This is a genomic window from Streptacidiphilus sp. MAP12-33 (assembly GCF_041261265.1).
Lineage (GTDB): Bacteria > Actinomycetota > Actinomycetes > Streptomycetales > Streptomycetaceae > Streptacidiphilus.
On the sequence record NZ_JBGCCA010000006.1, the window covers coordinates 57,398 to 114,589 of the forward strand.

The 57,192-nt window shown below is 72.6% G+C and carries 46 protein-coding genes and 1 pseudogene (2 of these 47 only partly in view); 17 read left to right on the plus strand and 30 right to left on the minus strand.

Annotated features, from left to right (window positions below):
- The 7 genes and pseudogenes from ABH931_RS08445 to ABH931_RS08475 all read right to left on the minus strand — a co-directional run.
- A protein-coding gene (locus ABH931_RS08445) for a NarK family nitrate/nitrite MFS transporter (RefSeq protein ID WP_370111439.1) crosses the window boundary here: on the minus strand, positions 1–944 show its 5' portion. The gene continues 457 nt to the left of window position 1, outside the view; 944 of the gene's 1,401 nt are visible here — the first part of the coding sequence; the start codon lies at positions 942–944; its stop codon lies beyond the left edge, outside the window.
- 27 nt (positions 945–971) lie between these two features.
- Positions 972–1,306: pseudogene (locus tag ABH931_RS08450) on the minus strand (hypothetical protein).
- Between the two features lie 76 nt (positions 1,307–1,382).
- Positions 1,383–2,012, minus strand: coding sequence for a ubiquinol-cytochrome c reductase iron-sulfur subunit (locus ABH931_RS08455; protein WP_370111441.1), 630 nt, complete (start codon positions 2,010–2,012; stop codon positions 1,383–1,385).
- Positions 2,009–2,659: a 4Fe-4S dicluster domain-containing protein gene (locus ABH931_RS08460; protein ID WP_370111442.1), complete on the minus strand. Its 651-nt coding sequence runs from the start codon at positions 2,657–2,659 to the stop codon at positions 2,009–2,011. Before ABH931_RS08460 ends, ABH931_RS08455 begins: the two co-directional genes overlap by 4 nt.
- 6 nt (positions 2,660–2,665) lie before the next feature.
- Positions 2,666–4,984: a molybdopterin oxidoreductase family protein gene (locus ABH931_RS08465; protein ID WP_370111444.1), complete on the minus strand. Its 2,319-nt coding sequence runs from the start codon at positions 4,982–4,984 to the stop codon at positions 2,666–2,668.
- Positions 4,981–6,018, minus strand: coding sequence for an MFS transporter (locus ABH931_RS08470; RefSeq protein ID WP_370111446.1), 1,038 nt, complete (start codon positions 6,016–6,018; stop codon positions 4,981–4,983). The genes ABH931_RS08465 and ABH931_RS08470 overlap by 4 nt, the downstream gene beginning before the upstream one ends.
- Before the next feature lie 150 nt (positions 6,019–6,168).
- The gene (locus ABH931_RS08475; protein ID WP_370111448.1) at positions 6,169–7,140 is read right to left on the minus strand and encodes a sigma-70 family RNA polymerase sigma factor; all 972 of its coding nucleotides are present in this window, start codon (positions 7,138–7,140) and stop codon (positions 6,169–6,171) included.
- A gap of 290 nt (positions 7,141–7,430) precedes the next feature.
- On the opposite strand from ABH931_RS08475, the gene ABH931_RS08480 reads away from it, so the two are divergent.
- Positions 7,431–8,162: a phosphatase PAP2 family protein gene (locus tag ABH931_RS08480; protein ID WP_370111449.1), complete on the plus strand. Its 732-nt coding sequence runs from the start codon at positions 7,431–7,433 to the stop codon at positions 8,160–8,162.
- 48 nt (positions 8,163–8,210) lie between these two features.
- Here the strand turns inward: ABH931_RS08480 and ABH931_RS08485 are convergent, their stop codons facing one another.
- The 3 genes from ABH931_RS08485 to ABH931_RS08495 all read right to left on the minus strand — a co-directional run bounded on the left by ABH931_RS08485 (position 8,211) and on the right by ABH931_RS08495 (position 13,662).
- Positions 8,211–10,592 (minus strand): glycosyltransferase family 39 protein, encoded by a 2,382-nt coding sequence (locus tag ABH931_RS08485; protein WP_370111450.1) that lies wholly within the window; start codon positions 10,590–10,592, stop codon positions 8,211–8,213.
- Entirely contained in the window at positions 10,589–11,908 is a 1,320-nt protein-coding gene (locus tag ABH931_RS08490) for a glycosyltransferase (protein WP_370111451.1), read from the minus strand. Before ABH931_RS08490 ends, ABH931_RS08485 begins: the two co-directional genes overlap by 4 nt.
- A 119-nt stretch (positions 11,909–12,027) precedes the next feature.
- The gene (locus ABH931_RS08495) at positions 12,028–13,662 is read right to left on the minus strand and encodes a FadD3 family acyl-CoA ligase (RefSeq protein WP_370111453.1); all 1,635 of its coding nucleotides are present in this window, start codon (positions 13,660–13,662) and stop codon (positions 12,028–12,030) included.
- 248 nt (positions 13,663–13,910) lie between these two features.
- On the opposite strand from ABH931_RS08495, the gene ABH931_RS08500 reads away from it, so the two are divergent.
- The 4 genes from ABH931_RS08500 (at position 13,911) to galE (ending at position 17,589) form a co-directional block, all read left to right on the plus strand.
- Positions 13,911–15,053: a lipid-transfer protein gene (locus ABH931_RS08500; protein WP_370111455.1), complete on the plus strand. Its 1,143-nt coding sequence runs from the start codon at positions 13,911–13,913 to the stop codon at positions 15,051–15,053.
- Between the two features lie 34 nt (positions 15,054–15,087).
- Positions 15,088–15,549: a Zn-ribbon domain-containing OB-fold protein gene (locus tag ABH931_RS08505; RefSeq protein ID WP_370111457.1), complete on the plus strand. Its 462-nt coding sequence runs from the start codon at positions 15,088–15,090 to the stop codon at positions 15,547–15,549.
- 283 nt (positions 15,550–15,832) lie between these two features.
- Positions 15,833–16,546: a polyprenol monophosphomannose synthase gene (locus tag ABH931_RS08510; RefSeq protein WP_370111681.1), complete on the plus strand. Its 714-nt coding sequence runs from the start codon at positions 15,833–15,835 to the stop codon at positions 16,544–16,546.
- A gap of 77 nt (positions 16,547–16,623) precedes the next feature.
- Entirely contained in the window at positions 16,624–17,589 is a 966-nt protein-coding gene (gene galE / locus ABH931_RS08515) for a UDP-glucose 4-epimerase GalE (protein WP_370111459.1), read from the plus strand.
- A 784-nt stretch (positions 17,590–18,373) separates the two neighbouring features.
- On the opposite strand, the gene ABH931_RS08520 is transcribed toward galE, so the two are convergent.
- Positions 18,374–21,151, minus strand: coding sequence for a PQQ-binding-like beta-propeller repeat protein (locus ABH931_RS08520; protein ID WP_370111461.1), 2,778 nt, complete (start codon positions 21,149–21,151; stop codon positions 18,374–18,376).
- A 349-nt stretch (positions 21,152–21,500) separates the two neighbouring features.
- Here ABH931_RS08520 and ABH931_RS08525 point away from each other — a divergent pair, with 349 nt between their 5' ends.
- Together ABH931_RS08525 and ABH931_RS08530 are read left to right on the plus strand one after the other, a co-directional pair.
- Complete coding sequence (locus tag ABH931_RS08525) at positions 21,501–22,898, plus strand: class I SAM-dependent methyltransferase (protein ID WP_370111463.1); 1,398 nt, start codon at positions 21,501–21,503, stop codon at positions 22,896–22,898.
- Between the two features lie 148 nt (positions 22,899–23,046).
- Positions 23,047–23,694 (plus strand): TetR family transcriptional regulator, encoded by a 648-nt coding sequence (locus tag ABH931_RS08530; protein ID WP_042364995.1) that lies wholly within the window; start codon positions 23,047–23,049, stop codon positions 23,692–23,694.
- Between the two features lie 231 nt (positions 23,695–23,925).
- Here the strand turns inward: ABH931_RS08530 and ABH931_RS08535 are convergent, their stop codons facing one another.
- The gene (locus ABH931_RS08535; protein ID WP_370111464.1) at positions 23,926–24,396 is read right to left on the minus strand and encodes a nitroreductase family deazaflavin-dependent oxidoreductase; all 471 of its coding nucleotides are present in this window, start codon (positions 24,394–24,396) and stop codon (positions 23,926–23,928) included.
- Positions 24,393–25,778: an acyl-CoA dehydrogenase family protein gene (locus ABH931_RS08540; RefSeq protein ID WP_370111466.1), complete on the minus strand. Its 1,386-nt coding sequence runs from the start codon at positions 25,776–25,778 to the stop codon at positions 24,393–24,395. The genes ABH931_RS08535 and ABH931_RS08540 overlap by 4 nt, the downstream gene beginning before the upstream one ends.
- 180 nt (positions 25,779–25,958) lie before the next feature.
- Here ABH931_RS08540 and ABH931_RS08545 point away from each other — a divergent pair, with 180 nt between their 5' ends.
- On the plus strand, positions 25,959–27,179 hold the full coding sequence (locus ABH931_RS08545) for an acetyl-CoA acetyltransferase (RefSeq protein WP_370111467.1): 1,221 nt from the start codon (positions 25,959–25,961) through the stop codon (positions 27,177–27,179).
- Between the two features lie 131 nt (positions 27,180–27,310).
- A complete protein-coding gene (locus ABH931_RS08550) occupies positions 27,311–28,591 on the plus strand; it encodes a hypothetical protein (protein WP_370111469.1) in 1,281 nt (426 codons plus the stop codon).
- Here the strand turns inward: ABH931_RS08550 and ABH931_RS08555 are convergent.
- From ABH931_RS08555 to ABH931_RS08570, 4 genes are all read right to left on the minus strand, one after another.
- Positions 28,575–29,522, minus strand: coding sequence for a beta-ketoacyl-ACP synthase III (locus ABH931_RS08555; protein ID WP_370111471.1), 948 nt, complete (start codon positions 29,520–29,522; stop codon positions 28,575–28,577). The two genes, ABH931_RS08550 and ABH931_RS08555, sit on opposite strands and share 17 nt — an antisense overlap.
- Before the next feature lie 110 nt (positions 29,523–29,632).
- Positions 29,633–31,000, minus strand: a complete 1,368-nt coding sequence (locus tag ABH931_RS08560; RefSeq protein ID WP_370111473.1) for a L,D-transpeptidase family protein — start codon at positions 30,998–31,000, stop codon at positions 29,633–29,635.
- Between the two features lie 316 nt (positions 31,001–31,316).
- Positions 31,317–31,757, minus strand: a complete 441-nt coding sequence (locus tag ABH931_RS08565; protein ID WP_370111475.1) for a Zn-ribbon domain-containing OB-fold protein — start codon at positions 31,755–31,757, stop codon at positions 31,317–31,319.
- A gap of 74 nt (positions 31,758–31,831) precedes the next feature.
- Complete coding sequence (locus ABH931_RS08570) at positions 31,832–32,287, minus strand: DoxX family membrane protein (RefSeq protein ID WP_370111683.1); 456 nt, start codon at positions 32,285–32,287, stop codon at positions 31,832–31,834.
- Between the two features lie 147 nt (positions 32,288–32,434).
- Between ABH931_RS08570 and ABH931_RS08575 the strand changes: the two genes are divergently transcribed.
- From ABH931_RS08575 to ABH931_RS08585, 3 genes are all read left to right on the plus strand, one after another.
- On the plus strand, positions 32,435–34,591 hold the full coding sequence (locus ABH931_RS08575) for an acetate--CoA ligase family protein (protein ID WP_370111477.1): 2,157 nt from the start codon (positions 32,435–32,437) through the stop codon (positions 34,589–34,591).
- Positions 34,588–35,388 carry an enoyl-CoA hydratase/isomerase family protein gene (locus ABH931_RS08580; RefSeq protein WP_370111478.1) on the plus strand — a complete coding sequence of 267 codons (801 nt, stop codon included), beginning with the start codon at positions 34,588–34,590 and terminating at the stop codon, positions 35,386–35,388. The genes ABH931_RS08575 and ABH931_RS08580 overlap by 4 nt, the downstream gene beginning before the upstream one ends.
- Before the next feature lie 82 nt (positions 35,389–35,470).
- Positions 35,471–36,088, plus strand: a complete 618-nt coding sequence (locus tag ABH931_RS08585; RefSeq protein ID WP_370111479.1) for a flavin reductase family protein — start codon at positions 35,471–35,473, stop codon at positions 36,086–36,088.
- Here ABH931_RS08585 and ABH931_RS08590 read toward each other — a convergent pair.
- The gene (locus ABH931_RS08590; RefSeq protein ID WP_370111480.1) at positions 36,060–37,409 is read right to left on the minus strand and encodes an MFS transporter; all 1,350 of its coding nucleotides are present in this window, start codon (positions 37,407–37,409) and stop codon (positions 36,060–36,062) included. The genes ABH931_RS08585 and ABH931_RS08590 overlap by 29 nt on opposite strands.
- 89 nt (positions 37,410–37,498) lie before the next feature.
- Here ABH931_RS08590 and ABH931_RS08595 point away from each other — a divergent pair, with 89 nt between their 5' ends.
- Complete coding sequence (locus ABH931_RS08595) at positions 37,499–38,488, plus strand: GlxA family transcriptional regulator (RefSeq protein ID WP_370111482.1); 990 nt, start codon at positions 37,499–37,501, stop codon at positions 38,486–38,488.
- A 198-nt stretch (positions 38,489–38,686) separates the two neighbouring features.
- On the opposite strand, the gene ABH931_RS08600 is transcribed toward ABH931_RS08595, so the two are convergent.
- The 5 genes from ABH931_RS08600 to ABH931_RS08620 form a co-directional block, all read right to left on the minus strand.
- On the minus strand, positions 38,687–39,331 hold the full coding sequence (locus ABH931_RS08600; RefSeq protein WP_370111483.1) for an NADPH-dependent F420 reductase: 645 nt from the start codon (positions 39,329–39,331) through the stop codon (positions 38,687–38,689).
- 93 nt (positions 39,332–39,424) lie between these two features.
- A complete protein-coding gene (locus ABH931_RS08605) occupies positions 39,425–40,498 on the minus strand; it encodes a Zn-dependent alcohol dehydrogenase (RefSeq protein ID WP_370111484.1) in 1,074 nt (357 codons plus the stop codon).
- Between the two features lie 13 nt (positions 40,499–40,511).
- Positions 40,512–41,999, minus strand: a complete 1,488-nt coding sequence (locus tag ABH931_RS08610; RefSeq protein WP_370111486.1) for an aldehyde dehydrogenase family protein — start codon at positions 41,997–41,999, stop codon at positions 40,512–40,514.
- Positions 42,000–42,151: 152 nt separating this feature from the next.
- A complete protein-coding gene (locus ABH931_RS08615; RefSeq protein WP_370111488.1) occupies positions 42,152–43,306 on the minus strand; it encodes an acyl-CoA dehydrogenase family protein in 1,155 nt (384 codons plus the stop codon).
- A gap of 16 nt (positions 43,307–43,322) precedes the next feature.
- On the minus strand, positions 43,323–44,231 hold the full coding sequence (locus ABH931_RS08620; protein WP_370111490.1) for an SDR family oxidoreductase: 909 nt from the start codon (positions 44,229–44,231) through the stop codon (positions 43,323–43,325).
- 80 nt (positions 44,232–44,311) lie between these two features.
- On the opposite strand from ABH931_RS08620, the gene ABH931_RS08625 reads away from it, so the two are divergent.
- Positions 44,312–45,247, plus strand: coding sequence for a cyclase family protein (locus ABH931_RS08625; RefSeq protein ID WP_370111492.1), 936 nt, complete (start codon positions 44,312–44,314; stop codon positions 45,245–45,247).
- Between the two features lie 336 nt (positions 45,248–45,583).
- Here ABH931_RS08625 and ABH931_RS08630 read toward each other — a convergent pair whose 3' ends face one another.
- The 5 genes from ABH931_RS08630 to ABH931_RS08650 form a co-directional block, all read right to left on the minus strand.
- Positions 45,584–46,618 (minus strand): GDSL-type esterase/lipase family protein, encoded by a 1,035-nt coding sequence (locus tag ABH931_RS08630; RefSeq protein ID WP_370111494.1) that lies wholly within the window; start codon positions 46,616–46,618, stop codon positions 45,584–45,586.
- Positions 46,619–46,661: 43 nt separating this feature from the next.
- Positions 46,662–47,111 (minus strand): ATP-binding protein, encoded by a 450-nt coding sequence (locus ABH931_RS08635; RefSeq protein ID WP_370111496.1) that lies wholly within the window; start codon positions 47,109–47,111, stop codon positions 46,662–46,664.
- A 330-nt stretch (positions 47,112–47,441) separates the two neighbouring features.
- Positions 47,442–48,332 (minus strand): acyl-CoA dehydrogenase family protein, encoded by an 891-nt coding sequence (locus ABH931_RS08640; protein ID WP_370111497.1) that lies wholly within the window; start codon positions 48,330–48,332, stop codon positions 47,442–47,444.
- 3 nt (positions 48,333–48,335) lie between these two features.
- A complete protein-coding gene (locus ABH931_RS08645) occupies positions 48,336–49,484 on the minus strand; it encodes an acyl-CoA dehydrogenase family protein (protein WP_370111499.1) in 1,149 nt (382 codons plus the stop codon).
- Between the two features lie 238 nt (positions 49,485–49,722).
- On the minus strand, positions 49,723–50,931 hold the full coding sequence (locus tag ABH931_RS08650; RefSeq protein ID WP_370111501.1) for an amidohydrolase family protein: 1,209 nt from the start codon (positions 50,929–50,931) through the stop codon (positions 49,723–49,725).
- Positions 50,932–51,030: 99 nt separating this feature from the next.
- Here ABH931_RS08650 and ABH931_RS08655 point away from each other — a divergent pair, with 99 nt between their 5' ends.
- The 3 genes from ABH931_RS08655 (at position 51,031) to ABH931_RS08665 (ending at position 54,485) form a co-directional block, all read left to right on the plus strand.
- Complete coding sequence (locus tag ABH931_RS08655; RefSeq protein ID WP_370111503.1) at positions 51,031–51,657, plus strand: isochorismatase family protein; 627 nt, start codon at positions 51,031–51,033, stop codon at positions 51,655–51,657.
- Complete coding sequence (locus tag ABH931_RS08660; protein WP_370111505.1) at positions 51,654–53,222, plus strand: class I adenylate-forming enzyme family protein; 1,569 nt, start codon at positions 51,654–51,656, stop codon at positions 53,220–53,222. The genes ABH931_RS08655 and ABH931_RS08660 overlap by 4 nt, the downstream gene beginning before the upstream one ends.
- Before the next feature lie 156 nt (positions 53,223–53,378).
- A complete protein-coding gene (locus ABH931_RS08665) occupies positions 53,379–54,485 on the plus strand; it encodes an alpha/beta hydrolase (protein WP_370111507.1) in 1,107 nt (368 codons plus the stop codon).
- Between the two features lie 128 nt (positions 54,486–54,613).
- Here ABH931_RS08665 and ABH931_RS08670 read toward each other — a convergent pair whose 3' ends face one another.
- Both ABH931_RS08670 and ABH931_RS08675 read right to left on the minus strand, forming a co-directional pair.
- Positions 54,614–56,758, minus strand: coding sequence for a CDP-glycerol glycerophosphotransferase family protein (locus tag ABH931_RS08670; protein WP_370111509.1), 2,145 nt, complete (start codon positions 56,756–56,758; stop codon positions 54,614–54,616).
- A 61-nt stretch (positions 56,759–56,819) separates the two neighbouring features.
- Positions 56,820–57,192 carry the 3' portion of an STAS domain-containing protein gene (locus ABH931_RS08675; protein ID WP_370111510.1) on the minus strand. It continues 26 nt past the right edge of the window, so only the last 373 of its 399 coding nucleotides appear in the window; its start codon lies beyond the right edge, outside the window — the gene reads right to left on this strand; it ends in the stop codon at positions 56,820–56,822.

The window sequence follows — 57,192 nt, forward strand, 5'->3', positions numbered from 1 at the left end:
ATCCAGCCGCCCACCCACCGGAACATCGCGCCGAGGAAAGGACCGATCCAGGCGTAGGTGGTGGCGGAGTAATTGGTGAAGGTGTTGTTGATCAGATTGGGCAGGGCCGAGGCGAAACCGATGAAGGACCCGAACGTGCCCACGTAGAGCACGGTCATCAGCCAGTTGTGCTTGCGTCGGAAGATGATCTTCTGCTGGCTGAAGGGAGCCGCGGCGACCTTGAGGTCGTTCATCAGGAACCAGGCGAGCAGCGCCATGATCACCAGAAGCGGGATCCACAGGAAGGCGCTGTTCTGCAGCCAGACGTCCCCGCCGCCCTTCTTGTGCTGAGGGCCGCCGGCCGGCGCGCCCAGGATGCCGGCCGTGATGACCAACGGGGCCAGCAGCTGCACCACGCTGACACCCAGATTGCCCAGGCCACCGTTGATGCCGTTCGCGCTCCCCTTCACCTGCTTCGGGTAGAAGAAGCCGATGTTCGCCATCGAGGACGAGAAGTTGGCCCCGCCGATGCCACAGAGGGCCGCGATGACGACCATCACCCCGTAGGGCGTGGACGGGTGCTGCACCGCGAAGCCCAGCCAGAGCAGCGGGCCCACCAGGATGATCGTGCTGAACGCGGTGAAGCGCCGCTCGCCGACGACGGGCCCGATGAAGGTGTAGAAGAGGCGCCCGAGGCCACCGGTGAGTCCGGGGATCGCGGTCAGCCAGAACTTCTGTGACTCCGAGAAGGTGAAGCCCACCTTGCTCAGCTGCACCACCGTCACCGACCAGACCTGCCAGACCACGAAGGCCAGCATCAGCGCCGGCACCGAGACCCACAGGTTGCGCGAGGCCACCTTGGAACCGGTGGATCGCCAGAAGGACGGGTCCTCCGGATGCCATTCGCTGATGGTCGTTCCGGGTCGGTAGGTGTCGGCCCGCCCCCGGGACTGGGTCACCGTCATCTCGGTCGGCTCCTTGGTCTTTCAGGGTCAGTGGTCGGTGGGGCCGAAGCGCCAGGCGGCCAGGGCGATCAGGAAGGACAGGCCCTCGAATCCGGTGCACCACCAGGCGGTCGAGGTGTGACCCTGCATCCAGGCGTCGACGCCCACGCCCAGGGCCCAGAGCTGGCCGACAACGATGCTGAGCACCACGACGAGCCGGCCGGTGAGCATCGCCGAGCGTTCGGGGTCGTGGTCGCTGCCGGCGCCCGGGCCGGGACCGCTGTGGCGAACGCGGGAGTCGCCGTAGCCGCTGGTCGGGCGGATCTGCGGATACCGCTCCGCCACCGGGCGGTTGAGCCGGGGCTGGGCGCTGCCCGGGGCACTCCAGGAGAGTGCGGCTCCGGGGGCCGCGTCGGTCCCGAACTCCTCGGGGCGGTCGGCCGGATGAGGCATGGTGGTTCAGCTCCTCGCCGAGTTGGGGCAGGCCACGCGGCCGAGGCGAACACCCGGGTCGTTCGCGTCCAGCTCGCGGCAGGCCGCGTGGAGCCGGGTCTCGTCCGAGTAGGCCGTGCCGACGGCCCAGACACTTCCGTCGGTCTTCTCCGCGAGCAGCACCTTGGGCAGGCCGCGCGGCGGCGGGCCCTGGACCACGGCACCCTCACGCGGCTCGAAGGCGCCTTCGTGGCAGGGGCAGTAAAGCTCTCCCTCCGCCCCGCGGTCGTCACGCCACAGCACCCCGCACGCCAGGTGTGTGCAGACGGTGGAGTAACCCACCAGGGTGCCGTCCTGGAGCCGGATGGCGATGGCGCGGTCGTGCTCGGTCGGGTAGGCGAACGTCACCGCCTGGCCGCGTCGGAGCAGGCCGGCCACCTTCATCGGCTGCACGTCCGCGGCCGCCGCGTCCCCGTGCCGGGGCAGGACCCCGGCCGAGACGGCGACGGAGCCTACGACGAGGCCGCCGGAGACTGTCGCCATGACCCGCAGGTAGTTCCTGCGGCTGGTCAGGGAGTCGGCGCTGAGCCGGTCGTGCAGTCGGCTCTGCTCCTCCGGGTCGCCGTCAGGGGCGGGACCGTACTGACCGTCCGTCATGCGCCCGCACCTCCGTCGCGCGGTGTGGCCGCCCGGGTCGCACCGGCGCCCGGCACGTCCCGCCCGTTGACGGAGACGAGCGGCAGACCGCCGGGAACGGGACGGTCGTCGCGCCCGCGGGGCACGACCATCGCGGCGCCGGTACTGATCCCGACGTCTCCGAAGGCGAACCAGTTGGAGACGGTGACCCCGGGACGGTCGGCCTGGAGCTCCTCCAGAGTGCCGTAGAACAGCGCGCCGGTCGGGCAGACCGTCGCACACATCGGGGCCAGGCCCAGCTCCGTGCGGTCGTAGCACATGTTGCACTTGAGCTGGAGCTTCGCCTCCAGGTCGATCTTGGGAACCCCGAACGGGCAGGCGTTGACGCAGTTCGCGCACCCGATGCAGCGGGTCGGATCCGCCTCGTGCACCACTCCGTCGGGGCTGATCAGGATCGCCTCGGCCGGGCACACCTCGGCGCAGGGAGCGACCGGGTCCTCGCAGTGCATGCAGACCGTCGGCTGCGAGGCCACGGAGCGGCCCTCGTCGGTGTAGTCCAGGTGGATCATCGACTTGCCCCGGTGCGAATCGCACTCACGGCAGCCGGAGACACAGGCCTGACAGCCGATGCAGCGGCCGGGGTCGATGAACAGGGTGCGGCCCATCATGGCGCGTCAGCTCCCTTCTCCGGTGCCGCGCCCCTGCGAGGAGGACGGCGGCCTCGTGGTGGTCCGCGAGGCCTGGGCCTCGGGGTAGGCGGGGCGGTCGGGCGGAGTGGGCGGCGCGGGAACCTCGTCCACCTGCTCGGCGCGCTCGATCCGGCAGGCGCAGACCTTGTACTCGGGGATCTTCGAGCGCGGGTCCAGGGCGTCGATGGTCAGCGCGTTGGCGGCCGTCGGCACCGGCCAGTGGTACGGCACGAAGACGTGGTCGGGGCGGATCGCCTCGGTCACCAGGGCGGGGAAGACCTCGCTGCCGCGACGGGTGACGACCCGGACCGGGTCGCCGGTGCGGTAGCCGTGCGAGGGATGCACCTCGACCCAGGGGCGAGGGGTCTGCTCGACCAGCGCGCCGATCCGGCGGGTCTGGTTGCCGGACAGGAAGTGCGCGACGGTCCGCCCGGTGGTCAGGCGCATCGGGAAGTCCTCGTCGAAGGCGTCGGCCGGCTCGTGCCACTCCACGACCTGCATGTGGACCTTGCCGTCCGGGTGGTAGGTCCGGCCGTCGGCGAACAGCCGCGGGGTTCCGGGGTGGTCCAGCTCCGGACAGGGCCAGGCGATGCCGCCGGTCTGCTCCAGCCGCTCGTAGGTGATGCCGTAGTAGTCGTTGACCGAGCCCCGCGAGGCCGCGCGCAGCTCGTCGAAGACCTGCTCGGAGGTGTCGAAGTCGAACTTGTCCCCCGCGCCGAGGCGGCGGGCGAGCTCGCACATCACCCAGGTGTCGGTCCGCACACCCGGCGGCGGCTCCTGCGCCTTGTTGTGCTTGACCACGCGCGCCTCGGCGTTGGCCATCACGCCCTCGTCCTCGGCCCAGGTGGTGACGGGGAAGACCACGTGCGCGTTGGCGGCGGTCTCCGAGAGGAAGAAGTCGAACTGGGCGTGGAACTGGAGCTTGTCGTAGCCGTCCTTGACGGTGGCGTAGTGCGGCAGGGAGACGAAGGGGTTGTTGCAGATGCCGACCAGGCCGCGGATCTCCTCGCGCTGCATCTGCCAGACCATCTCCATCATGGAGGTGCCGGCCTGCGGCAGGTCTTCCTCCCTGATGCCCCAGAAGTCCGAGATCCAGGCCCGGGCCGCCGGGTCGTTGATGGAGCGGCCGCCCGGCAGCAGGTCCGACTTCTGGCCGTGCTCGCGCCCGCCCTGGCCGTTGCCCTGGCCGGTGATGGTGCCGTAGCCGGCGCCCGGCTTGCCGAGGTTGCCCGTCGCGGTACACAGGTTGATGACGGTCAGGCAGTTCTCGACGCCCTGCGTGTGGTGCTCGATCCCACGGGCGTGCCAGGCCATCGCCCGCCCGGCACCGGCGAACATCCGGGCCACCTGGACGACCTGTTCGGCGGGGATGCCGCAGATCTCGGCGGCACGCTCGGGGGTGTAGGCGGAGACGGTGGCCTTGACCTCGTCCCAGCCGGTCGCGCGGGCGGCGAGGAACTCCTCGTCCGCGAGGCCCTCCTTGATCACCACGTTGAGCACGGCGTTGAAGAACGCCGCGTCGGTGCCGGAGCGCAGCGCCACATGGATGTCGGCGGTGCGGGCGATCGCGGTCTCGCGGGGGTCGACGACGATGAGCGTCGCCCCGCGGTCGCGAGCACCCCACAGGTACTGCGTCATCACCGGGAAGCACTCGCCGACGTTGGAGCCGGCGATCAGCAGGCAGTCCGTCAGCAGGATGTCGCTGAAGGGGTTCCCGGCCCGGTCGATCCCGAAGGCGAGTTTGTTCGCGCCGGCCGCGCTGACCATGCACAGGCGGCCGTTGTAGTCGACGTGCTTGGTCCGGAGCGCGACCCGGGCGAACTTGCCGACCAGGTAGGTCTTCTCCGAGAAGAGGCTGGCGCCGCCGAGCAGGCCGAAGGCGTCGCGACCGTATTCGGCCTGGATCCGGCGGATCTCGGCGACGGTGAAGTCGAGGGCTTCCTCCCAGCTCGCCTCGCGGAACTCCTCGTCGCGGCTGCGGCGGATCAGCGGGGCGGTGAGCCGGTCCGGGTGGTTGACCTGCTGGTAGGCGTTGATGCCCTTGGGGCAGAGCCGGCTGCGGTTGATGTCGTGGTTGCGCGGTTCGACACCGAAGACCTTGCCGTGTTCGTCGACGCGCAGGTACATGCCGCACTGCACACCGCAGAAGCAGCAGTGAGTCGGCACGAGCGTCTGCTTGGTCTGGTCGGCCCGCCACAGCGCGGCCGGGATACCGCCGGCGTCGCGGAAGTTGCGGGTGCCGGGTGGCGCCACGGACGGATCCAACGGGACCCTCGGCTGGGCGGCCGCGTCGGTACCGGTCACTTGAACCCCCGCTTCACATCGGTCAGGTAGGCGCCGCCGCGCAGTTCGCGCTTGCAACGCGGGCAGTACTCGGCCCAGGCGTCGAAGCCGAGCCCGAGGTCGCGCATGGTGCCGCGCAGGTTCTCCACGGCCGGGACGGTGTCGATCTCGGTGCCGCAGCGCTTGCAGGCGAACAACGGCTCGCCCGCCTTGCGGGAGTTGAACTTGAACAGCTGCATCCCGACGGCCGCCGGGCGCTGCACGATGTGGAAGAACTTGCCGAAGGGCAGGTAGACCAGGGTGAAGACGACCGAGACCATGTGCAGCACGGCCAGGAACTCGTAGCCGCCGCCGTGCAGGAAGATCTCCGAGAAGGTCAGCAACAGGCCGGTCACCGAGACGGTCAGCAGCGCCAGCAGCGGCAGGAAGTCGTAGGCGAAGCGCTGCCCGGTCATCGCCGCCCGGTCGTGGTAGCGGCGCCACAGGAAGTAGCCGACTCCCCCGATCACGAGCACCGCCGCCAGATCCAGGCCGTGGAACATGGCCCAGCCGAGCACGCTGCTGGAGGAGAAGCCGAAGAGCTTGAAGCCCCACAGCCGCATCTCGTAGCCGGGGCCGGTGGCACTGGAGGCGGTGAAGGTGAACCAGCCCCAGGTGAGCGGAAAGGTGATCGCCGCCGCCAGCAGGCAGCCCCAGAAGATCAGCTGATGGGCGGCCCACCGGGCGTGCGACCGGGCGCCGAGGAACTTCTGGAAGCCCAGGTACGTGGCGATCATCCGGGGCAGCGCGGTCGGCGCCCGACGGAAGCTCTCGGCCGAGAAGGCGGCGCGCAGCCCCTTGCGGAACATCCGCCAGGCTGCCGGTTCGCTGACCCACATGGTGTACCGGTAGGCCACGCCGAAGGCGAGGAACACCGTGGCCACGGCGTAGGGCAGCAGTGCGGAGTCGAAGTCCCGCAGGCCCCGGCTGCCCAGCACGATCGCCAGGACCAGCGCCAGCGAGACGAGCGCACCCACCACGGCGGCGCGCTGACGCAGCTTCCGTCTGTCCACCACGAAGATCCCCTCGTCGGTCCACCTGCGGCGAGCCTAAGTGGGCCATAAGGGATCAAGCAGATCGAAACAGGCCAAACGGGCCCCTGCCACACCTGTTCGGCGTAGCAGGGGCCCGGACGGAGATCGGAGGAACGGGGTTACGGAACGGGGTTACGCGGCTTCGAAGCCCGCATGGTCGGCGATCTTGCGAAGCTCCGCGAGTGCGTGCTTCTCGATCTGACGGATGCGCTCACGGGTCAGCCCGTGCTGCTTGCCCACCTCGGTCAGGGTCCGCTCGCGACCGTCCTCCATGCCGTAGCGGGAGCGGATGATCGAGGCGGTGCGGTCGTCGAGGCGGCCGATCAGCTGGTCCAGCTCCTCGCGGCGGAGCATCACCAGCACCGCGTCCTCGGGGGAGGTGGCGCCGGTGTCCTCGACGAGGTCGCCGAACTGGGTCTCGCCGTCGTCGTCGACGGTCATATTGAGGCTCACCGGATCGCGGGCCCAGTCGAGGACGTCCTTGATGCGCTCCTCGGTGGTGTCGAGCTCGGCCGCGACCTCGGCAGGGTCGACCTCACGACCCAGCTCCTTGGACTTCTCGCGCTGGACGCGGCGGATCCGGCCGAGCTCCTCGACCAGGTGAACGGGGAGACGGATGGTGCGCGACTGGTCCGCGATGGAGCGGGTGATCGCCTGGCGGATCCACCAGGTGGCATAGGTGGAGAACTTGTAGCCCTTGCTGAAGTCGAACTTCTCGACCGCGCGGACCAGGCCGGCGTTGCCCTCCTGGATCAGGTCGAGCAGCGGCAGACCGCTGCGCGGGTACCGGCGGGCCACGGCGACCACGAGGCGCAGGTTGGAACGGATGAAGACGTCCTTGGCGCGCTGACCGTCGGCCGCTATGGCACGCAGCTCGTCCTCCGTCGCCCCGGCGGCGGTGCCGCCCTCGCCGAGCAGCTGCTCGGCGAAGACACCGGCCTCGATCCGGGTCGACAGTTCGACCTCCTGCGCCGCGTCGAGCAGCGGGGTGCGCGCGATCTCGTCCAGGTACATACCGACGAGGTCTCGGTCGGCCTCACCAGCGGTCGGGCGCGCCGAACGCGTCCGATCGGCCTTGTCGCGGACGACGGCACGGGTGGCCATACGAACTCCCTCGGGTGACCTGACGGGCCTGGCTGGCCCGTACCTGGGAACTGCTTACGTAACGACTCAACGACGATGTCCGAAGAATCATTCCCGAAACGGTGTTTTTCTTCGCACGCAGCAGTATGCTGTGCGGTTCGCCCGCGATCATCAGCAGAGCGTCATCGCTCGGTCACAGCGCGGCGGGCGTCCAGTTCTGTCACTCTCTGGGACGATTGTCCGCCCCGTAACAGTTCCCCGCGCGGTGAGCTGGGACAACGGAAACGTCCGGAAACGGAGAGGTGACACGCGTGCGGCACAGGCAGCCGTGGGGGCTCTGGGCAGGTGCGGGCGTGTGCCTGGCCCTCTTCGGCGGACTGCTCGCACTCGTCGAGGCGCACTGGGGTCCGCTGCTCCGCCTCGACCTCTCCGTCGATCGGCACCTGCACACCACCGCGCTGCGGCACAGCGCGTGGACCGGGTCGATGCGGACCGTCAGCTCGGTGCTCGAGCCCACGGTGCTCCGGGTGGCCCTGGGCGTCCTGGTGCTCTGGCTCTGGTGGCGCGGCGCACGCGTCGCCGCGGTGTGGGCGGCGGCCTGCGGTGTCCTCCAGGCCGCGCTGGAGATCGCCGCCAAGGACGCGGTCGCCCGTCCGCGCCCGGCGCTGCCGCAGCCGGTGTCCACCGCGACGGGGTGGGCCTTCCCCTCCGGCCACGCGATGACCGCGGCGACGGTGATCCCGCTGTTCGTCGTCGTCGCCTGGCCGCACCTGCGCCTGCCGGTGACCCGCGTCCTGACGGCCGTGGTCGCCGCGGCGTTCGTGCTCCTGGTCAGCTGGACCCGGATCGGGCTCGGGGTGCACTGGCCGAGCGACGTCGTCGCCGGGTGGCTGCTGGCAGGGTTCACCCTCTGCGCGGTGACCGCCGCAACCGACACCTGGCGACCTGACCAGCGGGAGGTCGATCTGCACCGGCTCACCTCGCGGGCCGCGCAACGGGTGCAGCGGGACCGGGCACGACGGCAGAGCGCGGACCCGTCCTAGAAGACGGGCCCGCGCTCCGGCGGCGGCGCGTACGCCGCCGATGTCACCTCAGGAGGTGCACTCGTAGAGCGTCTGCCCCGAGGAGGCACTCGACGAGGCTCCGGTCGACGACGCACCGGTGGACGAGGTGCTGCCCGACGAGGTGCTGCCCGACGAAGTGCCGCCCGACGAGGTGCCGCCGTAGGCCGACGGGCTGACCGCCGTGCAGATGGACTTCACGTAGTCGGTGGCCGCGCTGTTGGCGTCGCCACCGCCCGGACCGCCCATCCCGCCGCCGAAGCCGCCGGACCCGAGCAGCACGTAGCGGAGCTTCCCGGAGGAGATGAGCGACTTCATCTTGGCCAGCGTCATCGCCGGGTCGCTGCCGGTGAAGCCGCCCATGGCGATCACGGGCTTGCCGGACTGGAGGATCAGCTCGGAGGCCGACTGGGCGCTGGAGACGGCGACCAGCCAGGTGGTGCTGCCCTGGTTCTTCTCCAGGTAGGACAGGAGCGCCGAGCTGACCGTTCCTCCCATGCCGCCGCCCATGCCACCGCCGAAGCCGCCCGCACGGTCACCGCTGCGAAGACCGTCACCGAGACCGCCGAGGGCTCCGGCCGCCCCGCCCGGGAGCTCACCGGTCGCGCCGCCGGCTGCCCCGCCAGGGGCCGTACCCCCGGACGTGCCACCGCTGCTCCCCGCCGACGTGCCACCGGGGAATCCGGCCTGGCCGCTCTGACCGCTCTGACCGCTCCGACCGGAGCTGTCGCCGGCGGACGTGCCACCGGGGAAACCGGACTGCCCGGCCGAACTGCCCGTGGAGGTGCCGCCCGGGAAGCCACCCGCGCCGCCCGGGAACTCGCCGCGCACGCCCCCGGGGAAGCCGCCGCGCATGCCGCCGCCGGGACCGCCGAAGCCGTCCCCCGAGGACGGGCCCGCGGTCGGGTTGGTGCCCTGGATCGCGCCCGCGGTCACGGTGTCCGCCGCGTAGGCGGCCGGTCCGGCCACCAGGGCCAGGGCTGCCGCCAGCGCGCCCACCGCCAGCACCCGCTTGCGGACCGCGGTCGCGACCGAGCTCGCGCCGAAGCGGGCGACGAGCAGCGCGACCACGCCACCGAGCGCCAGCACCGCGACGACCGGCCACAGCCACGGAGCGAAGCTGGTGGTGCGGCGGAGCAGCAGCACCGCCCAGACCGCGGAGACTACGATGCCGAGCGGCAGCACGGCCGCCCAGACGGGCTTGCGTGCGGGCGAGCGCAGCGCGCGCAGCAGCATGGTGCCGCCGGCGCCGGTCAGCGCCGCGATCGCGGGGGCCAGCATGGTCGTGTAGTAGGGGTGGAACGTGCCGGAGGAGAAGCTGAAGACGACGTAGTGGGTCAGTAGCCACATGCCCCACAGCAGCAGCGAGGCGCGCTGCGGGTCGGTGCGGCGGCGTCGGCCGCGCAGCACGAGCGCGCCCACGACGGCGACCACGGCGAAGGGGATCAGCCAGGAGATCTGGGCGCCGAGGATGTCGTTGAAGAGCCTGCCGGCGCCGGAGGTGCCGCCGAAGTTGGCGCCACCTCCCGCTCCGCCGGTGCCGCCGGTGCCGTTGCCGGCGTTCGCGCCGAGCACGCGCTCCAGCCCGTTGTAGCCGATGACCAGGTTCCACACGGTGCCGTCCGAGCTGGAGCCGATGAACGGGTGGTCCTTGATCGAGTCGACGACGACCATCCACCAGCCGCTGGAGACGACCAGCGCGACACCGGCCACGAGCAGGTTCCGCACCCGGACCAGCCAACTGCCCTGTGCCGCCCAGACATAGGCGAGGAACAGCGCCGGCAGCACCATGTAGGCCTGCAGCATCTTGGTGTTGAACGCGAAGCCGACCAGTACGGCGCTGATCACCAGGTGGCGCAGGGTGCCGCGGCGGATCGCCTCCAGGCAGAACCAGGCGGCCGAGACGGTGAGCAGGACCAGCACCGGGTCGGGGTTGTTGTCGCGGTTGATGGCCACCGTGATCGGGGTCAGCGCCAGCACCACCGCGGCGACGGTCGCCGCCACGGTGCCGAAGCTGCGCCGCACGGCGCTGTAGAGCACCGCGACCGAGGCGACGCCGCAGGCCGCGATCGGCAGCAGCATCTGCCAGCTGCCGAAGCCGAGGATCCGGCAGGAGAGCTCCATCAGCCACAGGGCGAACGGCGGCTTGTCGACGGTGATGAAGTTGCCGGCGTCGAGCGAGCCGTAGAACATCGCGGACCAGCTCTTGGTACCGCTCAGGACGGCCGCCGCGTAGTACGAGTTGGCGTTGCCGTTCTGGCCGAGGCCGTAGCAGTAGACCAGCGCGGCCAACAGCAGCGAACCCCAGTAGGCCGGTCGGACCCAGCGGGCGCGGCGCGGTTTGGGCGTTGCGGTGCGGCTGTGGGGAGGGACGGCGGAGGATTCCGCCGGAGCGTCGATGTAGGCACTCACCGGCGTGACTCCTGGTTCGTGGACTGGTTCGTCGCGACCGGCTGGGTCGCGGCGAGGGGCGAGAAGTCGGAGAGGTCCGCCTCGCGGGCGTGCTTGGCCGTGCGATGGGGGTTGAACACCCAGGCCCGCAGCAGCACGAAGCGGACCACCGTGGCCAGCGCGTTGGCGCCGACCAGCCAGCCGAGTTCGGCGGCGGGCGAGGCCCCGGGTGCGACCACGCGGGACACGGCCAGCGCGAGGGTGCTCAGGACCAGGCCGATGACGAAGGCGATGCCGCCCTCGACCTGGTGCCGAAGGGCGTCGCGCGAGCCGGTGACCCCGAAGGTGAACCGGCGGTTGGCGGCGGTGTTGGCGACGGCCGTCACCAGCAGCGCGAAGGCGTTGGCGACGATCGCGGGCGCGGCCTGACGCGTCAGCAGGTACAGCCCGAGGTAGGCGAGGGTGCTGAGGACGCCGATCACGGCGAAGCTGGAGAGCTGCCAGCGCATGCCCGTCGGCAGCTGGGCCTGCCGCACGCGCGGCGGCACCGGCATCCGGGTCGCGCCGAAGGCGGCCTTCTTGCCGACCCGCCACATGCCCTTGAGGTCGTCCTTGACTGTGCGGACGATGTCGACCCGGCTGTCCGGGTCGTCGATCCAGTCGACCGGGACCTCGTGGATGCGCAGGCCGCTGCGCTCGGCGAGGAGCAGCAGCTCGGTGTCGAAGAACCAGGTCTGGTCCTCGACGTCGCTGAGCAGGGCCTGTACCACCTCGGTCCGGGCCGCCTTGAAGCCGCACTGGGCGTCGGAGAACTTGGCGGCCAGGGTCGCCCGCAGCAGGAGGTTGTAGGTGCGGGAGATGAACTCGCGCTTCGGTCCGCGGACCACGGCCGAGCCGCGGTGCAGCCGACTTCCGATGGCGAGGTCACTGTGCCCGGTGAGGAGCGGGGCGACCAGCGGGAGGAAGGCTTCGAGCCCGGTGGACAGGTCCACGTCCATGTAGGCGACGACGGTCGCGTCGCTGCTCCCCCAGACCGCGCGCAGGGCGCGACCGCGCCCCTTCTGGTCCAGGTGGACCGCGCGGACCCCGGGGAGTTCCGCGGCGAGCGCGGAGGCGACCTGCCACGTCGAGTCGACGCTGGCGTTGTCGGCGACCGTGATGCGGAAGGGGTACGGGAAGTGCTCGGTCAGGTAGCCGTGCAGGGTGCGCACGCTGCGGGCGAGCACGTGCTCCTCGTTGTAGACGGGGACGACCACCTCGACCAGCTCGGTGCGAGTGCCGTCCCGGCCTACGGCGGGAGGGGCGGCGTGTGCCGCCGGCGCGGACGAATGGTTCATGGCTCGAACTCTTGGGCGCGGCGCTGTGCTGCACCTGTGCGGCGATTAGGGCCTGGCTGGCAGCTCCGCTCGCACCACGCGGGGGGCCTCGGGAGAAGCTGCCGGCGTGCGGGTGGTACTCACTGCGCAGGGCCCTCGCCGGCGCCGGGTTGCCCGTGCAGTTCCTCGCGCCCCCGGGGTGACCGCAGGTCGCCCTTGAGGACCTTGCCGAGCGCGTTGCGGGGGAGGTCGTCGACGAAGACGACCTCGCGCGGGACCTTGTAGTTGGCCATCTCCCGGCGGCACCAGTCCACGAGCTCCGCTGCCGAGTCCGGCAACGGCTGTTGACGGGGGATCACGTAGGCGCGGCCGACCTCGCCCAGGCGGACGTCCGGGACGCCGATCACCGCGGAGTCGGCGACCAGCGGGTGGCGGGCGAGGATACGTTCGATCTCCGCCGGGTAGGCGTTGAAGCCGCCGACGGTGTACATGTCCTTGAGGCGGTCGGTGATCCGGACGTTGCCCGCGGCGTCGAGGACGCCGATGTCACCGGTGCGCAGCCAGCCGTCCTCGGTGAAGGCCTCGGCGGTCGCGGCCGGGTCCTCGAAGTAGCCGCGCATCACCGTGTAGCCGCGGACCTGCACCTCGCCGGGCTCGCCCGGAGGCTCGTCCTTCACGCCCTCGGCGGCGCGGATCCTGACCTCGACGCCGGGGACGGCCCGCCCGGAGGTCGCCGCGACCGTGTCGGGGCCGTCGTCGCGGCGGCACATCGTCACCATGCCGCAGCTCTCGGTCAGGCCGTAGGCGGTGAGGACGGTGGTGAAGCCGAGCTCGTCGCGGATGCGGTGGACGAGCTCCAGCGGGACCACGGCGGCACCGGTCACGGCCAGGCGCAGCGAGCCGAGGTCGTACTGGGCGCGGGCGGGGTGGTCGAGCAGGGTCTGGTAGACGGTCGGCGCGCCGGGCAGGACCGTGACGCGCTCTGTGGCGATCTTGGCAAGGACGGCCTCGGCGTCGAAGACGGGTTGCGGCAGGATCGTCGCGCCCCTCATCAGCGAGGCGAGGATGCCGGCCTTCCAGCCGAAGGTGTGGGTGAACGGGTTGACCACGAGGTAGCGGTCTCCCTCGGCGAGACCGGACAGGTCGGCCCAGGCGTCGAAGGCGCGCAGGGTCTGGGCGTGGGTGGTCACGGCGCCCTTGGGCAGGCCGGTGGTGCCCGAGGTGAACATGATGTCGGCCGGGTCCTCGGGGGCGACGGCAGAGAGCCGGGCCTGCACGGCACGGGCGGGGATGTCCGCACCGGCGGCGAGGAAGGCCCGCCAGGAGAGCAGGTCGCCGGGGACCGTCTCGGAGTCGCCCAGGACGACGGTGGTGCGCAGGTCGGGCAGGGGGCCGGCCGCCTTGAGCGCGGAGACATAGCTGACGCCCAGGAAGGCGGCGGTGACGAAGAGCAGCGAGGCACGGGTGCGGCGGAGCAGTTCGGCCGCCTCGCCGCCCTTGAGCCGGGTGTTGAGCGGCACGAGCACGGCTCCGGCGCTCACCGCGCCGAGCGCGGCGACCACGTAGTCGGGGGCGTTCGGCGCCCAGATGCCGATGCGGTCGCCCGGCCGGACACCGGCGGCCATGACCCCGGCTGCCGCTCGCCGGACGCGCCGGGCGAGCTCCGCGTAACTGATCCGGGTCCGCGGGCCGACGACCGCCTCGCGGTCGCCGTAGCGGTCTCCGGCCGCCTGGACGAGGTTGGCGATGGTTCCCCACTCGAGATCCGCGCGCATGGCCCGTTCCCCTCCGCCGGTCGATCCGGTGCGTCGCCGCATCCGGTGGCGTGCTTCCGTGACGTCGTCTGTCGGCTCTGCTCGGCTCCCGCACCTCGCAGGTGACTGATCGTCAGATTAGGCTGACGGCGGCCTTCCCGGAAGGGAGCCGGGCGCCCTATTCTGACGGTACGTCAGAAGATCTTCCTCTGTGGCCCACCGCCTTCGTGGCCCACCCCGTTGGAGCACTCGCATTCCGGGAGCCGCCCATGCTCAGGGACCGTACGGCCATCGTCGGCATCGGCCAGACCCGCTTCGCCAAACGCCTGGAGGAGTCCGAGAAGGCACTCGCCTGCCGCGCCGTCCTGGCCGCCCTGGACGACGCCGGTATCGAGCCGCGCGAGGTCGACGCCCTCGCCTCCTACACCATGGAGGAGACCGACGAGGTCGAGCTCGCCAAGGCCATCGGCGCCGGTGACGTCACCTTCTTCTCCCGGACCGGATTCGGCGGCGGCGGCTCCTGCGCCACCGTCGCGCACCTGGTCATGGCTGTCGCCACCGGGCAGGCGAGCGTCGGCGTGGCCTGGCGCAGCCGCAAGCGCGGCAGCGGCAAGCGGCCGTGGACCAACACCACCCAGCAACTGCCCACACCCGCACAGTGGACCCGGCCCTTCGGGCTGCTGCGTCCCGCCGACGAGATCGGCATGCTGGCCCGCCGCTACATGCACGAGTACGGCGCGACCCGGGACCACCTGTTCAACGTCGCCCTGGCCTGCCGCAACCGCGCCAACCAGAACCCCGACGCGATCATGTACGACCGTCCGCTGACCCGCGAGATGTACATGGACGCCCGCTGGATCAGCGAGCCGCTCTGCCTCTACGACAACTGCCTGGAGACAGACGGTGCCCTCGCCTGCGTCGTGGTCGCCGCCGAGCGGGCCCGCGACTGCCGGCAGCGGCCCGTCTACGTCCACTCGGTCGCCCAGGGCCTGCCCGCGCAGCACCACGGCATGGTCAACTACTGGAACGACGACCCGCTGACCGGCCCCGCCTGGACCGCCGCGCGGCAGCTGTGGAAGACCGCCGACTTCGGCCCCGGCGACATCGACGTCGCCCAGATCTACGACGCGTTCACCCCGCTCATCCCGCTGTCGCTGGAGGGGTACGGCTTCTGCGGGCGCGGCGAGGGTGCGGCGTTCACCGAGGGCGGGGCACTGGAACTGGGCGGCCGGCTGCCGATCAACACCGGCGGCGGCGGACTCTCCGAGGGGTACGTGCACGGCTTCAACCTGATCAACGAGGGCGTCAAGCAGCTGCGCGGCCTCTCCACGGCGCAGGTGCCCGACGCGGCGACCTGCCTGGTCACCGCGGGCGAGGGCGTGCCGACATCCGCCCTGCTGCTGCGGGTCTGAGCACATCCGAGACGGATCATCGGGAGGCTTCGAGATGGACACCCTGACCGCCGACGGGCTGCTGCTGCCGTGGCCCGACGACGACGGCGAGCCGTTCTGGGACTACACCCGGCGCGGCGAGCTCCGGATCCAGGCATGCGCGGACTGCGGACGGCTGCGGTTCCCGCCGCGCCCCTGCTGCCCGCACTGCGGCAGCTTCACCGACGAGTGGCGGCAGATGTCCGGCCGCGGCCGGCTCTGGTCCTACGTCGTCGCGCACCCGCCACTGCTGCCCGCCTACGCGGAGCGGGCGCCGTATCCCGTGGCCCTGGTCGAGCTGGAGGAGGACCCGCGGATCCGCCTGGTGGGGACGCTGACCACCTCGGTCCGGCGGCCCAACGCCCCGTGGAACGCCGTGCCACCCCAGCGACTGCGCATCGGCGCCCCGGTCCAGGCGGTCTTCCAGGCGGTCACACCCGACGTGACCGTGGTGCGCTGGGCCCTGTGCGGCGGATGAACCGCGCGGCACGGGGAAGGTCAATGACGGAGGCCATCGACGTGTCCTCCATCCGGGTGTAGCCGAAGCGAGGACTCCTGGCCTGGGAACAGTGCGTTTCGTGGCGGTGAACTTACCTTCCTGCCCATCGGACGTCTGCTTCCATCTACTACAGTGCAACGTCGTCCGAGCCCTGTCCCCGCGCAGTTGCAACGGCCGGACCCCGCAATCTGGACCAGGAGTCATCGTGACCATCCCCGCCGCGCTGCCCGACGACTGGGCAGAGACGCCCGTGACGGTCGTCATGCCGACCTACAACGAGATCGGCAGCCTGGAGGCGACGGTCGAGCAGGTGATGGCGTTGCCACTGCCCGGCCTCCACCTCAAGGTCGTCGACGACAGCAGCCCCGACGGTACGGGCGAGCTGGCGGAGAAGCTCGCCCAGCGCCACCTGCTCGACGGCAAGCCTCGCATCAGCGTGCTGCACCGCAAGGGCAAGGACGGCCTCGGCAAGGCCTACGCCGCCGGCATGGCGCTCGCCGTCGAGGAGGGCGCCCACTTCGTCGTGCAGATGGACGCCGACGGCAGCCACCCCGCCCTCGCCATCCCGCAGATGCTCGGCACCGCCCTCTCCACCGGCGCCGGCGTGGTCGTCGGCAGCCGCTACGTCCCGGGCGGCGAGCTCGCCGACGAGTGGGGCTGGCACCGTCGTCTGCTGTCGCGCTGGGCCAACGCCTACGCCGGCACCATCCTCTCGACCCGCGTCCGCGACATCACGGCCGGATTCAACCTGTGGAGCGCCGAGGCGCTGCACGCGGTTGACCTCGCCTCGCTCGAGAGCGCCGGCTACAGCTTCCAGGTCGAGCTCAAGTTCCGCGCCGTCCACAAGGGCTTCAGCGCGCTGGAGGTGCCGATCCGCTTCGAGGAGCGGCGCGCGGGCGAGTCGAAGATGAGCTTCGGCGTGCAGCTCGAGTCCGCGCTCGTACCGTGGCGCCTGCGTCTGCGCGCCCGCAAGTAGCGACCACGGCAGGTCACTCGACGGAGTGAGGCGATCACCGTCCGCGTCCGGTCGGTGGGCGTCGCTAGAGTGGCCGCATGACTTGGCTTGTCACCGGCGGTGCCGGCTACATCGGAGCACACGTCGTCCGCGCGATGGTCGAGGCCGGCCACGGCGTGGTCGTCCTCGACGACCTCAGCACGGGCGACTCCTCGCGCCTGCCGGAGGGCGTCCCGCTGGTCCAGGGTTCGACCCTGGACCAGCCGCTGCTCACCGCCGTGCTCCGCGAGCACGAGGTGAGCGGCGTGCTGCACATCGCCGCGAAGAAGCAGGTGGGCGAGTCGGTCGAGCAGCCGCTCCGCTACTACCGCGAGAACGTCGAAGGTCTGCGCGTCGTCCTGGAGGCTGCGGCGGAGGCCGGCGTGCGGCGCTTCCTGCTGTCCTCCTCGGCGGCGGTCTACGGCATGCCGGACGTCGACCTCGTCACCGAGGAGACCCCCTGCCGGCCGATGAGCCCCTACGGCGAGACCAAGCTCGTCGGCGAGTGGCTGGTCCGCGCCGCGGGCCGCGCCCACGGCATGGGCACGGTGTCGCTGCGCTACTTCAACGTCGCCGGCGCGGCGACGCCGGAGCTGGGCGACCCGGGCGTCTTCAACCTGGTCCCCATGGTCTTCGAGCGCCTGGACGCCGGGGAGGCCCCCCGCGTCTTCGGCGCCGACTACCCGACCCCGGACGGCACCTGCATCCGCGACTACATCCACGTCGCGGACGTCGCCGAGGCGCACGTCGCCGCGGTGCGGCGGCTGACCGACGACCCGGACGGCACCGACCTCATCCTGAACATCGGCCGCGGCGAGGGCGTCTCGGTCCAGCAGATGCTGGACGTCATCGGCGAGGTCACCGGCCTCGACGTGACAGCCGAGGTCACCCCGCGGCGCGCCGGCGATCCGGCGCGGGTGGTCGCGTCGGCCGAGCTCATCGCCCAGGAGCTGGGCTGGAAGGCGCGGTTCGACGTACGCGAGATGATCACCTCCGCATGGGCGGGCTGGCGCCTGCGCCACTGACGCGAGCGTGCGGCGCGGGTGACCGCGGGCGCGGAAACGCCCACTCTCGGGCGGCCGCACGGCACGAGGGGCGCCCGGCGGGCAGCCGCGGGGCGGCCACGCCACGTCAGCGGTCACACGGCACGAGAAGCGCCGGCGTGGGCTGCTGCCCCGGGACCGGTCCCGCTACGGGAGCGGCGGCGGGGGCGCGAGAGGCGCCCGCACGAGCGGCCACGCGGCGGGCCTGCCGCGTGGGCGGCCACAGGACGAGGGAGGCCCGCCCGGCGGGCAGCCGCAGGACGCGAGAGGCGCCCACCTGAGCCGGCGCACCGCACCGGAAACGCCCACACGGCGCACCACCACGCGGCCACACCACGTGAATGGCCACAAGGACGCGCCAGGCAGCCGCAGGACGGCCAGGCCGCGTCAGCGGCCGCAGGACGAGGGAGGCCCGCCCGGCGGGCAGCCGCAGGCGCGAGAGGCGCCCACCTGAGCCGGCGCACCGCACCGGAAACGCCCACACGGCGCACCACCGCGCGGCCACGCCACGTGAATGGCCACGGGACGCGCCAGGCAGCCGCAGGACAGCCAGGCCGCGTCAGCGGGCGGCAGGAGCGCGAGAGGCGCCCGCACGAGCCGCCACACGGCACGGGCCTGCCGCTTGGGCGGCCACATGACGAGGGAGGCCCGCCCGGCGGGCAGCCGCAGGGCGCGGGAGGCGCCCGCGGGCCCCCTGTGGCGCCGGTGAGAGGTGCGGGCCCGGCCCCCTGGATGCGGGAACGCGTCCAAGGGCCCGGGGCCGGGGTCATTCGCGGGTTGTGGCGGTGCCGCGGGCGGCGTCCAGGGCGTAGACGCAGTGGTCCTTGCTGCAGGCGAAGACGCGCCCGTCGGCGGCGACCGGGGGGCCGGTGATCTCGCCGCCGGTGTCCAGCTTCCAGCGCAGGCGGCCGCTGGCCAGTTCGACGGTGTGCAGGGAGTGGTCGCGGCTGCCCAGGTGGACCAGGCCGTCGGCCGTCGCCGGAACGCCGGCGAGCTCCGCGCGAGCGGCGTAGCGCCACAGTTCGGCCCCGCTGCGGGCGTCGAACGCGTACGCCGTGTCCCCGCTGCCCACCAGGACGGTGCCCTCGGCCAGGACGACCGGCTCGGCGCCCTGGCGACCGCCGGTGCGGGCGTGCCAGCGGACTGAGCCGGTGGCCGGGTCCAGACCGAAGACCGTACCGAGGTAGTCGGCGACGAAGACCCCGTACTCGCTCACCGCGGGCGAGGTGAACAGCACCACCGGGGCGTCGAAGCGCCACCGCTCCGCGCCCGTCTGCTCGTCGACCGCGTAGACGCGCGCGCCGCTGCAGAGGAAGAGCACGCCGCGGTGGAGCACCGGCCGGGACGGGACGTCCTCGCCCAGCGGCAGCGCCCACTGGAGCTGACCTGTCGTCAACTCCACGGAGCGCAGGCATCCCCCGCCGTAATAGTAGACCGAGTCGCCGATGACGCACGGGCCGGAGGCCGGGTTCTCGTAGGCCTGCTGGGCGTCCCGCGCCTGCCACATCTCGCTGCCGTCGATAGCAGAGCGCACGTGGACACCGCCGCCGCGGGTACCGGCGACGAGAGCGCCGCCGGCCGCGTCGAGGGTGTAGGTCCAGCCGTCCAGCGCGACCCGCCAGCGCTCGGCGCCGTCCGCGGCCTGGAGCGTGAAGAGGTTCGGCCCGTCGGCGGCGTGGACGCGGCCGTCGGCGACGGCCAGGGCCCAGGCGACGCTCTCGGTGCGGAAGCGGCGACGGCCGCTGGCGATGTCGAGGGCGTGGACGCCGAAGCTGGTGATGTACAGCGCGCCGTCCGAGACGATCGGCGAGCCCCACACGTCGTGGGACATGCGAAAGCGCCACGGGCGCCACGGCGCGTCGGGCGCGGCCTGCTCGACGGGCGCGCCCGTCGCCGGGGCGGTGGGCGGGAGGGGCGCGGACGGGACCGGGGCCTGCGAGGGAGCCGGAACGCCCGGGAGGGCCTGTGCGGGGGCGCCGGACGCGCTCGGGGCGGCGTGGGAGCCGCCCTGGCGGACCCAGCCCGTGGTGGGCGGCGCGACCGGCTCCGCGGACGGTCCGGTGGGCAGCCGGACCCCGGGGCCGATCGGCGCGGCCACGCCCGGCAGGTGTACGACCGGCCGCGCGGTCGTCGCCGCCTCCGGCGGAGTCGCGGGCGCGGGAACGGGCGGGGTCAACGGCGTGGGCGCGGCGTGCCGCCCACCCGCGGGCGCGGACCCGTCCCCACCGGGAACACCGGCGCCTGCCTGACCGGCGGAGGGGGCATAGCCCTGCGGCGCGCCGGCCTGACCGGCGCTGCCCTGGTAGCCCGGACCCGGCTGCCCCGGCTGAGCACCCTGGCCCGGGTGGCCGGCCTGGGCACCCTGCCCGTGCTGACCACCCTGACCGGGCCGGCCTGCCTGCCCCGCGCTGCCGCCGCCCTGATAGCCGAGCGCGCCGGCTCCGCCCTGCGGCCCGCCCTGGCCGCCCTGGCCGTGCTGACCACCCTGGCCGTGCTGGCCGTACTGCCCGGCAGGACCGCCTTGGGCGCCCTGGGCGCCCTGGCCCGCGTACGCGGCGTTCTGGCCCGGCTGGCCCGGCTGTCCCGGCCGGGCCGGGAAGGCGCCCTGGGCGGGCCGGGCCGGGCCTGAGGACGGCGCGGCCGGGGGCGGGGTACGGCGACCCTTCATGCGTTCGATCAGGGAGAGCGCCGCCGGCGGCAGGTACTCGCCGTCGTCGCCCGAGCCGTCGCCGGAGCCGTACAGGTGCGGGGCGAGCTCGGCGGCGATCTCGGCCGGGAGCGGGCGCCGCTCGGCCGCCGTGCGCATGCAGGCGCGGACCAGGGGGGCCAGCTCCTCCGGGAGGCCGGAGAGGTCCGGGGGCTCGCGGAGCAGCATGAACACCGTCTCCACGGGGTTGGCCCCGTGGTACGGGGGGTGGCCGGTGGCGGCGAAGACCGTCAGCGAGCCGAGCGAGAAGACGTCGGAGGAGCCCTTGACGCCGCGGCTGTCGCGGGCCTGCTCGGGCGACATGTAGGCGGGGGTGCCCACGGCCACGTTCGTCATGGTCAGGCGGGTGTGCGAGACACCCGCCGCGATGCCGAAGTCGATCACGCGGGGGCCGTCCTCCGTGATCAGCACGTTGGACGGCTTGAGGTCGCGGTGCACCAGGTTGGCCGCGTGGATGGACTGGAGCGCCTCCGCGATTCCGGCGATCATCCAGCGCACGGTGGTGACCGGCAGCGGGCCGTACTCGGTGACCAGGTCCTCCAGCGAGGGCGCCGGGATGTACGCGGTGGCGAGCCACGGCACGGCCGCGTCGGCGTCGGCGTCGACGACCGCTGCGGTGTAGAAGCCGCTGACCGTGCGTGCCGCCGCGATCTCGCGGGCGAAGCGCACCCGGAAGAGCTGGTCCTCGGCCAGCTCCGCCCGCACGGTCTTGATGGCGACCCGGCGGCCCGCGGCGGAGCGCGCCAGGTAGACCAAGCCCATTCCGCCCGCGCCGAGCCGGCCCAGCACCTCGAAGGGCCCGATCCTCCTGGGATCGTGCGCCGTCAGCTGGTCCACGTCCTCAGCACCTCCCCGTTGGGTCGTCAGCGCCGCCGGCAGGAGAGCAGGACAGACGCAGCACTGATTCTCCATGTCCGGACGCCCCACAAGCCAACCCGTCGCGAAGGACATGAGCCACACCCTCGCCACGAGGGCGCCACGAGGGCGCCACGGGCACGCCACAGTGCGGCAACCGGGCGGCGCACGAGCGCGACGCGCGGACCAGTGCGTGTGAATGCGCCCCTGAAGGGAAGACGCGATCTAGATTGGTGGATGCAACAACCTCTCGCGCCACCTGTCCGCGTGACCCTCCGCGCCGACCTCCCGCACCACCTTCGAGCGGCCTGACGATCCTCGAGGAGTCGTGATGAGCGACAGTGCCCATGACCTGTTCACCCTGCTGACCGAGTTGCTCGGCGTCGAGCCGCCGTTCCGCGTCCGAACCTGGGACGGCGCGGAGGCGGGACCGGCGGACGCGCCCGTGATGGTGCTGACGGACCGCAGCGCCCTGCGGCACCTGCTCTGGGCGCCGAACGAGCTCGGGCTGGTCCGCGCCTACCTCTCCGGTTCCATCTCGCTGCCCGGCGAGGACGACGATCCCGACAACGTCGAGCTCTACGAACTGCTCCGGCGGATCGGCCGGCTCTCGGAGGGGCGGCCCGACCTCGCGCTGCGACCGCTCACGCTGAAGTCGGCGCTGACCCCCGGCGACCCCCGGGCGCTGTTCGGGCCGGAGACCCGCCGGATGGTCGCCACGGCCCGGCGGCTGGGCATGCTCGGGCCGCGGCCGCCGATCCCGCCGGAGGAGATGCGGCACTCGCGCGGGCCGGTGCACACGCTGCGCCGCGACCGGGCGGCGATCAGTCACCACTACGACGTCGGCAACGACTTCTACCGGCTGGTGCTGGGGCCGTCCATGGTCTACTCGTGCGCCTACTGGCCTCCGGGGACGACCACGCTGGAGGCGGCGCAGGAGGCCAAGCTGGACCTGGTCTGCCGCAAGCTCGGGCTGCACCGCCTGGGGCCCGGCGCGCGGCTCCTCGACGTCGGCTGCGGCTGGGGGTCGATGCTGCTGCACGCCGCGCGGCACTACGGGGTCTCGGGGGTGGGGGTCACGCTCTCCGCCGAGCAGGCGCGGCTGGCGCGCGAGCGGATCGCGGAGGCGGGTCTGACGGAACGGCTGGAGATCCGGCTGCAGGACTACCGGGAGGTCGATGACGGGCCGTTCGACGCGATCTCCAGCATCGGCATGGCCGAGCACGTGGGCGCGGCGATGTACCGGAGGTACGCGCGGACCCTGTACGGCCTGCTGCGGCCCGGCGGGCGGCTGCTCAACCACCAGATCGCCCGTCCCCCGGGCACTGGGGGGAAGCCGTACCGGCTGAGTCCGTTCATCGCCGCCTACGTCTTCCCCGACGGTGAGCTCGCCCCGATCGGCAGCACCGTGGCGGCGCTGGAGGAGGCGGGGTTCGAGGTCCGCGACGTGGAGTCGCTGCGCGAGCACTACGCGCTGACGCTGCGCCGGTGGGTGGCCAACCTGCAGGAGGACTGGACCCAGGGGGTCAAGCAGGCGGGGCTGGGCCGGGCCCGGGTCTGGCGCCTGTACATGGCGGCGTCGGCGCTCGCCTTCGAGGAGAACCGGATCGGTGTCAACCAGGTCCTGGCCGTCAGGACCGGCCCGGAGGGCGCCAGTGGACTCCCGCTCAGCCGTGGCGCCTGGCTGGAAAGCGACCCCGTTCGGCCGGAAGGGGACGGCCACGCCTGACTGCCGTGGAACGGCCCTGCGGAGAGAGTGGCTGATCAGAGGCTTGCCGGAGCCTTGGGAAAGCCCCGGCGGAGGCTTCGTCAGCCTGACGGCGCATTCACATTTCCCGCCGAATAGCGCCCGGATCTTGCCACGGTAAACTGACGGCATGACAGGACAAGTTCGCACCGTCGATGGGCGTGTCGCCGGGCGTCGTGGACAGGCCACGCGGCAGAAGCTGCTGGACTGCCTCCGCGAAATGCTCGCGACCTCGCCCTACCGGGACGTCAAGGTCATCGACGTCGCCCGGATGGCGGGTACCTCCCCCGCAACCTTCTACCAGTACTTCCCCGACGTCGAGGGCGCTGTCCTCGAGATCGCGGATGAAATGGCCAAGGACGGCGCCGGTCTCAAGGACCTCGTCGCCGACAAGTCGTGGGTCGGCAAGGCCGGCTACCAGACGGCTGAGGAGCTGGTCGACGGCTTCCTCTCCTTCTGGCGCGACAACGAGGCCATCCTGCGTGTGGTGACGTTGGGCGCGGCCGAAGGGGACAAGCGGTTCTTCAAGATCCGCATGAAGATCCTCAACGCCGTGACCAACTCCCTCACCGACTCCCTCAAGGCCATGCAGGCGTCCGGCAAGGCGGACAAGTCGGTCAGCGCACCGGCTGTCGCCGGTTCGCTGGTCGCGATGCTGGCCGCCGTCGCGGAGCACCAGAAGGGGTTCGACTCCTGGGGCGTCAAGGCCAAGGAGCTCACACCCAACCTGGCTCTGCTGGTCTACCTCGGCATGACGGGCAAGAAGCCCCCGAAGTAGGCCCTACCAGGCCGTCCAGCCACAACCACATCACAACGGAGCCGTGGGGCCCGGTCGCCTGTCCGCCGGCGTGAGCGCCGGGGCTGTGCCTCGGGGGAGGTAGGTCCTGCGCGCCCACGGTCCGTGCCACTCGGGCGGCATCGTCGATGACCTGACGATGCCGCCCTCTTCTTTTCCTTGGTTTTCCTTTGCTCTGAGCACCTGCCTGTGGCTGCACCTGCCCGGGGGCGACTATCCGCGCGGCTCCAGGCGGAAGACCCGGATCTCGCGCTCCACGCGGGCCTGGTACTGGGCGTACGGGGGCCACATCCGCAGTAGCGCCGCCCAGGCCTCCGCGCGCTCGTCGCCGTCGAGCAGGCGGGCCCGGACGGGCGTGGTGCGGCCGCGGTGGCTGACCACGGCGTCCGCGTCCGCGAGGAGGTTGCCCGTCCAGGCCGGGTGGGAGGTGCGCCCGAAGTTGCTGCCGACGACGAGGAACCCGTCCCCCTGCGGGAGGCAGGCGAGCGGCGTGGTCCGGGCCTCCCCGCTCCTGCGGCCGGTGGTCGTCAGGAAGAGCGAGGGCAGCATCCACTGACTCAGCATGAATTTGCCGCCGCTCAGCCGGTGCACCGCCTTGTCCAGGCGGGGCACGACCGAGGGGGCGATCCGGGCGAAGGTCGGCGTCGCCGACACCTTCTGCATCGCGCTCTCCAGCAGCCTCATCGAATGGTCGCCCCTCCTCCGTGGATCCCGGCCCCGGCCCCAGCACCGGCCCCAGCACCGGCTCCGGTCCCGCTCGCGGTGAGGACACCGGAGAGTTCGGCCGCGCGGGCGCGCAGCAGGTGCGGGGGGCCGAAGAGCAGCTCGTCGGCGGCCGCCCGCTTGAAGTAGAGGTGGGCGTCGTGCTCCCAGGTGATCGCGATGCCGCCGTGCAGCTGGATCGCCTCCGCTGCGGCGGTGCGCTGGGCGGTGAGGGCGTGGGCCATGGCGAGCAGCGCGGGGACAGGGTCCTCGGGCGCCGTCACGGCGGACCACGCGGCGTAGAGCATCGCCGAGCGGGCCGTCTCGACGGCGACGTAGACGTCGGCGAGACGGTGCTTGACCGCCTGGAAGGAGCCGATGGCCCGCCCGAACTGGTTCCGCGCCTGGACGTACTCGACGGTGCGGGCCAGCGCCTGGGCGGCCGCGCCGACGGCCTCGGCGGCGACGGCGACGGCCGCGAGGCGGCCGACCGCGGCCAGCGCGGGCGCGGCGTCCTTCGACGGGTCGCCGAGCGGACGGGCCACGACGTCGCGCAGCTCGACCCGGCCGACGCTGCGGGTCTGGTCGATGCCCGCGCTGCGCTCCCGCCGCAGACCCGTGACCTCCGCCCCAGCCGCGCCCACCGTACCCACCGCACCAGCCGTGCCCTCCGCACCCGCCGCACCAGCCGTGCCCACCGCACCCGCTGCGACGCCCGCTCCCGGGCCCGGCGCCGCGCCGGCGTCCACGGTGAACAGGACGGTGCGGCTGCGCGGGAACCCGCCCGCGTGGGCGGCCAGGACGAGCAGGTCGGCGCGGGCGCCGTCGAGGACGTGGGCGGCCTCGCCGTAGAGGGTCCACAGACCGTCGGCGGCGGGCTTGGCCTGGATGCCGCCGGAGCGGCCACCACCGGCCGGCAGGTCACCGAGGAACGGGCGCGGGTTGATGTCCGGCACGAGGCCGAGGGCGAGGGCGGGCGCGCCCGGAAGGGCGAGGGCGGCCGTGCGGGCGCCGGAGGCGAGCGACGGGAGCAGCTCCCGGCACTGCTCGTCGGTGCCGCAGGCGGCGATCGCCCCGGCGGCGAGGACGGAGCTGGCGAGCAGCGGGGAGGGCAGCAGGACGCGCCCGGCCTCCTCGCAGGCCAGGGCCAGCTCGACCGGGCCGAGGCCGGTGCCGCCGTGCCGCTCCGGCAGGGCGAGCCCGGCCAGGCCGGGCTGTTCGGCCAGCCGTCGCCACAGGTCCGCGTCGTATCCGGCCGGTGAGGCCGCCGCGGCACGGACCTCCTCCGGTCCGGCCTGCTTGGTGAGCACGTCGCGCAGGGCGCGGGCGATCTCGTCCTGTTCCTGGGTGAGCGCGGGATCCATGCCGCCTCCTGGGCTTCGCTTCCAGCCGCTTGGTCTGCATCCACATGCGTATTGCAGATCAGATCTGACGCCTCGTCATACTAGGTCGCAGTGCTCGCACCGCACAGGGGTGCGGGGACGCGGATCTGATGTACCGTCAGATTTATGACTGCTGCCGGTCCTTCCTCCGGTCCTTCCGCCATGACCACCGCCACCGGTCCGCTGCGGCACCCCGTGCCGGACGGCGACGTGCCGCGCCGGCGCAGGCGGGTGGCCGTCGTCGGGGTCGCGCTCAGCGACTGCGGGCGGGTGGACGAGGCGACACCGTTCCAGCTGCACGCCCAGGCCGCGCGCCGCGCCCTCGCCGACTCGGGACTGCCGAAGGACGTGATCGACGGGGTGGCCTCGGCGGGGCTCGGCATCCTGGCGCCGGTCGAGGTCTCCGAATACCTGGGGCTCCGGCCGACCTGGACCGACTCCACCTCCGTGGGCGGCTCCACCTGGGAGGTCATGGCCGCGCACGCCGCCGACGCGATCGCGGCAGGGCACGCCAACGCCGTGCTGCTGGTCTACGGCTCCACCGCCCGCGCGGACCTCAAGGCGCGCCGCCGCACCGCCGCGCTCTCGCTCGGCGCGCGCGGCCCGCTGCAGTTCGAGGCACCGTACGGGCACACGCTCATCGCCAAGTACGCCATGGCGGCCCGCCGGCACATGCACGAATACGGCACGACGGCCGAGCAACTGGCGGGCGTCGCGGTCCAGGCTCGGGCGAACGCCGCGAGCAACCCGGACGCGATGTACCGCACCCCGATCAGCGTCGACGAGGTGCTGGACGGGCCCATGGTCGCCGACCCGTTCACCAAGCTCCACTGCTGCATCCGCTCGGACGGGGGCTGCGCGGTGCTGCTGGCGGCGGAGGAGTACGTGCCGGACAGCCGGCACGACCCGGTCTGGGTCCTGGGGACGGGCGAGGCGCTCAGCCACAGCACGATGTCGGACTGGGAGGACTTCACCGTCTCCCCCGCCGCGGTGTCCGGGCGCCTCGCCTTCGAGCGGGCGGGCGTATCGCCGGGCGACATCGACCTCTGCGAGCTCTACGACGCCTTCACCTACATGCCGTTGGTGACGCTGGAGGACCTGGGGTTCTGCGCCAAGGGCGAGGGCGGCGCGTTCGTCGAGGCCAAGGCGGGCCGCCTGCTGCGGGACGGCGAGCTGCCCACCAACACCGACGGCGGCGGCCTCTCCGCCTGCCACCCGGGCATGCGCGGGCTCTTCCTCATCGTCGAGGCGGTCCGCCAACTCCGGCGCGAGTACGCCCTCTCGGCTCCGGACCGGCAGGTTCCGGGCGACCCCGAGCTGGCGCTGGTGAGCGGCACCGGCGGCTGGTTCTGCTCCTCGGGAACGCTCGTCCTGGGCCGCTGAGGCCCGCCCGGCGAGCGGCGCCGGATGTGTGAGCGTCACCATCATGGCAGCTCAGCGGGGGTTTGAGTAGGACCGACGGCACACGGGTGAACCGTTGTTCCGACGTGCCGTCAGGGCCGAACATCTCCGTCATGACTTCTGCCGAGAACATCCATCCCGACATGGTCATCCGAGCCCGAGTGAAGCTGCTGAACCCCGAACGCATCGGCCTGGCCGACCGGGTGTGGGCCTACCGCATCCTCGGTGCCGTCGAGCCCGGTTACCTGCCCCGGCTGGTGGAAGCCCTGGTGCCCTGGATCCGCGCCTGCACCGGCAACGAACACCGAATCGCCGTGACCCGGGAGGCGGTCGCCGCCGCGCGCCGGATCCACCCCTCGGAGCCCAAGCGGCTCGACCTCCTGTGCCAGGCGCTCGACCGCCGCCAGTCCGTGCTCCACGAGCTCGGCCGCCGTGGGGAAGGACGCGCCCTGCGTGAGGAGCTGGCTGCTCTCGGCCGACCCGGCCCGCTCGCGGTCACCCTGGCCGAGGAGGGGCGTCACGCGGAGTCGGCGGAGATCCTCGGCCGGCTGGCCGCGAACTGTCCCGCGTACGACTCCTGGCGTCACATCGCCTGGTCGGCCGAGCTGGAGGCGGCCGGGCGCCCGGCCGAGGCCATCGCCGCAGCCACGGCCCTCGTGGCACGGACGCGCGCCCGCCTGGAGTCGACGGGCGCCTCGCTGGCCATGCTCAGCTGGGAGCTCACCCATCTCGCGCGGTTGCTCGACGCCTTCGGCGCACCGGCTGACGGCCGGCCGGTCCGTGCGGAGATCCACACCTTGCTGACCGAGCTGGCGGCCACGGGCGAGCGCCGGAATCCGAGCAACATCCATGCGTGGTGGTGCGTCCTGCTCGGCGTCTCGGGCCGTGCCGACGAACCCGAGGCGTCCGGTGTTCCCTCACCCGCGTTCGGCGAGGACACACTCCAGTGGTCTCCCGGCATGCGTCAGGCCCACCTCGACGGCCGCCAGGCGCTGGCCGACGCCTGCGCCGACCTAGCCCCGCGGGCCGAGTCCGAACCGGGACGGCACCTGTCCTCGCTCGTGACCGCGCACCGCCGTCTCACCATCCGCGAGAGCTACTACTGGACCGGGCGCAGTCATCGCGTGAAGGAGCCGCTGGGGCCGTTCTTCGACCGGGGCGTCGAGCTCGCACGACGCCTGGCGACGGCGGTTCCGGGGGCGGGGACGGCCCCGTTGATCCGGGCCCTCACGGACCGGTCCGGTTTCCGTCTGGCCACACGCGAGTACGCGCCTGGCCTCACCGACTTCCGGGAGGCCGAGGAACTCCGTGCTGCCGGCGGCAGGGGTCCGGGCGAGGTGCGGCAGGCCAGGACCGGACACCTTGCGCCGACCGCCCTTACGGGCAGCGGATGACCTGGCCGGCGTAGGCCAGGCCGCCGCCGAAGCCGAAGAGGAGGGCGGGGGCGCCGGAGGGCAGTTCGCCGCGCTCGTGGAGCTTGGAGAGGGCGAGCGGTACCGAGGCGGCGGAGGTGTTGCCCGACTCGACCACGTCGCGTGCGACGACGGCGTCCGGGGAGAGACCGAGCTTGGCCGCGATGGCGTCGATGATGCGGAGGTTGGCCTGGTGCGGGATGAAGGCGGCCAGCTCCTCCGGGCGGACGCCGGCGCGCTCGCAGGCCTGGCGGGCGATCGGGGCGAGCTGGGTGGTGGCCCAGCGGAAGACGGTCTGGCCCTGCTGGGTGATGGTCGGGTCCCAGCCGTCGATGCGGACGGCGTCGCCCTTGGCCGGGTCGGAGCCCCAGACGACCGGGCCGACGCCCTCGAAGCCGTCGTCGGTCGCCTCCAGGACCGCGGCACCGGCACCGTCGCCGAAGATCACGCAGGTGGTGCGGTCGGTCCAGTCGAGGGTGTCGGACATCTTCTCCGCGCCGATCACCACGGCCCTGCGCGCCGCACCCGCGCGCAGGGCGTGGTCGGCGGTGGCGAGGGCGTAGGAGAAGCCGGAGCAGACGGTGTTCACATCGAACGCGGCCGGGGCCGGGATGCCGAGGCGGGCGGCCACCTGGGCCGCGGTGTTGGGACTGCGGTCGATCGCCGTGCAGGTGGCGACGACCACGAGGTCCACACTGTGCGCGTCGAAGCCGCTCGCGGCCAGTGCCTTGGCGGCCGCGCGCGACGCCATGTCGGCGACGGTCTCGTCCGGACCGGCGATGTGCCGCGTGCGGATGCCCACGCGGGTGGCGATCCACTCGTCGCTGGTGTCGACCCGAGCGGCCAGCTCGTCGTTGCTGAGCACCTTGGACGGCTGGTAGTGACCCAACGCGACGATGCGGGAACCTGTCATGGCTTCCACTCAAGCCGATTACCGATGGGTCGCCCGAGGAGGCTTGGCACAGGATCCATCGATAGGAGCTGTAGATCCCGGACAAACCATCACCTCGTGCGACAGTCGCGTCACTGTGCGAGTGACGCCGCGTCCCCCATCACGATGACCGGGTGCTTCGCCGGATCCAGCGCCTGGAGCAGGGCGCGCATGTCGCTCTTGGCGAGCGCGACGCAGCCGTGCGTCGGGCCGCCGTGGTCGACGTGGACCCAGATGCCGCCGCCGCGCGAGGCGCCCATCGGGCGCTCCGGGCTGAGCGGGGAGGTGCCGGGGATGTGGTTGTAGTTGATGGCGACCACGTAGTCGAACGCGTCCGCCAGCGACTCCCCCTCGAAGCCCGTGCCCGGCGCCTGGAAGGCGGAGGAGCGCAGGTAGGGGAGCTTGGTGCCCGGATTGGCGTCCAGGCCGCCGGCGTCGGTGAGGGAGTAGACGCCGATCGGGCTGTGCAGGTCGCCCGCGTGGTGGTCGGTGGTCCAGCCGTCCTTGGCGTTGCGGGCGGCCCAGCTCGGGCCGGCCAGCCAGCCGCCGCCGGCCGTGCGGGTGTAGAGCACGGCAGTGCCGGTGTTCTGGTTCTTGCCCTTGCCGGTGACCAGCAGCACCTGCTGGGTGTTCGACGGGATCTTGGCCAGGAATGCCTTGCCCAGGCCCGGAAGCTGCTTGAGGGCCGCGGCCGGGGTGGCGCGGTCGACCGAGCGGGAGGCGTCTCCGTCCCCGGTCCGGCCCGCGACCGGCACGGCCGAGGTGTCGGACTGCGCGGCGGCGACGGGTCCGTGGTGCGGGTTCATGAACCCCGCTACCGCTATCACCGCGACGGCGGCCACCGAGCCGACGCCGAGGAAGCCGTTGCGCATGCGGCGCTTGCGACGCGTTCTGGCCCGCGCGGCGGCCCGCGCCTGGGCGCGGGAGGGACGCGGCCCCTGGCCGGTGGCGGCGCCGTGGTTCCCGCCGCGGCGCGGCGCGCCCCCGAAGGAGTCGGCGGCCGCCTGGGCGGACGCGGCCCGGGAGGAGGCAGGGGAGGCGTACGCGCCGTCGTCGTAGGAGTCGTAGGAGGCGTACGCGCCGTCGTCGTAGGAGTCGTACGAGCCGTAGGACGCGTCGGTGGCGTAGCCGCCGGGCGAAGCGTGGGAGCCGTGCGAGGCGTGGGAGCGGCCGTCGTGGTCCGGCTCCGGATAGCCCGTACCGGCGTAGCTCTGAGCGGCATGGCCCTGGGACGTGTGGCCCTGAGGGGCGTAGCCGTACCCGTAGCCGTCGGCAGGGGAGCCGGAACCGTCCGCGTGCCCGTGCCCCGTCGCGTGGTCGTAGACGCTGTCCGCAGAGGAGCCGCCGTAGGAGCCGTCGTCGTACCCGGTCTCCTGGTACGGCGCGTCCTGGTACCGCGCGTCGACGTGCGGGGCGGGCTCGGGGCGGGCCCCGGAGCCGTGGCGGGCGTGACTGGGCATAGCTGGATCCTCGCAGGTGGTCGTCGTGACGCGGACCGGGTGAGCCGCCGGCAACCACCTCTCAGGCCGTCCGCCCGCACCCTGCTGTGCAGGCGTCACCCGCGTCACGGTACCCCCATCGAGTGAGGGGGCCCGGCAACGCCGTGCCAGGAAACATCCGATTCTGAGTGCCGATCAGCCCGCGACACGCCGGAACCCGCCAGGGTCGACCTGCTCCGCCGCAGCACAGCCGACGCTCAGCCCACAGATCACCCGATGTGTCTAAGGTCACAGGCAACACACAGCGTCAGGCTTCGGAGTGGGCCCCGGAGTCGGTTCAGGACGGGGCCACGCTGCCCACCGCAGGCCGGAAGACCGGTACCCGGGGGCCGGGCTCTCCGTCGACGGCAAATGCGACAAAGTCGGCCACAAGCTCCATACCGACCTGAAGCCGCGTCGGATCGCAGTCCACCAGCGTGGTCATCATCCGCGGGCCCTCCGCGAGCTCGACCACGGCCGCGACATAGGGGAGGCGGTCGCGGAACGGCGGCAGGTCGTTGGCGTGCACGACGGACCAGGTGTAGAGGACGGCGCGGCCGCTCGCGGATTCCCAGGAGACGTCCTCGCTCCAGCAGTGGGGGCAGAACTCGCGGGGATAGTGGTGCGCACGCCCGCAGGCGGCGCAGCGGCGCAGCAGCAGCCGGCCCTCGGCGGCGCCGTCCCAGTAGGGCCGGGTGAACGCGTCGGGTTCGGGCAGGTCCGTGCGGGGGGTGGGCATCGGGCAACTCCGTCCTGGGCGGTCGGCGACAGTCGGTGGCGGGCGGCAGCGGCCGGTGGCGGGCGGCCTGCGGCTCAGGCGCCGAAGAGGTGGAAGGCGCGGTCCAGCGACCAGCACTGCCAGCTCATGGCGAGCAGGCAGACCAGGGAGACGAGCGCCATCATCAGGTTCTGCCCCTGCTCGGCCCAGTCGTGGATCATCAGGGCGAAGTAGAGGAGGTTGAGCAGCAGCCCGCCGGCCAGCGCGATCGGGCTGAGGAGCCCGACGGTGAGACCGAGGCCGAGGGCCAGTTCCGCGAAGACCACGATGTAGGCCATCAGACGCGGGCGGGGTGCGACGACGCGGTCGAAGGAGTCGCGGACGAAGGCCCAGCGGTGCCGGGAGGCGACGCCCTTGGCCCAGTCGATGCCGGTGGAGCGCTGCAACCAGCCCTTCTTGTCCTTGTGGCGCCAGCTCTCCAGCCACCACAGGCCGAGCCCCATCCGCAGCACCGCGAACCACTGCGCCGCCGACAGTCCGTAGGTGTGCACCGTCTGCACGCGCGGCCTCCCCAGCCATCTCGATCGCCGATCCTGACGATGCGTCAGTTTGCTGTCTTCCTGCGGAGCTCCCCCGACAGTAATCTGATGGTACGTCAGATTCGAGAGACGGCACAGAGACCGGATCGGAGGCACGCCATGCGGGAGACGGACACCGAGACCGACGCGAGCGGGCGGCCGCTGCGCCCGCGCGCGGTGGAGCTGGACCGCTTCTTCCGGCCGGCGGCGGTGGCCGTCATCGGCGCCTCGGACACGCCGGGCCGGCCCAACACCGGGATCACCCGGCAGCTGCGGGCCTGGTCCGAACGGGTCGGAGCGCGGATGTACCCGGTGAACCCGGGGCGGGACGAGGTGGACGGGCTGCCCTGTTACCCCGACCTCGCGGCCATCCCGGCCGACCCGGACGCGGACCCGATCGACCTCGCGGTGATCCTGCTGGCCGACCCCGCCGCCGTCGTGCCCCAGCTGATCGAGGCGAAGGTGAAGTACGCCGTGGCCTTCGCCTCCGGCTTCGCCGAGACCGGCGAGAGCGGACGCGAGGCACAGCGGCACCTGGAGCGCCTGGTCACCGAGGCGCCGACGGGCCTGCGGCTGCTGGGCCCCAACACCAACCTCAACGCCTTCGAGCGGTTCCGCGACGACCTGACCGGGCCGGCCATCGCGCTGATCACGCAGTCCGGCCACCAGGGCCGCCCGCTGTTCACCCTCCAGGAGCTGGGCATCCGGCTCAGCCACTGGGCGCCGACGGGCAACGAGGCCGACCTGGAGGTCGCCGACTTCGTCCAGTGGTTCGCGGACCAGCCCGAGATCGGCGCCATCGCCGCCTACATCGAGGGCATCAAGGACGGCCGGGCCTTCCTGCTGGCGGCCGACCACGCCGCACGGCGTGGCGTCCCGGTCGTGGCGGTCAAGGTCGGCCGCACCGACGAGGGCGCGCGGATGGCGCAGTCCCACACCGGCAAGCTGACCGGCGCCGACGACGTGGTGGACGCGGCCTTCCGCCAGTTCGGCGTGATCCGCGTCGACGGGCTCGACGAACTGCAGGACACCGCCGCCCTGCTGGCGCGCGCCAAGGCGCCGCGGGCGCCCGGCGTGGTCGTCTACTCCATCTCCGGCGGCACCGGCGCGCACCTGGCGGACATGGCCTCGGCGGCCGGACTCACCCTGCCGCGGCTGAGCGAGGCCAAGCAGGACGAGCTCCACCAGTGGATCCCCGAGTACCTGAGCGTGGCCAACCCGATCGACAACGGCGGCCACCCGGTCGGCGACTGGCGCGGCCGGAAGATCCTCGACGCGATCCTGGACGACCCGGACGTGGGCGTGCTGATCTGCCCGATCACCGGCCCGTTCCCGCCGATGAGCGACAAGCTCGCCCGCGACCTGGTCGAGGTCGCGGAGACCACCGACAAGCTGGTCTGCGTCATCTGGGGCTCGCCGGTCGGGACGGAGGCCGCCTACCGGGAGACGCTGCTCGGCTCCTCGCGGGTCGCGGTCTTCCGAACGTTCGGCAACTGCGTGCGCGCGGTCGCCGCCTACCTGGAGCACCACGCCTTCGCAGGCGGCTACCGCTCCCCCTTCGACGACGCGCCGCGCGAGCCCTGCGCGGGCAAGGCCAAGGCGCAGCGGCTGCTCCACGAGGGCGAGAAGCTCAGCGAGTTCGCGGCCAAGCAGCTGCTGCGCTGCTACGGCATCCGGGTCCCGCGCGAGCAGCTGGTCACCAGCGCGGCGGGCGCGGTCCGGGCGGCGGGGGTCGTCGGCTATCCGGTGGTGCTCAAGGGCTCGGCGCCCGGCGTCGCGCACAAAACCGAACTGGGCCTGGTGAAGGTCGGGTTGACCAGCGCGAGCCAGGTGCGGGAGGCGTTCCGCGAGCTGACCGAGAACGCCCGGGCCGGCGGCATCCCCCGGCTGGACGGCGTGCTGGTCTGCCAGATGGTCGAGGCGGGCGTCGAGATGGTCGTCGGCGTCACCGACGACCCGGTCTTCGGCCCGGTGGTGACCGTCGGCATGGGCGGGGTCTTCGTCGAGGTGCTGCGCGACACCACCGTCCTCGTCCCGCCGTTCGGGCCCGCCGACGTACGCAGAGCGCTGGACCGGCTGCGCTGCCGCCCCCTGCTGGACGGCGTCCGCGGCCTGCCGCCGATGGACGTGGACGCGCTGGTGGAGGTCGTGCTGCGGGTCCAGCGGATGGCGCTGGACCTCGGCGACCAGCTCACCGAGCTGGACATCAACCCGCTGGTGGTGCTGGAACGCGGCAAGGGCGTCGTCGCGCTGGACGCGCTGGCGGTGTGCCGATGAACGCCGGTGCGCAGTCCGTGCTGCTCGTGGCGGACGGCGACGACGGGGTACGGCGGCTGACGCTCAACCGCCCCGAGGCGCTGAACGCCGTGACGGCCGAGCTGCGGGAGCGGCTGGTCGCCGAGTTGGAGGCGGCCTCGGCCGATCGTCGTGTGCGGGTCGTCGTGCTGACCGGGGCCGGGCGGGCGTTCTGCTCCGGCGCGGACCTCAGCGGGGGCGCGGGAGGCGAGCGCACCGCGGGGGACGTCGCGCGGATGCTGCGGACGGGCGTGCAGCGGATGGTCGCGGCCGTGCTGGACTGCGAGAAGCCGGTGCTCTGCGCGCTCAACGGCGTGGCGGCCGGGGTCGGCGTGCAGCTCGCCCTCGCGTGCGACCTGGTGCTGGCCGCCGAGGAGGCGTCGCTGGTGCAGATCTTCGCCAAACGCGGTCTGGTCCCCGACGGCGGCGCGGCGTGGCTGCTGCCGCGGCTGGTCGGTGTGCAGCGGGCCAAGGAGCTGCTCTTCCTCGGCGAGAAGGTCCGCGCGACGGAGGCGGAGCGGCTGGGCCTGGTCAACCGGGTCGTGCCGGGCGCGGAGCTGGAGAAGCTCGTCGCCGAGTGGGCGGGCCGGCTCGCCGCCGGGCCGACGCGGGCGTACGCGCTGACGAAGGCGCTGGTGCACGCGTCCCTGGACGGGGACCGGGCCGCGTCGTTCGCGGCGGAGGCGACGGCGCAGGAGATCAACATGACAACTCGCGACGCGCAGGAGGGCGTCCGTGCTTTCGTAGAGCGACGGGAAGCCCTTTTCGAGGGGCGGTAGTTGCACTCACCTCGGGTTCCCCGCGCCCCTGAGATGAGTGCAACCGGCCTTGGCAGCGAACAAGACCCGAAGGAGCGAACCCATGGGCCACGAAGGTATGGCGATGGCCGCCGTCCGCTACCTGCGGGCGGCGGGAGCGGCGGTGAGTGTCGCGCCCACGGTGGCGGAGGTGTTCGCCGAGCCCGAGGCGCAGGCGGACGCGGACGCGCGGGTGCTGCGGGACGCGCTCGGGCACTTCGCCACCGGCGTCACCGTGATCACGGCCGCGGGCGAGGACGGACAGCCGGTCGGCTTCGCCTGCCAGTCGTTCGCCTCGCTCTCCCTCGACCCGCCGCTGATCTGCTTCAACGTCGCCCGGACATCGTCCAGCTGGCCTCGCATCGCCCGCGCGGGCGCGTTCTGCGTGAACGTGCTGGCCGAGGACCAGGGCGAGTTGTGCCGGTCGTTCGCGGTGAGCTCCTCCACCGGGGCGGACAAGTTCGCCGGAGTGGCCTGGGCGCCCGCGCCCGCGACCGGATCGCCGCGCCTTGACGGGGCGCTGGCGTGGGTGGACTGCACCGTCCACGCCGTGCACACCGGTGGCGACCACCTGATCGTGCTCGGACGGGTCCGCGAACTCGCCGCCCCACGAGGCGCGCAGGCCGGGCCGCTGCTCTTCTACCGGAGCGGCTTCAGGCAGTTGCGGGTACCCCTGGGCTGAGCGGGACCTCCGCCCCGCCGGCCGGCGGGCGGCGCAGCAGCAGCGCGCAGAGCGCGGCCACCGCGCACAGCGCGCCCGCGCCGTACCAGGCGAGGTCGTAGCTGCCGAGCCGGTCGCGGATCAGCCCGGCGACGGCGGCGACGATCGCCGCGCCGATCTGGTGGCCGCAGAGCACCCAGCCGAAGACCACGGGCGCGTCGTCGCCGAACCACTCCCGGCACAGCGCGACTGTCGGCGGCACCGTGGCGACCCAGTCCAGGCCGTAGAACATGATGAAGACGACCATGCTCGGGTGCACGGTCCGTGCGAACAGCACCGGCAGGAACAGCAGCGAGGCACCGCGCAGCAGGTAGTAGACGCCGAGCAGCTTCCGCGAGTCGAGGCGGTCGGTGAGCCACCCGGAGAAGACCGTGCCGATCACGTCGAAGACGCCGACCAGCGCGAGCAACGACGCGGCCGCGGTCTCCGCCATGCCGTGGTCACCGGCGGCGGGGATGAAGTGGGTACCGACCAGACCGTTGGTGGTCGCGCCGCAGATCGCGAACGAGCCGGTGAGCAGCCAGAAGGCACGGGTCCTGGCCGCCTCGCGCAGCACCCGCACCGCGCGCAGACCGCGCCCGGCGGGCGGGGCCGGCGGGACGTGGTCCTCCGGCGCGCCGTAGGGCAGCAGGCCGAGGTCGGCGGGGTGCTCCCGCATCAGCAGGGCGACGACCGGCACGACCGCGAGGGCGCAGACGGCCACGGTGAGCGAGGCGCTGCGCCAGCCGTACTGCTGCACCAGCCAGGCCAGCACCGGCAGGAAGACCAGGTTGCCCGCCGCGCTCGCGGCGGTCAGCACACCGGTGACCAGGCCGCGCTGCTTGACGAACCAGCGGGCGGTGACGGTCGCGCTGAACGCCAGCGCCATCGAACCGGAGCCGAGACCGACCAGAAGCCCCCAGCCGAGCAGCAGTTCCCAGGGCTGGGTCATGAACAGGGTCACGCCCGCACCGAGCGCCATCACCGCCAGCGCGACGGAGACGACCGGCCGGATGCCGAACCGGTCCATCAGCGCGGCGGCGAACGGCGCGGCCAGGCCGTTGAGCAGCACGTTGATCGAGACCGCGGTGCCGACCAGCCCGTGCGACCAGCCGAACTCGTGGTGCAGCGGCTCCATCAGGAGCGCGGGCGTGGAGCGGAAGCCCGCGGCTCCGACCAGGACGACGAGCGCGACGACGGCGACGATCCACGCGTAGTGCAGACGAGGGCCGCCCGGCCGCGGGGGTACGGGTGCGGGTGTCGGGTGGTCGAGGTCGGGTGCGGGGCTCAACTGATCGGTCACTCCAGGAGCGTGCCGGTCGCTCCCCCACGGCAGCGAGTGGCCGGAAGGCCACCTTGCGCAAAGATCGAGCCAGAGGTGAGAGTGGACGCATGACCCCGAGCTCCAGCGCTGCCACCACCCGCCCGCACGAGGTCGCCGTCCTCGCCCTGGACGGCGTGGTCGCGTTCGAGCTGGCCACGCCCTCGCGCATCTTCGAGTCCGCGCACGAGCCCGGCACGCCCCCGCGCTACCGGGTCCGCACCTGCTCGATCGACGGCGGGCCGGTGCGGACCGGCTCCGACTTCGGCATCGTCGTGGACCACGGTCCCGAGCTGCTGGCCGAGGCCGACACCGTGGTCGTCCCCGCCTCCTTCGAGCTCGGCCCGGTGTTCACCGAGGGCAGGCTGACGCCGGAGCTGGACCGGGCGCTCGGCCTGGTCCGGCCGGGAACACGGATGGTCTCCATCTGCACGGGCTCGTTCGTGCTGGCCGCGGCCGGGCTGCTCGACGGCCGGCGCGGCACGACGCACTGGCGCTACACCGAACAGTTCCGGCGGCTCTTCCCGCGGGTGCTGCTCGACCCCGACGTGCTGTTCACCGACGACGGCGAGGTCCTGACGTCCGGCGGCGTCGCGGCCGGGGTGGACCTGTGCCTGCACATCGTCCGCCGCGACCACGGCTCCGCCGTGGCCCACTACGTCGCCCGCCGTTGCGTGGTCGCGCCGTGGCGCGAGGGCGGGCAGGCCCAGTACGTGGACGTCGCCGTCCCCGAGCCGGGCACCTCGGGCACGGCGCCCGCTCGCGCCTACGCGCTGGCGCATCTCGCGGAGAACCTCACGCTCGGGCTCCTCGCGGAGCGCTGCGGGATGAGCGTGCGCACCTTCACGCGGCGGTTCCGCGAGGAGACCGGGCAGAGCCCGGTGCAGTGGCTGCTGGTGCAGCGCGTGCAGGCGGCCCGGCGCCTGCTGGAACAGGGGGGACCGACGGTGGACCGCGTCGCCCACGAGGTCGGCTTCGGCAGCGCGGCAAGCCTGCGCCAGCACATGCACTCCGTGCTGGGCGTCTCCCCTACGGCCTACCGGCGAACCTTCCGGGCGTAGCCCGTCAGGGGCCCGGGGCTCTGCCGATGGGCGGCTCCTCCCCCAGCGTTCGGCCGGGAGGTGCCCCCTGCGTGGGCGCGAGCAACCCGCCCGAGGCGGATGGCCCTGTCCGCTCGGGACCTGACCGCACTGGGTGGCTGGTCCCGCCCACCCGGCGGAGCCGCAAGTCAGCGGAGCCCCGCGCCCCTGACGGTGCGACTACCTCACGATGGCGAAGTTGAAGTCCCCTGTCCCCAGGACCCCGTAGAGGCGGACCCAGAGGCCGACCAGCTGCTCCACGCCGCGCGCGCTGGTGAGGTCGCCCAGGTCGAGGATCTGGTCCTCCCCCCACCCGAAAGAGCCCAACAGCTCGCGCACCGCGCTCTTCGCCGCGTCCTCGTCGCCGCTCAGGAAGACGTTGTGGTGGCCGGGGACGCGGGAGGGGTCGACCATGACCGCGTTGTTCATCGTGTTGAGCGTCTTGACCACCCGGGTCTCCGGAAAGGCGCGTTGCAGCTGCTCGGCGACGCTCACCCCGTCAGGAGTGACGATCCTGGGCGGGAAGCCGTCGGAGAAGTCGAGGCCGTTGGAGACGTCGACGACGACCTTGCCGCGCAGGTTCTCCGCGCCCGCCGCGGTCAGCGCGGCGAGGGAGACGAGGCCGCCGGTCGCGTTCACCACGATCTCGGCGTCCGCCGCCGCGTCCGCGAAAGTGCCGTGGGAGGCGCCGTTGGCCGCCGCCCACTCCTTCGCCGCGGGGTTGTCCGCGGTCCGGGAGCCCATGACGACCTCGTGGCCGAGGGAGGCCAGCTTCGTCGCCAGCGTGTGGCCGACCTCGCCCGTGCCGAGGACTGCGATCTTCATCTGCGTTCCTGTCTGCTGAGTGCGCCGTGGGTCGGGACCGATCATCGCGCCCCACGGCGGCCCCCGCAGACGTTTACACGCCATGAGACACCGTCAGAACGTCAGCACCGCGCGGGCGACTCCGCCCGTGTGGGTGGCCTTCGCCGCGGCCTCGAACTCGTCGACGGGGAAGGTGCAGGTGACCAGCTCGTCCAGGAGCAGCCGGCCGGCGGTGTAGAGCTGCGCGTAGCGGGCGATGTCGCGCGGCGGACGGGAGGAGCCGTAGCGGCAGCCCAGGACGGACTTGTCCAGGAACAGCTCCGCCGGACGGAACGAGGCCTCCGCGTCGGCAGCCGGCATGCCCAGCAGGACCGCCTGGCCGTGCCGGTCCAGCATGTCGATGGCCTGCCGGGTGAGCTTGGTCGGGCCGACGCACTCGAAGGCGTGGTCCACACCGTTCGGGACCAGCGCCTTGACCGCCGCGACGGTGTCGTCGACGGCGCGCGCGTCGACGAAGTCGGTCGCGCCGAAGGTGCGGGCGATGCCCTCCTTGTCGGCGACGGCGTCGATCGCGACGATCCGGGAGGCGCCCGCGATCCGCGCGCCCTGGATGACGTTGAGGCCGATGCCGCCGCAGCCGATGACGGCGACGGTGTCGCCGATCTCGACGCGCGCCCGGTTCAGGACCGCGCCCACGCCCGTCAGCACCCCGCAGCCGATCAGCGCGGCCGAGGTGAACGGGATCGCCGGGTCGATCGGCACCACCTGCACCGCCTTGACGACCGTGCGCTCGGCGAAGACCGAGGTGGAGGCGAAGTTGTAGAGCTGCTGCCCGTCCCCGTCGCGGGTGAACGGCTTGGTGGGCATGCCGATCGCCTTGCGGCACATGGTCGGGCGCCCGAGCGCGCACTCACGGCAGGTGCCGCAGTTGGCCAGGGTGGAGAGCGCGACGTGGTCGCCCGGCTTGACGTGGGTGACGCCCGCGCCGACCGCCTCCACCGTGCCGGCGCCCTCGTGCCCGAGCACGACCGGGACGGGGAAGGGGATCGTCCCGTCGATGACGGACAGGTCGCTGTGACACAGGCCCGCGGCGGCGATCCGCACCAGCACCTCGCCGGGCCCCGCCTCGCGGACCGTCAGGTCGTCGACCACCTGGGGGGCCTTGCCGTCGAAGATGACGCCTTTCATGTCCGTTCCCTCCTCAGGACTGCCACACGATGGCCTGCTGCTCGCTGTAGGCGTGCAGGCCGAAGGAACCGCCGTCGCGGCCGACACCGCTCTGCTTGAAGCCGCCGAAGGGCGTCTCCGGGTGGCGCTGGGCGGTGTTGATGCCGACGTTGCCGCTGCGCAGGCGCGCGGCGAGCCCGTAGGCGCGGGCCGTGTCGGCGGTGAAGACGTAGTCGTACAGCCCGTACTCGGTGGAGTCGGCGATGGCGAGCGCCTCCTCCTCGTCCTCGAACGGGATCACCACGACGACCGGCCCGAAGACCTCCTCGCGCGCGATCGTCATCGCGGCCGTCACGTCCGCCAGCAGCGTGGGCGCCACGAAGAAGCCGGTGCCGGGGAGTTCGGGCGTGTCCGGGGTGTGCTCCTTGCGGGTGCCGCCCAGCACCAGCCGGGCGCCCTCGGCGAGCGCGCCGCTGATGTAGCCCTCGACGCGGTCGCGGTGGGCGGCGGAGATGACCGGTCCGACGACGGTGGACTGCGACAGCGGGTCCCCGACGGGCAACCGGGAGGCGAAGTGCGCGAGCCCCGCGACCACCTCGTCGTAGCGGGACCGGTGGACGAGCGCGCGGGTGGGCGCGGTGCAGATCTGGCCCGAGTGGAACGCCCAGGTGGAGCCGATGGCCTGGACGGCCTTGGCCAGGTCGGCGTCCTCCAGCACGATCGCCGCGCCCTTGCCGCCGAGCTCCATCAGCAGGCGCTTCATGGTGGCGCCGCCGTCGGTGGCGATGCGGCGGCCGACGGCGGTCGAGCCGGTGAAGCTGATCATGTCGACGTCGGGCGAGGCCACGAGCGCGGCCCCGGCGGCGGCGCCGGAGTCGGTGACGACGTTGAACAGGCCCGCGGGCGCGCCCGCCTCGACGAAGATCTCGCCCAGCTTGAGGCAGGCCAGGGGGTCCTGCGGCGCGGGCTTGGCGACGACGGTGTTGCCCATCGCGAGAGCGGGCGCGAGCTTGCCGGCCAGGTTGACGATGGGGAAGTTGTACGAGGTGATGCACCCGACGACGCCCACGGGCCGCCGTGCGGCGGCGGCGTTGGTGAGGCCCCCGGCCGCGAGCGGGGTCGCCGCCACGGGGTACGCCGGGAAGGACTCCACGGCGGGTTCGAGCGCACCGCGGGCGTAGCGGCGGAACCGGTCGGCGACGACGGGCAGCTGCATGGCGGAGGCGACCCGGATCGTGGCACCGGTCTCGGCCTGGAGCAGCGGTACGAAATCAGCCGCCCGCTCCAGGACGAGATCGGCGATCCGGTCCAAGAGCGCCGCTCTCTTCGCGGGAGCGGTCGCCGCCCACTCCGCTTGCGCGGCTCGGGCCGCGGCGACGGCGTCGGCGACGTCCTGCGCGGACGCCTCCGGCGCGTGGCCGACGAGGCCTTCCGTTCCGGGGTTGATGACGGGGTAGGTACCGGCGCCGCCCTCACGCCACTCGTTGTTGATGAAGAGGCGGTGCGGTGTTGCTTCGGTCATGGAGCCCTCACTTTGATTTCAAGGGTCAGTCGCACCATCAGGGGCGCGAGGAACTGCGCGAGAAACCAACGGCGTGCGGATGGCCCTGCGCGTTGAGGGCCACCCGCCCGGGTGGCTTGTCGCGCAGTTCCTCGCGCCCCTGGGGAGTGCAACTACCGCGGCAGCCCGAGGACCCTCTCGCTGATGATGTTGCGTTGGATCTGGTCACTCCCGCCGTAGATGGTGTCCGCGCGGGAGAAGAGCAGGGTGTGCTGGGCGGGGGTGAGCGGGTAGGCGTCCGGATCGTGCCGTGCGCCCAGCACGAACGCCCCGGGGAGGCCCTGGACCTGGAGCGCCAGCTCCCCCAGGCGCTGGTGCCAGTTGCCCCAGACCAGCTTCGCCACCGCCGCCGTGCCCGGCTCCGCGCGGCCCAGCGTGCGCAGCGCGTTGGCGCGCATCACCCACAGGTCCGCCCACTGGCGCGTCAGCGCCTCCCGCAGGACGGGGTCCCGGTCTGCGCCGGAGTTCGCCGCCGCGCGCAGGACCGCGTCCAGCTCGCGCTGGTAGCCGATCTGGCGGCCCAGCATGCCCGCGCCGCGTTCGAACGAGAGCAGCGTCATGGCGATCCGCCAGCCGTCGCCGACCGCGCCCAGGACGTCGACGGCCCGGGCCCCGTCGAAGAAGACCTCGCTGAACTCGCTGACCCCGTCCAGCTGCCGGATCGGCCGTACGTCGATCCGGCCCGCCTCCTGCCGCATGGGCAGCAGCAGCAGGCTGAGCCCGTGGTGGCGGCGCGAGCCGGGCTCGGTGCGGGCCAGCACGAAGCACCAGTCGGCCCACTGCGACAGCGAGGTCCAGGTCTTCTGGCCGGTGACGATCCACCCCTCGCCGTCCGCCGTCGGCTCGGCGACGGTGCGGACGTTCGCGAGGTCGGAGCCGGCGTCGGGTTCGCTGTAGCCCTGGCACCAGATCTGGGCGCCGGCCGCGATGCCGGGCAGGTAGCGCTCCTGCTGCTCCGGGGTGCCGTGGAGCAGCAGCGTGGGCGCCAGCAGTTGCTCGCCGACGATGCCGAGCGGGTCGGGGGCCCCGGCCCGCGCGTACTCCTCGAACCAGACGACCTGGCGGGTCAGGCTGTCCTCGGGCCAGCCGAGGCCGATCCAGCCGCCCGCGCCGAGCTCGCGCTCCCACGCGCGGCGCCGGTCGGCGTCGCCTGGTGCCTTGACGCCGCGCAGGTCGGCGAAGGCGCCGCAGGGGCCGAGACGGTCCGCCAGCCACTGGCGGGCCCGCGCCCGGAACTCCTCGTCCGCCGTGTCGAAGCCGAAATCCACTTCTCCTCACCCGGCCTTACGCATTGGGGCGGTCCTTCGCGGCGGCGGCTTTGGCCATCGCCTCCAGTTGGGCCAGCATCGGCATCGGGTCGACCCCGACCGTGCCGGGCAGGAAGTCCGCGATCCGCTCGGGGGTCCACGCGCCCGACTCGGCGTACATGGCCCGAAGTTCACGCGGCTGCGCCCAGACGGCGATCTTGGGTCCGGCGACGGTGTAGACCTGGCCGGTGATCTCGCGCGCGGCGTCGGAGAGCAGGTAGACCACGAGCGCGGCCACGTCCTCCGGCTCGCCGATCTCCTTGAGCTCCATCGGGACGTTCGCGGACATGCGGGTGCGGGCGACCGGGGCGACGCAGTTGGCGGTGACGCCGTACTTGTGCAGACCGAGCGCCGCGCTGCGGGTCAGCGAGATGATGCCGCCCTTGGCCGCGCTGTAGTTGGGCTGGCTGACGGAGCCCTGGTGGTTCCCGCTGGTGAAGCCGATGAGGCTGCCGCCGCCCTGCTTGCGCATCAACGCGGACGCGGCGCGGAACACCGTGAAGGTGCCCTTGAGGTGGGTGGCGATGACGGGGTCCCACTCCTCCTCGGACATGTTGAAGAGCATCCGCTCGCGCAGGATGCCCGCGACGCAGACGACGCCGTCCAGCCGCCCGAACGACTCGACGGCGGTACGGACGACCCGCTCGCCACCGGCCATGGTGGCGATGTCGTCGGCGACGGCCACGGCCTCGCCTCCGGCGGCCTCGATCTCCTTGACCACCTCGTCCGCGACCTCACTGGCCGGCGCGGAGCCGTCGATGCCGACGCCGTAGTCGTTGACCACCACCTTTGCTCCCCCTGCGGCACAGGCGAGCGCCACCGCACGCCCGATGCCACGTCCGGCGCCGGTCACCGCGACCACTTTGCCGCGCAGGAACTCAGCCACGCCGTACCCCTCCTCAAGAATCTGACGGACCGTTAGATTCTTGCCGATGGGAAGTCCCAGGGGAAGAGGAGGCGAGGACCGTGCCCGCACCGGCCGAGTTCGACGAGTTCCGTGACATCGCCAAACGCGTCAACAACTGGGGGCGCTGGGGCGCCGACGACGAGATCGGCACGCTCAACCTGATCACCCCCGCGGTGGTCCGCGCCGCGGCGGCCTGCGTGCGCACCGGCAGACGCTTCCAGCTCGGCCTGCCGCTCCAGCAGCAGGGCGTGCAGACGGGGATGATCCCCGGCCGGGTCAACCCGCTGCACACCATGGTCGCCCTCAACTACGAGATGTTCGGGCCCGGCGCCATCGCCACCAGCGACGACGTGGCCACGCTCGGCCTCCAGGCGGGCACCCACTGGGACGGTCTCGGCCACGTCAGCCACGGCGGCCGGATCTACAACAACCGGCCGGCCGACAGCATCAACGCCCAGGAGGGCGCGACCCGCTCGGGCATCGAGAAGGTCGGCGCGCTGGTGACGCGCGGGGTGCTGCTCGACGTCGCCCGCCCGCACGGGGCCGGCCGCCTGCCCGGCGACCACGTGGTCACCCCCGAGGACCTGGACGCGGCCGAGGCGCAGGCCGGCGTCACCGTCCGGGCGGGGGACGTCGTGCTGATCCGCACCGGCCAGATGCAGTTCTACCTCGGCGGCGACCGGGACGCCTACGCGTTCCCCTCCCCCGGTCTGGGACTGCGCTGCCCTGAGTGGTTCCACGCCCGCGACGTGGCGGCCGTCGCCAACGACACGCTGGTCTTCGAGACCTTCCCGCCCGAGGTCGACGGCCTCTACCTGCCCGTCCACGCCCTGGACCTGGTGGAGATGGGCATGATGCAGGGCCAGAACTGGAACCTGGAGGCGCTGGCCGCGGACTGCGCGCAGGACGGCGTGTACGAGTTCCTGCTCTCGGCGCCGCCGGAGCCGTTCACCGGTGGCGTGGGCGCGCCGGTGGCGCCGGTCGCGGTCAAGTAGCGCCCGCGCCGCGGGCGAACGGGCGGCGGAAGGTCGGATGGCGGGGCGCCGTGCGCGGATTACTCCACGCGTCACGGCGCCCCGCCACCAGCCCCCGACCCGTGGCCGGGGGTGCCCCCGTCGGCGCCGAACGTGCCCTGAAAACCGGCGCCGACACGATTCGCACTCGTCAAGGAAGCGGACAGCGCGAAGGCTGGGCGCGCCCTTGGCGTCCCCTCGCAACGAATCGCTGAATCCAAGCGTGATCAGACGGACACGTCACGTCAATGGCTTGTCGTGAAGTCGCATTGGTTGCGTACGGTTTGAGCCTTCATCTGTTCGTTGTCGACGACCGCGTCAGAGCACGCCGCAGAGATCGGCGTAGCGCCGGCCCATCTCCTGCTGGTGATCCGCGTCCGGATGCAGGCCGTCCGGGAGGACGCCGCGCGCCGCGTCGGCCCCGGAACACAGGTCACGGCCGTCCACCCAGGTCAGCGCGGTGTCACCACGCTTCCGGCGCAGTTCCACGGCGTCGTGCAACTGCTCCCGCAGGGCACTCAGGGTCAGATCCCCGAATGCCTCGGACATTCCGTCCGCCAGTTCGGACTCACGCCATCCACCGAACACCGGACCGACCACGGCCACCGGAACCCCGGGCTGCCGGGAGCGAATTTCAGCCAACAAGCCGTGCACGGCCGGAAGGAACGTTCGCTCGCGCAGAGCGGCCGAGTTGTAGACATTAATACCGAGTTCGAGGGTGATGAATTCGCTCGGGCGGTTTGCCAGCATTCGCCCGACAAGTGGGTCCAGCAGACAGGCTCCGCCGTAGCCGAGATTGGTGAGATTGCGGCCCAGCAGACGCGCGGCGGTGGCCGGCCAGGTCTGCGTCGGGGTGGCCCGGTAGCCGTGGCTGATGCTGCTGCCGTACACGGTCCAACGCGGCCGCTGGTCCGGGAGCGGGTGAAGGGACGCACCGTCGAGGGCGCGGACGCCCCGGAGGCGGACGGCCGGGAGGATCGGCAGCGCGATCTCGATGTCCTTCCGGCCCGGCGGCAGGCCGCCGAAGACGGCCCCCGCGACACCGAGCGCGGTGGACCGGACCGGCTCTCCGTCCACGCAGAGGTCGCAGCGGGCCTCGAAGACCGGCCCGCCCTGGAGTTGCACCGACTCGGCGTCGAGCAGGATCCGCGTGGACGCCGTCCGGAGCCGGACCCGCACGCCGCTCGGGCACATGGCCGGCAGCACGAGATCGCGGTGGTGGAGTTCGAGGTCGGCGACGGGCAGGCGCCACGGCATCGCCCAACGCTGGTCGTGGGCCCACTCCACGTCGATGACGCCCTCCAACGCGCGGACGGTCGCCGCGGCGTCCCACGCATCGGGAGAAACGTTCATGCGCCATGCCTTCCCGTAGGACGGGAGGATCAACCGTGCGCGGTCAACGAATTGTCATGCCCACGGGGGCGGCCAGGTCCTCCTGCTCCTCCCGCTCTTCGGGAAGCAGCTCGCACCACACCCGCTTGCCGCTGCCGTCCGGGAACCAGCCCCAACGGTCGGTCAGGACGCTGACGAGCTCCAGCCCGCGCCCGCCCGTCGCCTCGTCGGGCGCGCACCGCTGCGCCGGCGGCGTCTCGCTCGCGTCGGTGACCTCGACGCGGACCGGGCGGCGCTCCGCGTCCGCGCCCACGGGGAAGACCAGGCGCAGCACGGCCGGCGAGCCGGTGTGCACGACCGCGTTGGTGACCAGCTCCGACACCACCAGCACCAGCGTGTCCGCGAGGGACGCGTCGAGGTCGAACCCGCAGCCGGTGAGGCGGCTGCGGGCCCAACGCCGCGCTCTGCCGACCTCGGCGGGGTCGGCCTGCACCGCCGTCTGGACTTGAAGCACCTGTGCCTGAACCTGCACCTGTCACACCACCCGTGTCAGCGGGATCAGCCGGGCCGGACCACCGCGCGAGCCGCGAACCGGCGCGTATACGGACAAGAATGATCCGCCCCGAGGGCCGGGAGCATGGTCTTCGGGCATATTCCAGCCGAGGGAGCACCCAGGGGTGCATACTGCCCCGGCCACCGCTCTCCCCCCGGAACCCGGTCCGGGGACCACCGGACCGCCGCGGGTGGACTGCTTGCTGCGCACCCCCGTGAGCGTAACCGAACCGTGCCGCGACGCCGGGAAACCGAGCGGCGTCGCGGCAAAAACACCCTTGCGACACCAGTACTAGAGCCGTCCGGCGAGAACGTCGAGACAGCGGTCGCGGTCGGCCACGGCCTGCTGCCAGGCCCAGGCGCGCTTGAGCAGGCGGTGCACCCTGGCCTCCCAGGTGAAGCCCATCCCGCCGTGAACCTGCAGGCAGTCGCGCGCGCCGTGGACCGCGGCCTCGTCCGCGAGGAGCTTGGCGCCCGCGATCTCCGCCTCGTCGCCGGCGACGGCCGCGGCGTACACCGCGACGCGGGCGAGCTCGGCGCGGGCCAGCATGTCCGCGCACAGATGCTGGACCGCCTGGAAGGCCCCGATCGGTTGTCCGAACTGTTCGCGCGTGCGCGCGTACGCGACCGCCTCGGCCACCGTCCGGGCGGCGAGGCCCGCCTGCAGGGCGGCGGTCAGCAGCGCCCCCTCGGCCGCGACGCGCCGCGCCCCGGGCGAGTGCTCGCCCAGCGGGAGCACCCCCTCCAGGCGCCAGAGCGGCCGGTCCGGGTCGACGGCCGGCACCGGCGTCGCGTCGAGTCCGGCGGCCGGGAGGACGGCGAGGGAGTCGTCCGGGTGGAGCAGCAGGACGTGGTCGAGCGTCGGCAGGTCCGGGACCAGCACCGAGCCGCGCGCCGGAACCCGCACGACCTCGGCCCGGCCGCCCACGCCGAGGACGGCGGCGGCGAGTTCCGTCCCCACCAGCGGCCCCGGCAGTACGGCACGCCCGGCCTCCTCGAAGGCGAGCACCGCCTCGGGCAGTCCGAGGCCCAGACCGCCCGCCTGCTCCGGCACACGCAGCGAGAACAGCCCGACGTCCTCCAGCTCCCGCCAGCTCGCCGGGTGGTCCGGACCGCGATCGGTGAGCAGCTCGCCCAGCGCACGCCGGAGCTGGTGCTGGTCATCCGTCACTTGGAAGTGCATCGGTCAACGCCCCTTCGGCAGGCCCAGGATGCGCTGGGCCACGATGTTGCGCTGGATCTGCGAGGTCCCGGCGGCGATGGTGTAGGAGAGCCCCTGGAGCCGCTGCGCCGCCCAGGGCCCCTCCAGCAGCGCGTCGGCGCCGAGGATGCGCGCCGCGACGTCGTAGAGGCGCTGCCGCGCCTCGCTGAACCGCAGCTTGAAGACGCTCCCACCGGCTCCCGGCACCCCGCGCGCGGCGGCCTCCGAGACGTTCCACTGCACGAGCCGCCAGAGCGCGGTGAACTCGGCGGAGAGCGAGGCCAGTTCACGGCGGATGCCGGCGTCGTCCCAGGCGCCGCCCGCGCGTGCGACGCGCGCGAGTTCGCGCACCTCGCGCTGGCAGGCGACCGCCTCGGAGGCGAAGGCGGTGCCACGCTCGAAGGAGAGGGTGACCATGGTGACCCGCCACCCGTCGTTCTCCGCGCCGAGCCGGTTGCCGACCGGGACGCGCACCTCGTCGAGGAAGAGCTCCGCGAACTCGGTCGTCCCGGCGAGCGTCCGCAACGGCCGGACGGTGACGCCGGGGGCGTCCATCGGCATGGCGAGCCAGGTGATGCCCCGGTGCTTGGGCGCGTCCGCGTCGGTGCGCACCAGCAGTTCGCACCAGTCGGCGACCTCGGCGTGGGAGGTCCAGATCTTGCTGCCGGTGACGACGTACTCGTCGCCGTCCCGGACGGCGCGCGTGCGCAGCGCGGCCAGGTCGCTGCCCGCGTCGGGCTCGCTGAAGCCCTGACACCAGATCTCGTCCCCGCGCAGGACGGGCGGAAGGAAGCGGGCGCGCTGCTCGGCGGTGCCCTCGGCGGCGATGGTGGGCCCGGCGTGCAGCAGGCCGACGAAGTTCGCCCCGACATAGGGCGCACCGGCGAGCTCGGTCTCCTCCAGGAAGATCAGGTGTTCCGAGGGGGTGGCACCGCGCCCGCCGGCGTCCACGGGCCAGTGGATGCCGGCGTACCCGGCGTCGAAGAGCCGCCGCTGCCACGCCGTGTCGTAGGCCCGGCGCCCGGGCCAGTCGCCGGGATCCGGCGCGGCGGGCAGCTCCGGGAGGGTCTTGCCGAGCCACTCGCGCAGACGCCGCCTGAAGTCGGCCTCCGCGGGAGTATCGCTGAGCTGCACTGTCGGCACTCTCCTTTGGTTGCACCCGCCAGGGGCGCGGGGCTCTGCCCGATGAACTGCGTGCGCGAGCAACCCACCCCAGGGGGGTGGCCCTGTCCGCTCGGGATCTCACGGTCGTGGGAGGGGGTCCCCCGGCCGAAGGCTGGGGGATTGTCGCGCCGACGCATGGGGCACCTCCCGGCCGAAGGCTGGGGCAGGAACCGCGTATCGGCAGAGCCTCGCGCCCTGGCTGGTGCGGCTAACGGTCGAGGTCGAGCTCCAGCATCCTGATCGCGTTGCCGCGCATGATCTTGTAGATGACGTCCGCCGGCAGCCCCCTCACGTGGTCCAGGGCGACGGCCTTCGTCTGTGGCCAGGTCGAGTCCACGTGCGGGTAGTCCGTCTCGAACGTCACGTTGTCGATCCCGACCCGCTCCAGCGAGGCCACGCCGTGCTTGTCACGGAAGAAGCACGCGAAGATCTGCCGGTAGTAGTACGTCGACGGCGGCTCGGGGATCAGATCCCGCACCCCGCCCCAGGCGCGGTGCTCGCGCCACACGTCGTCCGCGCGCTCCAGCGCGTACGGGATCCACCCCATCTGGCCCTCGCTGTACGCGAGCTTCAGCCGCGGGTAGCGGACCAGCACGCCGCTGAAGAGGAAGTCCGTCATCGAGGCCATGGCGTTGTTGAAGCTCAGCGTCGCCTGCACGGCGGGGGGCGCGTCCGGGGAGGCGGCGGGCATCTGGGAGGAGGAGCCGATGTGCATGCAGACGACCGTCCCGGTCGCCTCGCACTCGGCGAAGAACGGGTCCCAGTAACCGGTGTGGATGCTGGGCAGCCCCAGATAGGTCGGGATCTCGCTGAAGCAGACCGCGCGGACGCCCCGCGCCGCGTTCCGCCTGATCTCCGCGACGGCCAGCTGCACGTCCCACAGCGGGATCAGGCACAGCGGGATCAGCCGGCCGCCGCTGTCCCCGCACCACTCCTCGACCATCCAGTCGTTGTAGGCGCGGACACAGGCGAGGGCGACCTCCTTGTCGCGCGCCTCGGCGAAGGTCTGGCCGCAGAAACGCGGGAAGGTCGGAAAGCACAGGGACGCCTCGACGTGGTTGTTCTCCATGTCCTCGATGCGCGCCTTGGGGTCCCAGCAGCCGCGGCGCATCTGCTCGCGGGTGATGCCCTCCAGCGTCATCTCGTCGCGGTCGAAGCCGACGGCGGCGATGTTGCGCTTGTAAGGGAACTGGAGGTCCTCGTAGATCCACCAGTCCGTGGGAGGGCCGTCCGGATCCATCGTGATGCGGTACTTGCCGCCGATGTACTCCAGTTGGCCGATGCCCGCGGTCAGCGCCTTGGGACCCCGGTCACGGTACTTGGCCGGCAGCCAGGTCTCGAAGAGGTGGGCCGGCTCGATGACGTGGTCGTCGACGCTGACCACCATCGGCAGTTCGGCTTCGGCAGAGCTTTCCATTGCGGGCTCCCTCTCCACGACCCTTTACCTGACGGTGCGTCAGATTCAGACTAGTGACGGACCCCTGAAGCGGCAAGCAAGCAACCGAGCGAGGACCGGATGGCGGTAGGACTACGGCGACTTCTCGACCCGGCGCACACGGCCGTGGTCACCTGCGAGTGCCAGGAGGCCGTGCTCGGCGAGAAGGCGGTCTTCCCCGCCCTCGCCGAGGCGGCACAGCAGTCGGGACTGGTCGGCAACCTGCGGCGGCTGTGCGCCGCAGCCCGCGGCGTCGAGACGCCCGTGGTGCACTGCACGGCCGAACGCCGCGCCGACGGGCGGGGCGGGAACAGCAACGCCCGCCTCTTCGCGGCGGCCGCGAGGGCGGCGACGCCGTTCGACCCGGCGCTCCACCCCGGCCTCGGCGCGGACCCGGACCGGGACTTCGTGCTGCCGCGGCTGCACGGTCTCGGGCCGTTCCAGGACACCGGGCTCGCCTCGCTGCTGCGCAACCTGGGGACGACCACGCTCGTCGTCACCGGCGTCTCGCTCAACGTCGCGCTGCTGGAGCTGACCCTGGGCGCGGTCGACGCGGGGCTACAGGTCGTGATCCCCACCGACGCCGTGGCCGGGACCCCGCCGCAGTACGCGCAGGCGGTCCTCGCCCACACCCTCGCGCTCGTCGCGACGCTCGCCACCACCGACGACGTCATCGCCGCACTCACCGCACCCGGGAGGGACCTGTGACCATCACCGAAGCCGGCAGCCTGTGGGACCTGCTGGAGCGACGCGTCGCGGCGACCCCGGACGCGCCGATGCTGATCCAGGCCGCCGAGGTGGAGGGTGAGCCGGACCGCAGGCTCAGCTTCCGGGAGGTGCGCGACCGCGCCGAGCGGGTCGCGGCGGGGCTGCGCGAGGCGTACGGGATCGAGGACGGCACGCCGGTCGCCTGGCAGCTGCCGACGCGGATCGAGACGGTGCTGGTCTCGCTCGCGCTGTCGCGGCTCGGCGCCGTGCAGACGCCGATCATCGCGATCTACCGGGGCGCGGAGGTCGGGCACATCCTCGGCGAGTCCCACGCGCGGCTCTACCTGGTGCCGGGGGTCTGGCGCGGCTTCGACTACGTGAAGATGGCCGAGGAGCTGACCGGTGGCTGGGCCGAGCCGCCCGCCGTCCGCGTCCTGTACACCGACGCGGACCTGCCCGACGGCGACCCGGCCGTGCTGCCCCCCGCGCCTCGCGCCGACCTGGACGACACGCACACGCCGGTCCGTTGGGTCTACTACACCTCCGGCATCACCTCCGCCCCCAAGGGCGCCCGGCACACCGACCGGACCCTGATCGCGGGCGGCGGCGGCTTCGCGCACGCGCTGGACATGGGCCCGCGGGACGTCGGGTCCATCGCCTTCCCCTACGCGCACATCGGCGGGCCCGACTACCTGGTGGCACTGCTCGTGTACGGGTTCCCCGCCCTGCTGGTGGAGGTGTTCGCCCTCCCGGACGTGCTGCCCGCCTACCGCCGCAACGGGGTGACCATGGCCGGCGGCAGCACCGCCTTCTACTCCGCGTTCCTCGCCGAGCAGCGCAAGCTGCCCGCGGGCGAGCGGGTCGTCCCCACCCTGCGCATCCTCTCCGGCGGCGGCGCGCCGATGCCGCCGGAGCTGTACCGGGAGGTGACCGAGGAGATGGGCGTGGTCCTGGCCCACGGCTACGGCATGACGGAGGCCCCGGCGATCTGCATGGGCTCGCCCCGCGACACCCCCGAGCAGCTCGCGTACACCGAGGGCCACCCGGTGCGCGGCTGCGAGGTGCGGGTCGTGGACGGGGAGGTGTGGCTGCGCGGCCCGATGGTCTGCCGCGGCTACACCGACGCGGCGCTGACCGCCGAGGCCTTCACCGCCGACGGCTGGTTCCGCACCGGTGACCTCGGCCACGTCCGGCCCGACGGTCACGTCCGGCTGACCGGGCGGCTCAAGGACATCATCATCCGCAAGGGCGAGAACATCTCCGCCAAGGAGATCGAGGACCTGCTCTACCAGGACCCGCGGGTCGGCGACGTGGCGGTGATCGGCCTGCCGGACCCGGTGCGCGGCGAGCGCGTCTGCGCGGTGGTGGAGCGCAGGGCCGGCGTGGAGCCGCCGACCCTGGCCGAGGTCGCCGAGCGGCTGCGGGCGGCCGGGCTCATGACGCAGAAGATCCCGGAGCAGCTGGAGGTGGTGGACGCGCTGCCCCGCAACGAGACCCTCCGCAAGGTGCTGAAGCACCGCCTGCGGGACGTGTTCGCGGCCCTCCCCTGGGAGGAGCCGCGGTGACCCCTACCCCCTAGGGGAAGCCCCCGCCGTTCGGATGTGCGGACTTCATCCGCTGGTATGAAGAGGTTTTTTCGCTGGTAGGTAGGCTCGGAGGAGCTTGTCTTTTCCACCCGTTAGTCGCACCCGGAGACGGGGGAGTTTCCTGAAGGGGCGGCGATGAGTCTCACCGGCACACCTTTCTTCGTGCTGACCATCATCGTGACAATCAGCGCACTGGTCGCGCTTTTCGTGTTCTGGAACCGAATACCCGGGCCCAGACCGGCCCGCGTCGGCGGCCGCCTGGGCCTGGCGCTGTTCAGCCAGCTCACGGCCGTGGTCGCGGTGATGGTCTATGTGAACAACAGCATGGGCCCGTTCTACGAGAGCTGGAGCGACCTCTTCGGCGGCAGCAGCGCGCCGCCGGTGACCACGGCGGTCGGCGGCGGCCAGCACGGGCGAGGCGGCCCGTCGAGCGACGGAAAGCTGCAGTTCACCCAGTACAGCCCCGGCGTGATGAAGGTCCGCACGATCGGTGCGAAGTCCGGGATCGACGGCAGCGTCTACGTGTGGCTGCCGCCGCAGTACCGCGACCCGGCGTACGCGCAGACCGCGTTCCCGGTCGTCGAACTGCTGCCCGGCACGCCCGGCACGCCGCAGGCGTGGTTCGGGACGATGCGGGTCCAGGACGAGATGCAGAAGCTGATGGCCCAGGGCAAGGTCAAGCCGATGATCATGGTCTCGGCCAAGCTGAACACCCTCGGTGGCAACACCGACGCGGGCTGCGCGGACATCCCCGGCACGGCGAAGACGGCGACGTGGCTCGCCGAGGACGTGCCCACCCTGGTCCGCCACAACTTCCGGGCCACGAAGGACCCGGCGGGCTGGGGCATCATGGGCTACTCCGCGGGCGCGTACTGTGCGGTCAACCTCACCGTCCAGCACCCCGAGACCTTCCACTCGGCGGTCAGCCTGTCCGGCTACAACACGCCGGAGTCCCCGCTGGTCACCCGCGACCCGGCGCTGGCCCGCGCGAACAACCCGTACCTGCGGCTGAAGGAGGCGAAGCAGCAGCCGCCCGTCTCCTTCCTGATGGCCGGCAGCCTCCAGGACCAGGGCACGGTCCCCGCGGCGCGAGCCCTGCTCGGGATCCTGCACCAGCCCGGCGCGAGCCGTCTGCTCACCGTCCAGCGGGGAGGCCACACCCCGGACGTCTGGCGCGCGATGCTGCCGGAGGCCCTCACCTGGCTGTCCGCACGGACGGCCAGCGAAGGCGCACCGAGTTAGTTGCAACCCCCAGGGGCACGAGGAACTGCGCGAGAAACCCACCGCAGGCGGATGGCCCTGCCCGCTCGGGATCTCAAGGCCCAGGGTGGCTTGTCGCGCAGTTCCTCGCGCCCCTGAGGTACGTGCAGCTACTTCACCGGGAAAACCTTGCGCACGACGCGCTCTGCGGCGTGACCGTCGTCCCAGGGGCAGAACCTGGCGCGGAAGGCGGCGCGCAGCTTCGTCGCGTCCGGGGAGTCCCAGCCGCCGTAGGGCTGGAGGACCGAGGCGAGTTCCGCCTCCGTGCGCGCGACAGCGCCCGGCGGTTCGGCCATGAGGTCGAAGTAGACGCCGCGGATGCGCTGGTAGTCGTCCCAGTCCGGGGCGAAGATCACGACGGGGCGGTCCAGGACCGCGTAGTCGAACATCGCCGAGGAGTAGTCCGTCACCAGGACGTCCGCCGCGAGGTAGAGGTCCTCGACCACCGGGTGGGCGGAGACGTCGATGACGCCCGCGTCGGCGGGCAGGCCCGCGTCGCCGTAGAAGTAGTGGGCGCGCATGAGCACCGTCGTGGCCGGGCCGAGAGCGCGGGCCAGGGCGACCACGTCCAGGGCCGGGACGAACGAGTCGTGCTGCTCACGGTGGGTGGGCGTGTAGAGGACGACGCGGTTGCCGGCCGGGACACCGAGCCGCTCGCGGATCGCGGCGATCTCGACCGGGTCCGGGTCCGCGAGACGGTCGTTGCGGGGGTAACCGGTCTCCAGGACCTCGTACGGGCCCGGATAGGCGCGGCGGAAGGACTTCGTGGAGTGGGGGTTGGGCGAGACCAGGTAGTCCCAGCGGGCCACGTGCTCCAGCAGCCGGTCGAAGTCCATGCCGTCGGCGGCCAGCGGGCGGTCGCGCAGGTCGAGACCCAGGTACTTCAGCGGGGTGCCGTGCTGGGTCTGGACGTGCACCGAGCCCGCGCGCTTGGTCGTGGTGTGCGGGAAGTTCACGTTGTTGACCAGGTACTTGGCCGTGGCCATCAGCTTCAGGTAGCGCGGTGTGTTGGCCAGCACGTACGGGACGCCGTCCGGCAACGCGGCCGCCTGGGCGGGGGTGTTGACCACCCAGACGCCCTTGACCTGAGGGGCGAGCTCACGCATCGACGCGTAGATCGCGGCGGGGCTGCAGCTGTAACCGCGGTACCAGTAGGCGGCGTAGACGGCGAGGTTCTCGTCGATCGGCAGGCGCCGGTACGTCTCGTACAGTCCGCGCCGGCCCGCGCCGCGGACGGCGCGCTTGACCGTGCCCGGCAGCGTGCGCGGCAGCGCCTGCAACGGGCGCAGGCGCTGGTAGGCGCCCCACGCGCCGCGCTCGACCAGGCGGTACTGGACGCCGCGCAGGCCCTTGGGGAAGGTGTGGCCCGCCGGGCGGTGGCGCCGGAAATGCGCGGTGATCTTCTGGAAGAAGTCCTGCCGGAGCTCGTCCGGGACCAGGCCGGGGGTGTCCAGGATGGTGACCGCCTGCTTGACCGTGCGGTCGAAGACCAGCCGGCACAGGCTCGGGCCGATCTCGGGGCGCCGGTCCAGGAAGGCGAAGATCGCGTCGTACTGGGCGAAGGCGTCCGCGTGCTTGGGCGAGGCGGTGTTGGTGATCGCCCCGGCGCGCTGGCGGCGGTAGAAGTAGACGTCCCGGTCGAGGTAGCTGATCGTCCGCGCGGACAGCAGCAGCGGGTAGGTGACCGAGATGTCCTCGTAGTAGCCGGCGCCGAAGTGGACGTCGAGCGAGGCGAGGAACTCGCGGCGGATCACCTTGTTCCAGACCGACATGATCATCTGGAGCAGGCCGGGCCGCTCCGCGAGCGTGAAGGTCTGCGGCAGCGGCGGCTCGACCAGCAGGCGGCGCCAGGTGTCGGGCTCGGTGGCGCCGTCCGGGTAGACCCGGGCGAAGCCGGTGATCAGCACGTCGGGCCGGTCCTCGGCGAGCCGCGCGGCGATCTCCTCGACGGCCCCCTCCGCCAGCCAGTCGTCGCTGTCGACGAACCAGACGTACTCGCCGGTCGCGACCTTCAGCCCCTCCTCGCGGGCGCCGCCGAGGCCGCGGTTGGCGGCCAGGTGCGTGACCTTGAGCCGCCGGTCGCGCGCCGCGTAGGCGTCGAGGATCTCCCCGCTGCCGTCCGGGGAGCAGTCGTCGACCGCGACGACCTCCAGACCCGGCACCTTCGACGCGAGGATCGAGTCCAGGCAGCGCGGCAGGTAGTCGGCGACGCCGTAGACGGGCAGCACGATGCTGAGGGAGACGGGCGTGGTCACGGCGGTGCTGCTCCAGGTCGCGCAGGGGTGGTGCCCCCGACTCTACTGGGGCCGGGCCGTCCTACTGCGGCCTGTGCTCGCCCCGGGTCTGTTCGACCACCGTGAAGAGCCGGTGCACGCCCAGCGCGGCGAACACCCGGTGCACCTGGGAGGGGATCGCACCGGGGGGAAGATCCGTGCGCGGCAGCACCAGGCGCAGCTCGCCGCCGCAGGACCGCAGCAGCCGGCGCGCGCCGATCAGCACGCCCACGCCGGTGGAGTCGCAGAAGCGCACCTCCGCCAGATCCACGACCACGCGACGGGAGCCCTCGGCGACAGCCTCGCGGACCGCCTCCCGGACCCGGCCGCCGGTCCCGAGATCGAGATCGCCGTGGACCCGCAGCAGCACCCAGCCGTCGCTCTCCTCACGCTCCACGCTCAGTGTTGTCATCACG

Bases quoted from the DNA above. Each gene is read 5' to 3' on its own strand.
- ABH931_RS08475 (WP_370111448.1), bottom strand. From the start codon at position 7,140: ATGGCCACCCGTGCCGTCGTCCGCGACAAGGCCGATCGGACGCGTTCG.
- ABH931_RS08500 (WP_370111455.1), top strand. From the start codon at position 13,911: ATGCTCAGGGACCGTACGGCCATCGTCGGCATCGGCCAGACCCGCTTC.
- galE (WP_370111459.1), top strand. From the start codon at position 16,624: ATGACTTGGCTTGTCACCGGCGGTGCCGGCTACATCGGAGCACACGTC.
- ABH931_RS08555 (WP_370111471.1), bottom strand. From the start codon at position 29,522: ATGACAGGTTCCCGCATCGTCGCGTTGGGTCACTACCAGCCGTCCAAG.
- ABH931_RS08550 (WP_370111469.1), top strand. From the start codon at position 27,311: ATGACTTCTGCCGAGAACATCCATCCCGACATGGTCATCCGAGCCCGA.
- ABH931_RS08585 (WP_370111479.1), top strand. From the start codon at position 35,471: ATGGGCCACGAAGGTATGGCGATGGCCGCCGTCCGCTACCTGCGGGCG.
- ABH931_RS08595 (WP_370111482.1), top strand. From the start codon at position 37,499: ATGACCCCGAGCTCCAGCGCTGCCACCACCCGCCCGCACGAGGTCGCC.
- ABH931_RS08640 (WP_370111497.1), bottom strand. From the start codon at position 48,332: ATGCACTTCCAAGTGACGGATGACCAGCACCAGCTCCGGCGTGCGCTG.
- ABH931_RS08530 (WP_042364995.1), top strand. From the start codon at position 23,047: ATGACAGGACAAGTTCGCACCGTCGATGGGCGTGTCGCCGGGCGTCGT.
- ABH931_RS08495 (WP_370111453.1), bottom strand. From the start codon at position 13,662: ATGCGCGCGGATCTCGAGTGGGGAACCATCGCCAACCTCGTCCAGGCG.
- ABH931_RS08630 (WP_370111494.1), bottom strand. From the start codon at position 46,618: ATGAACGTTTCTCCCGATGCGTGGGACGCCGCGGCGACCGTCCGCGCG.
- ABH931_RS08560 (WP_370111473.1), bottom strand. From the start codon at position 31,000: ATGCCCAGTCACGCCCGCCACGGCTCCGGGGCCCGCCCCGAGCCCGCC.
- ABH931_RS08460 (WP_370111442.1), bottom strand. From the start codon at position 2,659: ATGATGGGCCGCACCCTGTTCATCGACCCCGGCCGCTGCATCGGCTGT.
- ABH931_RS08580 (WP_370111478.1), top strand. From the start codon at position 34,588: ATGAACGCCGGTGCGCAGTCCGTGCTGCTCGTGGCGGACGGCGACGAC.
- ABH931_RS08565 (WP_370111475.1), bottom strand. From the start codon at position 31,757: ATGCCCACCCCCCGCACGGACCTGCCCGAACCCGACGCGTTCACCCGG.
- ABH931_RS08525 (WP_370111463.1), top strand. From the start codon at position 21,501: ATGAGCGACAGTGCCCATGACCTGTTCACCCTGCTGACCGAGTTGCTC.
- ABH931_RS08545 (WP_370111467.1), top strand. From the start codon at position 25,959: ATGACCACCGCCACCGGTCCGCTGCGGCACCCCGTGCCGGACGGCGAC.
- ABH931_RS08510 (WP_370111681.1), top strand. From the start codon at position 15,833: ATGCCGACCTACAACGAGATCGGCAGCCTGGAGGCGACGGTCGAGCAG.
- ABH931_RS08575 (WP_370111477.1), top strand. From the start codon at position 32,435: ATGCGGGAGACGGACACCGAGACCGACGCGAGCGGGCGGCCGCTGCGC.
- ABH931_RS08490 (WP_370111451.1), bottom strand. From the start codon at position 11,908: ATGAACCATTCGTCCGCGCCGGCGGCACACGCCGCCCCTCCCGCCGTA.
- ABH931_RS08505 (WP_370111457.1), top strand. From the start codon at position 15,088: ATGGACACCCTGACCGCCGACGGGCTGCTGCTGCCGTGGCCCGACGAC.
- ABH931_RS08605 (WP_370111484.1), bottom strand. From the start codon at position 40,498: ATGAAAGGCGTCATCTTCGACGGCAAGGCCCCCCAGGTGGTCGACGAC.
- ABH931_RS08535 (WP_370111464.1), bottom strand. From the start codon at position 24,396: ATGAGGCTGCTGGAGAGCGCGATGCAGAAGGTGTCGGCGACGCCGACC.
- ABH931_RS08455 (WP_370111441.1), bottom strand. From the start codon at position 2,012: ATGACGGACGGTCAGTACGGTCCCGCCCCTGACGGCGACCCGGAGGAG.
- ABH931_RS08600 (WP_370111483.1), bottom strand. From the start codon at position 39,331: ATGAAGATCGCAGTCCTCGGCACGGGCGAGGTCGGCCACACGCTGGCG.
- ABH931_RS08610 (WP_370111486.1), bottom strand. From the start codon at position 41,999: ATGACCGAAGCAACACCGCACCGCCTCTTCATCAACAACGAGTGGCGT.
- ABH931_RS08665 (WP_370111507.1), top strand. From the start codon at position 53,379: ATGAGTCTCACCGGCACACCTTTCTTCGTGCTGACCATCATCGTGACA.
- ABH931_RS08540 (WP_370111466.1), bottom strand. From the start codon at position 25,778: ATGGATCCCGCGCTCACCCAGGAACAGGACGAGATCGCCCGCGCCCTG.
- ABH931_RS08655 (WP_370111503.1), top strand. From the start codon at position 51,031: ATGGCGGTAGGACTACGGCGACTTCTCGACCCGGCGCACACGGCCGTG.
- ABH931_RS08650 (WP_370111501.1), bottom strand. From the start codon at position 50,931: ATGGAAAGCTCTGCCGAAGCCGAACTGCCGATGGTGGTCAGCGTCGAC.